56 protein-coding genes, 2 tRNA genes and 1 pseudogene (2 of these 59 running past the window's edge) are annotated in these 57,671 nt (G+C 40.5%); 30 read left to right on the forward strand and 29 right to left on the reverse strand.

The annotated features are described in order from the left end of the window. The 4 genes in view from pgaA to pgaD are tightly spaced (at most 2 nt apart) and all read left to right on the forward strand, a layout consistent with a single transcriptional unit that may run on beyond the window. Positions 1–626 carry the 3' portion of a poly-beta-1,6 N-acetyl-D-glucosamine export porin PgaA gene (pgaA, locus tag LZZ98_RS03925; protein ID WP_237786727.1) on the forward strand. The gene continues 1,795 nt to the left of window position 1, outside the view, so 626 of the gene's 2,421 nt are visible here — the last part of the coding sequence; its start codon lies beyond the left edge, outside the window; it ends in the stop codon at positions 624–626. Then, positions 626–2,458 carry a poly-beta-1,6-N-acetyl-D-glucosamine N-deacetylase PgaB gene (gene pgaB / locus LZZ98_RS03930; protein WP_237786728.1) on the forward strand — a complete coding sequence of 611 codons (1,833 nt, stop codon included), beginning with the start codon at positions 626–628 and terminating at the stop codon, positions 2,456–2,458. The genes pgaA and pgaB (LZZ98_RS03930) overlap by 1 nt, the downstream gene beginning before the upstream one ends. 2 nt (positions 2,459–2,460) lie before the next feature. Then, positions 2,461–3,729 carry a poly-beta-1,6-N-acetyl-D-glucosamine synthase gene (gene pgaC, locus LZZ98_RS03935; RefSeq protein ID WP_237786729.1) on the forward strand — a complete coding sequence of 423 codons (1,269 nt, stop codon included), beginning with the start codon at positions 2,461–2,463 and terminating at the stop codon, positions 3,727–3,729. Further along, the gene (pgaD, locus tag LZZ98_RS03940) at positions 3,722–4,228 is read left to right on the forward strand and encodes a poly-beta-1,6-N-acetyl-D-glucosamine biosynthesis protein PgaD (protein ID WP_237786730.1); all 507 of its coding nucleotides are present in this window, start codon (positions 3,722–3,724) and stop codon (positions 4,226–4,228) included. Before pgaC ends, pgaD begins: the two co-directional genes overlap by 8 nt. Here pgaD and pgaB (LZZ98_RS03945) read toward each other — a convergent pair. The 3 genes from pgaB (LZZ98_RS03945) to LZZ98_RS03955 form a co-directional block, all read right to left on the reverse strand. Then, on the reverse strand, positions 4,194–5,351 hold the full coding sequence (gene pgaB, locus LZZ98_RS03945) for a poly-beta-1,6-N-acetyl-D-glucosamine N-deacetylase PgaB (RefSeq protein WP_237786731.1): 1,158 nt from the start codon (positions 5,349–5,351) through the stop codon (positions 4,194–4,196). The two genes, pgaD and pgaB (LZZ98_RS03945), sit on opposite strands and share 35 nt — an antisense overlap. 164 nt (positions 5,352–5,515) lie before the next feature. After that, a complete protein-coding gene (locus LZZ98_RS03950) occupies positions 5,516–6,343 on the reverse strand; it encodes a VOC family protein (RefSeq protein WP_237786732.1) in 828 nt (275 codons plus the stop codon). Between the two features lie 435 nt (positions 6,344–6,778). Further along, entirely contained in the window at positions 6,779–7,321 is a 543-nt protein-coding gene (locus LZZ98_RS03955) for a hypothetical protein (RefSeq protein ID WP_237786733.1), read from the reverse strand. Between the two features lie 339 nt (positions 7,322–7,660). Here LZZ98_RS03955 and cysD point away from each other — a divergent pair, with 339 nt between their 5' ends. From cysD to LZZ98_RS03985, 6 genes are all read left to right on the forward strand, one after another. Beyond that, complete coding sequence (gene cysD, locus LZZ98_RS03960; RefSeq protein ID WP_237786815.1) at positions 7,661–8,569, forward strand: sulfate adenylyltransferase subunit CysD; 909 nt, start codon at positions 7,661–7,663, stop codon at positions 8,567–8,569. An 85-nt stretch (positions 8,570–8,654) separates the two neighbouring features. Then, complete coding sequence (gene cysN / locus LZZ98_RS03965; RefSeq protein ID WP_237786734.1) at positions 8,655–10,271, forward strand: sulfate adenylyltransferase subunit CysN; 1,617 nt, start codon at positions 8,655–8,657, stop codon at positions 10,269–10,271. 146 nt (positions 10,272–10,417) lie between these two features. Beyond that, on the forward strand, positions 10,418–10,690 hold the full coding sequence (locus LZZ98_RS03970) for a hypothetical protein (RefSeq protein WP_237786735.1): 273 nt from the start codon (positions 10,418–10,420) through the stop codon (positions 10,688–10,690). A gap of 83 nt (positions 10,691–10,773) precedes the next feature. Further along, positions 10,774–11,418, forward strand: coding sequence for a hypothetical protein (locus LZZ98_RS03975; protein WP_237786736.1), 645 nt, complete (start codon positions 10,774–10,776; stop codon positions 11,416–11,418). A gap of 516 nt (positions 11,419–11,934) precedes the next feature. Next, positions 11,935–12,369 carry a PadR family transcriptional regulator gene (locus LZZ98_RS03980; RefSeq protein ID WP_237786816.1) on the forward strand — a complete coding sequence of 145 codons (435 nt, stop codon included), beginning with the start codon at positions 11,935–11,937 and terminating at the stop codon, positions 12,367–12,369. 32 nt (positions 12,370–12,401) lie between these two features. Further along, entirely contained in the window at positions 12,402–12,650 is a 249-nt protein-coding gene (locus LZZ98_RS03985) for a DUF2798 domain-containing protein (protein ID WP_237786737.1), read from the forward strand. Between the two features lie 69 nt (positions 12,651–12,719). Here LZZ98_RS03985 and LZZ98_RS03990 read toward each other — a convergent pair whose 3' ends face one another. The 3 genes from LZZ98_RS03990 to LZZ98_RS04000 all read right to left on the reverse strand — a co-directional run bounded on the left by LZZ98_RS03990 (position 12,720) and on the right by LZZ98_RS04000 (position 13,928). Then, positions 12,720–12,998 (reverse strand): hypothetical protein, encoded by a 279-nt coding sequence (locus tag LZZ98_RS03990; RefSeq protein ID WP_237786738.1) that lies wholly within the window; start codon positions 12,996–12,998, stop codon positions 12,720–12,722. Between the two features lie 135 nt (positions 12,999–13,133). Further along, positions 13,134–13,463, reverse strand: coding sequence for a thioredoxin family protein (locus tag LZZ98_RS03995; RefSeq protein WP_237786739.1), 330 nt, complete (start codon positions 13,461–13,463; stop codon positions 13,134–13,136). Between the two features lie 24 nt (positions 13,464–13,487). Continuing rightward, positions 13,488–13,928 (reverse strand): N-acetyltransferase, encoded by a 441-nt coding sequence (locus LZZ98_RS04000; RefSeq protein ID WP_237786740.1) that lies wholly within the window; start codon positions 13,926–13,928, stop codon positions 13,488–13,490. Positions 13,929–14,058: 130 nt separating this feature from the next. Between LZZ98_RS04000 and LZZ98_RS04005 the strand changes: the two genes are divergently transcribed. The 3 genes from LZZ98_RS04005 (at position 14,059) to LZZ98_RS04015 (ending at position 16,534) form a co-directional block, all read left to right on the forward strand. After that, on the forward strand, positions 14,059–15,051 hold the full coding sequence (locus LZZ98_RS04005; RefSeq protein WP_237786741.1) for an NAD(P)H-quinone oxidoreductase: 993 nt from the start codon (positions 14,059–14,061) through the stop codon (positions 15,049–15,051). A 241-nt stretch (positions 15,052–15,292) separates the two neighbouring features. After that, positions 15,293–15,493, forward strand: a complete 201-nt coding sequence (locus LZZ98_RS04010; protein ID WP_237786742.1) for a hypothetical protein — start codon at positions 15,293–15,295, stop codon at positions 15,491–15,493. Positions 15,494–15,628: 135 nt separating this feature from the next. Continuing rightward, a complete protein-coding gene (locus LZZ98_RS04015; protein WP_237786743.1) occupies positions 15,629–16,534 on the forward strand; it encodes a helix-turn-helix transcriptional regulator in 906 nt (301 codons plus the stop codon). A gap of 122 nt (positions 16,535–16,656) precedes the next feature. Here LZZ98_RS04015 and LZZ98_RS04020 read toward each other — a convergent pair. Together LZZ98_RS04020 and LZZ98_RS04025 are read right to left on the reverse strand one after the other, a co-directional pair. Then, positions 16,657–16,742: transfer RNA gene (locus LZZ98_RS04020), tRNA-Leu, on the reverse strand. Between the two features lie 10 nt (positions 16,743–16,752). Continuing rightward, a tRNA-Cys gene (locus tag LZZ98_RS04025) sits at positions 16,753–16,826 on the reverse strand. A gap of 153 nt (positions 16,827–16,979) precedes the next feature. Here LZZ98_RS04025 and folD point away from each other — a divergent pair. Then, positions 16,980–17,828, forward strand: a complete 849-nt coding sequence (gene folD / locus LZZ98_RS04030) for a bifunctional methylenetetrahydrofolate dehydrogenase/methenyltetrahydrofolate cyclohydrolase FolD (RefSeq protein ID WP_237786744.1) — start codon at positions 16,980–16,982, stop codon at positions 17,826–17,828. Positions 17,829–18,009: 181 nt separating this feature from the next. Then, entirely contained in the window at positions 18,010–18,678 is a 669-nt protein-coding gene (locus LZZ98_RS04035) for a class I SAM-dependent methyltransferase (protein ID WP_237786745.1), read from the forward strand. Positions 18,679–18,715: 37 nt separating this feature from the next. Here the strand turns inward: LZZ98_RS04035 and LZZ98_RS04040 are convergent, their stop codons facing one another. From LZZ98_RS04040 to LZZ98_RS04050, 4 genes and pseudogenes are all read right to left on the reverse strand, one after another. Next, positions 18,716–19,144 (reverse strand): hypothetical protein, encoded by a 429-nt coding sequence (locus tag LZZ98_RS04040; protein WP_237786746.1) that lies wholly within the window; start codon positions 19,142–19,144, stop codon positions 18,716–18,718. Positions 19,145–19,296: 152 nt separating this feature from the next. Then, positions 19,297–20,023: pseudogene (locus LZZ98_RS04045) on the reverse strand (MFS transporter); the annotation flags it as partial. Further along, positions 20,002–20,211, reverse strand: a complete 210-nt coding sequence (locus tag LZZ98_RS15595; protein WP_442862684.1) for a hypothetical protein — start codon at positions 20,209–20,211, stop codon at positions 20,002–20,004. The pseudogene LZZ98_RS04045 and the gene LZZ98_RS15595, both read right to left, overlap by 22 nt. A 270-nt stretch (positions 20,212–20,481) precedes the next feature. Further along, on the reverse strand, positions 20,482–21,789 hold the full coding sequence (locus tag LZZ98_RS04050) for an MFS transporter (protein WP_237786747.1): 1,308 nt from the start codon (positions 21,787–21,789) through the stop codon (positions 20,482–20,484). Positions 21,790–22,102: 313 nt separating this feature from the next. Between LZZ98_RS04050 and glpD the strand changes: the two genes are divergently transcribed. Next, positions 22,103–23,623, forward strand: coding sequence for a glycerol-3-phosphate dehydrogenase (gene glpD, locus LZZ98_RS04055; protein WP_237786748.1), 1,521 nt, complete (start codon positions 22,103–22,105; stop codon positions 23,621–23,623). Between the two features lie 91 nt (positions 23,624–23,714). Here glpD and LZZ98_RS04060 read toward each other — a convergent pair whose 3' ends face one another. Both LZZ98_RS04060 and LZZ98_RS04065 read right to left on the reverse strand, forming a co-directional pair. After that, positions 23,715–24,080, reverse strand: coding sequence for a hypothetical protein (locus LZZ98_RS04060; RefSeq protein ID WP_442862685.1), 366 nt, complete (start codon positions 24,078–24,080; stop codon positions 23,715–23,717). Between the two features lie 103 nt (positions 24,081–24,183). Beyond that, complete coding sequence (locus LZZ98_RS04065; RefSeq protein ID WP_237786749.1) at positions 24,184–26,016, reverse strand: phosphoenolpyruvate carboxykinase (GTP); 1,833 nt, start codon at positions 26,014–26,016, stop codon at positions 24,184–24,186. A gap of 416 nt (positions 26,017–26,432) precedes the next feature. Between LZZ98_RS04065 and LZZ98_RS04070 the strand changes: the two genes are divergently transcribed. From LZZ98_RS04070 to groL, 4 genes are all read left to right on the forward strand, one after another. Then, positions 26,433–27,371, forward strand: coding sequence for a diacylglycerol/lipid kinase family protein (locus LZZ98_RS04070; RefSeq protein WP_237786750.1), 939 nt, complete (start codon positions 26,433–26,435; stop codon positions 27,369–27,371). Beyond that, positions 27,352–28,125, forward strand: a complete 774-nt coding sequence (locus LZZ98_RS04075; protein WP_237786751.1) for a metallophosphoesterase family protein — start codon at positions 27,352–27,354, stop codon at positions 28,123–28,125. Before LZZ98_RS04070 ends, LZZ98_RS04075 begins: the two co-directional genes overlap by 20 nt. A gap of 182 nt (positions 28,126–28,307) precedes the next feature. Then, complete coding sequence (locus LZZ98_RS04080) at positions 28,308–28,598, forward strand: co-chaperone GroES (protein ID WP_086175216.1); 291 nt, start codon at positions 28,308–28,310, stop codon at positions 28,596–28,598. A gap of 71 nt (positions 28,599–28,669) precedes the next feature. Further along, the gene (groL, locus tag LZZ98_RS04085; protein ID WP_237786752.1) at positions 28,670–30,304 is read left to right on the forward strand and encodes a chaperonin GroEL; all 1,635 of its coding nucleotides are present in this window, start codon (positions 28,670–28,672) and stop codon (positions 30,302–30,304) included. 415 nt (positions 30,305–30,719) lie between these two features. Here groL and LZZ98_RS04090 read toward each other — a convergent pair whose 3' ends face one another. Next, positions 30,720–31,094: a hypothetical protein gene (locus tag LZZ98_RS04090; protein WP_237786753.1), complete on the reverse strand. Its 375-nt coding sequence runs from the start codon at positions 31,092–31,094 to the stop codon at positions 30,720–30,722. Between the two features lie 550 nt (positions 31,095–31,644). On the opposite strand from LZZ98_RS04090, the gene LZZ98_RS04095 reads away from it, so the two are divergent. Both LZZ98_RS04095 and LZZ98_RS04100 read left to right on the forward strand, forming a co-directional pair. Beyond that, positions 31,645–34,998, forward strand: coding sequence for a YadA-like family protein (locus tag LZZ98_RS04095; protein ID WP_237786754.1), 3,354 nt, complete (start codon positions 31,645–31,647; stop codon positions 34,996–34,998). A gap of 166 nt (positions 34,999–35,164) precedes the next feature. After that, on the forward strand, positions 35,165–36,325 hold the full coding sequence (locus LZZ98_RS04100; RefSeq protein ID WP_237786755.1) for a helix-turn-helix transcriptional regulator: 1,161 nt from the start codon (positions 35,165–35,167) through the stop codon (positions 36,323–36,325). Positions 36,326–36,368: 43 nt separating this feature from the next. Here the strand turns inward: LZZ98_RS04100 and LZZ98_RS04105 are convergent, their stop codons facing one another. From LZZ98_RS04105 to LZZ98_RS04115, 3 genes are all read right to left on the reverse strand, one after another. Continuing rightward, a complete protein-coding gene (locus LZZ98_RS04105; protein ID WP_237786756.1) occupies positions 36,369–37,553 on the reverse strand; it encodes a hypothetical protein in 1,185 nt (394 codons plus the stop codon). Between the two features lie 272 nt (positions 37,554–37,825). After that, positions 37,826–38,581: a copper resistance protein NlpE N-terminal domain-containing protein gene (locus LZZ98_RS04110; RefSeq protein ID WP_237786757.1), complete on the reverse strand. Its 756-nt coding sequence runs from the start codon at positions 38,579–38,581 to the stop codon at positions 37,826–37,828. A gap of 185 nt (positions 38,582–38,766) precedes the next feature. Beyond that, positions 38,767–39,246: a copper resistance protein NlpE gene (locus LZZ98_RS04115; RefSeq protein WP_237786758.1), complete on the reverse strand. Its 480-nt coding sequence runs from the start codon at positions 39,244–39,246 to the stop codon at positions 38,767–38,769. Between the two features lie 302 nt (positions 39,247–39,548). On the opposite strand from LZZ98_RS04115, the gene LZZ98_RS04120 reads away from it, so the two are divergent. Continuing rightward, a complete protein-coding gene (locus tag LZZ98_RS04120) occupies positions 39,549–40,139 on the forward strand; it encodes a 1-acyl-sn-glycerol-3-phosphate acyltransferase (protein ID WP_086175221.1) in 591 nt (196 codons plus the stop codon). Positions 40,140–40,254: 115 nt separating this feature from the next. Here the strand turns inward: LZZ98_RS04120 and LZZ98_RS04125 are convergent, their stop codons facing one another. After that, on the reverse strand, positions 40,255–40,584 hold the full coding sequence (locus tag LZZ98_RS04125) for a hypothetical protein (protein WP_237786759.1): 330 nt from the start codon (positions 40,582–40,584) through the stop codon (positions 40,255–40,257). Between the two features lie 188 nt (positions 40,585–40,772). Further along, complete coding sequence (locus tag LZZ98_RS04130) at positions 40,773–41,507, reverse strand: sulfite exporter TauE/SafE family protein (RefSeq protein ID WP_237786760.1); 735 nt, start codon at positions 41,505–41,507, stop codon at positions 40,773–40,775. A gap of 243 nt (positions 41,508–41,750) precedes the next feature. Here LZZ98_RS04130 and LZZ98_RS04135 point away from each other — a divergent pair, with 243 nt between their 5' ends. Further along, entirely contained in the window at positions 41,751–41,957 is a 207-nt protein-coding gene (locus LZZ98_RS04135) for a hypothetical protein (RefSeq protein ID WP_237786761.1), read from the forward strand. Positions 41,958–42,051: 94 nt separating this feature from the next. On the opposite strand, the gene rsmD is transcribed toward LZZ98_RS04135, so the two are convergent. Both rsmD and mrdA read right to left on the reverse strand, forming a co-directional pair. Beyond that, positions 42,052–42,609, reverse strand: coding sequence for a 16S rRNA (guanine(966)-N(2))-methyltransferase RsmD (gene rsmD, locus LZZ98_RS04140; protein WP_237786762.1), 558 nt, complete (start codon positions 42,607–42,609; stop codon positions 42,052–42,054). 3 nt (positions 42,610–42,612) lie between these two features. Next, positions 42,613–44,637 (reverse strand): penicillin-binding protein 2, encoded by a 2,025-nt coding sequence (mrdA, locus tag LZZ98_RS04145; RefSeq protein WP_237786818.1) that lies wholly within the window; start codon positions 44,635–44,637, stop codon positions 42,613–42,615. A gap of 239 nt (positions 44,638–44,876) precedes the next feature. Here mrdA and LZZ98_RS04150 point away from each other — a divergent pair, with 239 nt between their 5' ends. From LZZ98_RS04150 to LZZ98_RS04165, 4 genes are all read left to right on the forward strand, one after another. Next, positions 44,877–45,395 carry a hypothetical protein gene (locus tag LZZ98_RS04150; RefSeq protein ID WP_442862686.1) on the forward strand — a complete coding sequence of 173 codons (519 nt, stop codon included), beginning with the start codon at positions 44,877–44,879 and terminating at the stop codon, positions 45,393–45,395. A gap of 64 nt (positions 45,396–45,459) precedes the next feature. Continuing rightward, positions 45,460–46,776: a hypothetical protein gene (locus LZZ98_RS04155; RefSeq protein ID WP_086175227.1), complete on the forward strand. Its 1,317-nt coding sequence runs from the start codon at positions 45,460–45,462 to the stop codon at positions 46,774–46,776. Positions 46,777–46,858: 82 nt separating this feature from the next. Then, positions 46,859–47,518 (forward strand): adenylate kinase, encoded by a 660-nt coding sequence (gene adk / locus LZZ98_RS04160; RefSeq protein ID WP_086175228.1) that lies wholly within the window; start codon positions 46,859–46,861, stop codon positions 47,516–47,518. A 97-nt stretch (positions 47,519–47,615) separates the two neighbouring features. Then, positions 47,616–47,831, forward strand: coding sequence for a hypothetical protein (locus tag LZZ98_RS04165; RefSeq protein WP_237786764.1), 216 nt, complete (start codon positions 47,616–47,618; stop codon positions 47,829–47,831). Positions 47,832–47,852: 21 nt separating this feature from the next. On the opposite strand, the gene nth is transcribed toward LZZ98_RS04165, so the two are convergent. Next, positions 47,853–48,566: an endonuclease III gene (gene nth, locus LZZ98_RS04170; protein ID WP_237786765.1), complete on the reverse strand. Its 714-nt coding sequence runs from the start codon at positions 48,564–48,566 to the stop codon at positions 47,853–47,855. Between the two features lie 4 nt (positions 48,567–48,570). Further along, on the reverse strand, positions 48,571–49,362 hold the full coding sequence (locus LZZ98_RS04175) for an RnfABCDGE type electron transport complex subunit B (RefSeq protein ID WP_237786766.1): 792 nt from the start codon (positions 49,360–49,362) through the stop codon (positions 48,571–48,573). Positions 49,363–49,697: 335 nt separating this feature from the next. On the opposite strand from LZZ98_RS04175, the gene gdhA reads away from it, so the two are divergent. Further along, entirely contained in the window at positions 49,698–51,041 is a 1,344-nt protein-coding gene (gene gdhA, locus LZZ98_RS04180; RefSeq protein ID WP_237786767.1) for an NADP-specific glutamate dehydrogenase, read from the forward strand. Positions 51,042–51,110: 69 nt separating this feature from the next. On the opposite strand, the gene LZZ98_RS04185 is transcribed toward gdhA, so the two are convergent. From LZZ98_RS04185 to rlmH, 3 genes are all read right to left on the reverse strand, one after another. Beyond that, the gene (locus LZZ98_RS04185; RefSeq protein WP_237786768.1) at positions 51,111–51,878 is read right to left on the reverse strand and encodes an META and DUF4377 domain-containing protein; all 768 of its coding nucleotides are present in this window, start codon (positions 51,876–51,878) and stop codon (positions 51,111–51,113) included. Between the two features lie 139 nt (positions 51,879–52,017). Continuing rightward, the gene (locus LZZ98_RS04190) at positions 52,018–52,794 is read right to left on the reverse strand and encodes a dioxygenase family protein (RefSeq protein WP_237786769.1); all 777 of its coding nucleotides are present in this window, start codon (positions 52,792–52,794) and stop codon (positions 52,018–52,020) included. A 202-nt stretch (positions 52,795–52,996) separates the two neighbouring features. Then, a complete protein-coding gene (rlmH, locus tag LZZ98_RS04195; protein WP_086194926.1) occupies positions 52,997–53,479 on the reverse strand; it encodes a 23S rRNA (pseudouridine(1915)-N(3))-methyltransferase RlmH in 483 nt (160 codons plus the stop codon). 154 nt (positions 53,480–53,633) lie between these two features. Between rlmH and LZZ98_RS04200 the strand changes: the two genes are divergently transcribed. Next, positions 53,634–54,593, forward strand: coding sequence for a M28 family peptidase (locus LZZ98_RS04200; RefSeq protein WP_237786770.1), 960 nt, complete (start codon positions 53,634–53,636; stop codon positions 54,591–54,593). A 244-nt stretch (positions 54,594–54,837) separates the two neighbouring features. Here LZZ98_RS04200 and lon read toward each other — a convergent pair whose 3' ends face one another. Both lon and LZZ98_RS04210 read right to left on the reverse strand, forming a co-directional pair. After that, positions 54,838–57,264 carry an endopeptidase La gene (gene lon, locus LZZ98_RS04205; protein WP_237786771.1) on the reverse strand — a complete coding sequence of 809 codons (2,427 nt, stop codon included), beginning with the start codon at positions 57,262–57,264 and terminating at the stop codon, positions 54,838–54,840. A gap of 146 nt (positions 57,265–57,410) precedes the next feature. After that, positions 57,411–57,671, reverse strand: the final stretch of a protein-coding gene (locus LZZ98_RS04210; RefSeq protein WP_237786772.1) for a 5-formyltetrahydrofolate cyclo-ligase. It continues 327 nt past the right edge of the window; 261 of the gene's 588 nt are visible here — the last part of the coding sequence; its start codon lies beyond the right edge, outside the window — the gene reads right to left on this strand; it ends in the stop codon at positions 57,411–57,413.

Here is a 57,671-nt window from a genome sequence, read left to right on the forward strand (position 1 = left end):
ATGCATTGGGAAATGACCGCTTTGGTGTACTGGTGAATTGGTCACAATGGTTAAATGATCATTGGCAATACGCTTTAGGCTATAACAGTCAAGCCAATATTCCCTTGCAAGCGGTTAAAAATGGTAATGAAGGTCAGTCCTATAGTTTAGGCCTAAATTGGCAGCAGCATGAATCTCGCGAAGCTGGGATGAACTATCAACTGACCGATATCGATGATAACAATACCCGTCATGAAGCGACGGCCTATTTAAAACAGCGGATTTTAAAAGGACCTCACCATATTACAAGTTTGTCTTTAGGGGGGTATTACAGTCAAAACGATCAGGTTGCGGTGAATTATTTTAATCCTAAAGAAAGTTATAGTGCGGAACTGACCTTACAGCATGACTGGAACACCTGGCGTAATTATGATGCATATTTCAACCAGCATTTTGAATTCAGTGCTGGAGCTTTTGGGCAAAATGGATTTTCCTCAAAGGCTATATATAACGTTTTTTATCAGCACGATTGGCATTTTTCTCGAACCTGGAGTTTGAACTATGGCATAGGCTGGGGAGTCCATCCTTATGATGGGGAAGATGAAAAAAGAACTTATGGATCGGTAGGTCTGAAGGGGCATTTTTAATGAAAAAAATCGTAAAATTTTTACTTGCTAACTTGTTTATTGCTGCTTGGTTTATACCTACGATGAGTATGGCGCAAAATGTGACAAACGCTAAAAATGAACTACCCGATAATTTATTTGTGACGATTACCTTTCATGATGTAAGAGACGATGTTACTTCTGGCGACCACGATCTGTATGCTATTAGTACTAAAAATTTGGCCCAATATTTTGCATGGTTGCAGCAAGAAGGATGGGTACCCATACGTTTGCAAGATGTCTGGCTGGCACGACAGAAGAAAAAGCACTTACCACCAAAATCGGTATTGCTGACCTTCGATGATGGCGCACTCAGCAGTTATACTCGGGTATTTCCTTTATTAAAACAATATAACTTTCCTGCGGTATTTGCCATTTCTACGAGCTGGATTAATGGTAATACCAAAGATCCCTATGAAGCTTATGGCAAAAACAATTTGATGAATTGGGATCAGATGCGTGAAATGCAACAATCTGGCTTAGCGGAGTTTGGTTCCCATTCAGATAATATGCATAAAGGTATAGTTGCCAACCCTCAACAAAGTATGGAGCCCGCTGCAATTACCCGTACATATTTACCCCAATTAAAACGTTATGAAACAGATGCAGCCTATCAAAAACGTATCATAGAAGATTTAAAGAAATCGAAGGAAATTTTAGATTTCCAATTAGGTATCGAGACTTTGGCTATTTTCTGGCCTTATGGAGCAGTGACCAAGGAAAGTGAAGAGCTTGCATTAAAAGCAGGATTACCTATGTCATTTAGTTTGGGTAGCATGTCGACACTTGCAGATGCAGGTACCACATATCAACGTGCGTTAGTCATGGGTAATCCTACCCCTGAAATGCTACATACAGAAATGCTGGATTTTTTAACTTTCGCCAATGAAGAATACAAGCAACGTAAGAGCTTTGTCGGTTTTGATCTGGCTGAAATGGTCAGTCCCAATAATAAAATTTTTAATCAGAAACTGGGGCAGTTGCTGGATCAAATTAATGCATTAAAAAGCAATACACTGCTATTAAAAGTTGTAGCTGATGAGAATCGTGATGGAAAAATAGATGTTGCTTATTTTCCAAACTCGCAATTAAGTATGCGACGAGATTTGCTCAACCGTACGGTTTGGCAAGCGCGTACCCGTATTGATAACCGTGTATATGCAGAGTTGCCGATTAGTATAGAAACGAAACAAGGATTGAATCTGGCTACATTAACTGGAGATCTGGTTAAGAACAATACTTCTATTGAAGGCTTGATGATTGAAGTGGGAGATGAATTCTCGTGTGCTGTAGAAAATAAAAGCTGGGATGCGGCATGTGCTCAAAAAGTGAAACGCGTTTTACAAATAAAAGAACGGACTAAACAACAGGCAAATTACTATGCCAATATTAGTAATAATTACCAAACCGCTTTGAAAATAAGTTTAAAGAATAAACATATTGGTGGTCTAAAACCCTTAATTGAGCAGGGCTTGGCATACAGTGACTTCCTTTATATTGAATTTGATCCTGTGGAACATCCTGAAATATTTAGGGCTGTGCAAAAACAGTTGAAAAAATTAAATGCTGAACAAAAGCAGCGTCTGATTTTTAGTTTTACCGTTAATCCAAATTCCAGTAAACGTGAATGGAAACATTATCAAGAAAATTATGAAACATTAAAAAATTTAGCGATACAAAAAGTTGGAATTAATAACTATCAGTTAAAAGCAGGACAGCAGATTCAGGAAAATCTTTATAGGGAGTTAAGCAACAATGATAGTCCGTTAACTTATCGCAATCCTTATAAGAATAATACTGCGAAAAGGAGGTAATAATGGGTGAATTCAGTTTGATAAGTGTGAGTGATTTATACTTTGGTTTTGCATTTTTCTATCCATTATTTATGGCTTGGATTTGGATTGCCGGCGGAATCTGGTTTTATCTAAAGCATGAACACAAGAAACCGCCATTGCCTCATCTTAGCGAACACGGATGCAGTATCGTGATTCCTTGTTTTAATGAGGCAGCACAGGTTAGAGATACCATAAAATTTGTCATGCAAACTCAGTATCCGGATTTTGAGGTCATTGCAGTGAATGACGGTAGTCAGGATAAAACTGCTGAAATTCTGGATGAGCTTTTGCAAAAATATCCGAAACTCAGAGTTGTCCATTTGGCTGAAAACCAAGGCAAGGCCTATGCCTTACGTGCCGGGGCAATGGTGAGTCAAAATGAATATCTGGTTTGTATAGATGGTGATGCCTTAATACATCCGCATGCAGTGTTATGGATGATGCATCATTTAACCAGTTACCCACGGGTTGGGGCAGTCACCGGGAATCCACGTATTTTGAACCGTTCCAGTATGCTGGGCAAAATTCAGGTCGGCGAATTCTCTTCTATTATTGGATTAATTAAACGTGCACAACGCACCTATGGACGAATCTTTACTGTCTCAGGCGCAATAGTCGGTTTTCGTAAAACGGCCCTAGACCGGATAGGATATTGGCGTGATGACATGATCACAGAGGATATCGATGTATCATGGCGTTTACAGTTTGATCATTGGGATTTGCAATATGTCCCACGAGCATTGTGTTACATCTATATGCCTGAAACCTTCAAAGGCTTGTGGAAACAGCGGTTACGTTGGGCACAAGGAGGAGTAGAGGTTTTATTTGCTTATTTACCGAGCTTATTTAAGTGGAATCGACGCCGTATGTGGCTTATTGCGCTGGAGTCTATTATCAGTGTGGTTTGGGCGTATGTGATGTTTGGTATTATTATCTTATATCTATATGGTCTGTTTTTTTCTTTACCAGGAGAGTGGGCAATTCAATCTCTCTTTCCACAATGGTACGGGATTATTTTGGGTTTAACTTGTCTGATCCAATTCTTTGTCAGTTTATGGATCGATAAACCCTATGATAAAGCCCGAATCTTCAGGAACTATTTTTGGGTCATTTGGTATCCACTGTTCTTCTGGATTCTAACCATGTTGACGACAGTGGTTGCATTACCTAAAACGATTTTCAAGACTCAAAAACGTGCGCGCTGGGTAAGCCCAGATCGTGGATTTAGAGGAGAGCCAGAAAATGACTAAAGTATATAAATTTTATTTAATTGAAGATGAGTCAAAATTGGAGCTGCCAGAATATATTGATCAACCTGAATATGTACGTAATAAAAGCATGGGTTACAGTTTGCAAATCGTAGGTTGGTTTGTATTTATGTGGTTATTTATGCCAGCGTTGACCATGCTGTTTTGGTGGTTTGAAGGTCAAACCATTTATCAGCAACTGGTCACAGAGGCTCAACCGGATAGCCAATTAAGTTTAATGAATATTATTGTACTGATTTTAAGCTTTATTAGTGTGCTATTTCTTTGGGCAACTTATAACTGGGTCCGCTTTTCAGGTAAGGAGCGTAGAAAAACCCCATTAGCAATCGCGGTACCCCAACTTGCCAGTAGTTTTAAGGTGAATACGGCAGATATTATCAATATGCAACAGGCCAGGAATTTAACCCTTTATTATAACAATAAAGGGCTACTGGAGTTTTTTGAGACTAATCACCAGTTAAAAAAGCGGATTTCAGCTTAGAAGGCTGAGGATGTTCATGGACAAAATCATCGGGGTAATAACCAATATGTTTTACCCCGTGTTTTTCTAAAAACTTGATGGTATCCACAATTTCTTCGGTGGAAAGCTTCTGATCGTTTATCCAATTCAATGCTTGAAGTTCAAAGATCGTATGACTTAAATCTGGGTCGTATTTTTTTGACTGTCGTATCAGGTCTAAATAAAACTGTTGATGGTCATCCGCTTCTTCCATATAAGGCATGGCCATAATGGCATTGTAGTCATAATATTGATAAGTACTAGGCATGGATTGGCTAAACCAGTTTTCACTATGTGGCTCTAATACTACTGGTGCATACATATTGCGTGCAGTCAGAAGATTAGGCTGTTGCTGTTTAATTATTTTGGTAATGCCTGCAGCAAACTGATCCAGATAGGCTGTTTTGAATTTTGCAAATTCCAACTGTTTAGATTGCCGAGGTTGTTTTAATAATTGATCTGCACCGAATCCCCAAGCCCGGTACATGCTTTGTGCCGGAGCAGAGCTATCTTCATAATCGTTGAGCGTGACATCATCGTGGTAGAGCACGCCATCCACCGCATTTGATTTTATAAAGTCTAAATAAATTTCGGAAACATATTTGAGATTTTTAGGATCAAAGGGTGAAACCCGAATATAACCCTGTTTACCACCGGCGTTGTGTGAAACATAGGTCAGTTTGTAACTTTTGGGAAACTCCCAAGCCATTAACGGTAGCCAGGCATAAATATGCTTAACCTGGGTCTTGCTACGAATCTGGCTGACCAGAACAGGGAAAAGATTATCCCTGGTCGGAATATGGCGGTTTTTAAAGTACACCTGATCGGCTGAACCATTGGCATCGGGGTCGGCAAAGGCTTGCAAGAAAATGGTATTCGGTTGAATCTGGATAATCCGTTGGATTAAATCTTGAATATTTCGTTGCTGCTGTTTTTTATCTTTATCATAAACGTAGTCAATATCGATATGCATGATACGCATCTGATCGATTTTTTCGGTTTTTTTTAAGGGCGGCACGACTGATTTTTGCGTTATATTTTGCTGCACAATTGCATCAATAGGATGCTGTTTGATTTGCACAATATCGGCAGAATATGCAGACAAGGGGAGACAGCTTAAGCTCCAATAAAGACAATGGCTAAGTCTATTCTGGTATAAATTTTTAAAATTATTCATTGTTATACTCACTTTTATCATTTATTGAATTTTTCAAAAATCTCAATTTATTCATCATTGTTTTATTATGCAGTCGGCTGGTTGTAGAGCAATCAGGCACGAAGTAAATCATCAATCAACAGTTTTTTCATTTTAAACACCGCTGCCTGCGCATGAGGGTTTTGCCTGAGTATTTCACTCAAATTTTCAGGATGAATTTGCCAGCTCACACCAAACTGGTCTTTACACCAGCTACATTGGCTTTCTGTACCTTTGAGCGTGATGCTATTCCAGTAATAATCAATTTCAGTTTGATTTTCGCATTCAATGATCAAGGATACGGCTTTATTAAATTCAAACGGTTGAGGAACCCCACTGTCCATGGCCATCAGGGTGAAGTGATTGGCGATCACTTGGGCATGTTTGATTTGTCCGGCGTACTCGTCCTCGCTATATTTTAAAATGCCTTGGGTGCGAAAATGATGAAATAGGCTTTGGTAAAAATTTAACGCAGCCAGACATTGTCCCTGATATGCGCCGCAATACATCAGCGTTGGGACAATCTTTTGCTGATTGGTATCGGATGATTTTCCTAAATAAAGTTGCCAGCTAAAACCATATTGATCTTGCAGCCAGCCATAATAATCACTCCATGCATATTGCCCCAATGCCATTTGTGCAGAACCGCCTTCAATCAATTGATTCCAGTAGTAATCAATCTCGGTTCGATTTTCACAAATCACCATAAAAGAAATTGAAGGATTGGGATGAAATGTAAGTTCATCATTAATGGCTAAAAACCGTATGCCCACCAATTGTGCTTTTACCGCATACTGATTTTCTTCGATCAGGTGGCTATTGGGAAAAATAGAGCAATACCATTCAAATGCAGCTTTGACATTTTTTTCAAACCACAGGCAAAGGTAGATAGAGTGTGTCATTATTATGCTCTATGTCTGCAATATCAGCAGATAATGCGGCCTTCTACAGCCTTAACACAAGTAAGTTTATAGAGCGTAATTGTATAAAAATTATTCGGATTGAAACGAGAAAATATTGTTTTAAGATGGCATCTTTCCTGTTTTTAAAAACTTATTCAGATACAATAACTTGAGCCTATATTCATCGATATCAACAACAGCATTTTCCGTATAGGGTTGTGGGTGGAGTGGGAGAGTGAGGGCGATAAATAGACCTTAAAAATGATTCGGGATGCCTTGATCACTGCCAACGACACACTTACAGCATAACAAGTTGCCACAATGCCCAACAGTTGCATTGGGCAACGGATCATGCAGAAAATCCACTTAGCGATCAATACACATTTTCTAGCTTGTTTTCTTTATCTAAATGAACGCTATCTTTAGGTAAAACCATCAATACAGACGGGTTTGAATGCGAATTTTCATTTCCAACGCTTGTTGCACAATAAAGGTTTTCATCCAGTTCACCTGTTGTCCCATGGGATTGGTTTTAATGGCTGTATTTAAGAAATCTAATGACGGCTGACTGAACAACTGTGTTTCAATTGCATCTGTAAGCTGAGCGCTATTGGCGGTCAGTGGCAGGCTGACCAGATAAAATGCCTTGGGATAATTATAAAAGGCGTAGAGCAGGTTAAAGGCTTTTTGATCGGCCTTTAAATTTCCTGCACCGATTTCATAGCCGCGATCCTGGTTGCTATGGGTTACACCGATCAAAAAATCACATTGATTACCCGAAAGTCGTAGTCCAAATTGCAGTCCAATCTGGTCAGCACTCAGTTCATGCTGAACAAAATTATTCAGAATGGTACCATCCTCAGCCCAAGGTTCTTGTAAGACCAGTAAATGCTGATTGTGCTGATAGATATGACCAGCAAGCTGGGCGCGTTCTAGGCGGGACTTAACGGATTCAATGTTTGGGTCGGGTAGTGGCATAATTTAAAAAACACAGGAGATAGGAGAAAGTTCAGTTAATGTATGAAATTTTCAAGGCGAATAAAATATATGGCTTAGAGGAATTAACAATCAGCTTATATTTTGTACATTTTAATCTTTAGTTGTGATCCTGACTGTCCCTGAGTAGAATAACAAGAGGCTTAAGCTGATCATTAATAAAAACTTATACTCATTATCAGAGAAGCTTTATATGATAAATTTGCATATCAATATAATAAAACAAGCAATAGTTGTGATAACTAAATCTCTATAATGAATATATATATTTTTAAAAGTGTAATAAGTACACGTTGATCTGAGTTGGTGTTGTCAATGTCCATAACTGAGGAAAGACTTACTCATCTTAAACAGCTTGAAGCTGAGAGTATTCACATTATCCGTGAAGTGGCTGCCGAATTTGAAAATCCGGTCATGTTGTATTCTATTGGTAAAGATTCTGCAGTAATGCTGCATCTTGCTTTAAAAGCATTCTACCCCGCAAAACTCCCATTCCCGCTACTGCATGTAGACACGGGCTGGAAGTTTAAAGATATGATCACATTCCGCGACAACATGGCGAAAACCCATGGTTTCGATTTGATCGTGCATCAAAATAAAGAAGGTAAAGACGCTGGGATCAATCCGTTTGATCACGGTAGTTCTAAATATACCGATATCATGAAAACCCAAGGCTTAAAACAGGCTTTGGATAAATACGGTTTTGATGCAGCTTTTGGTGGCGCGCGCCGTGATGAAGAAAAATCACGTGCCAAAGAACGTGTTTATTCGTTCCGTGACAGTAAACACCGTTGGGATCCTAAAAACCAGCGTCCTGAACTTTGGAATCTTTACAACGGTAAAGTGAACAAAGGTGAAAGTATTCGTGTATTCCCGTTATCAAACTGGACTGAGCTTGATATCTGGCAATACATCTACTTGGAAAGCATTCCATTAGTACCACTTTATTTAGCTGCAGAACGTCCTGTGGTTGAGCGTAGTGGCACACTGATTATGGTTGATGATGAACGTATGCCTTTAAAAGAAGGTGAAGTTCCGCAAATGAAATCGGTACGTTTCCGTACATTAGGTTGTTACCCATTAACGGGTGCTGTTGAATCAACTGCCAACACCTTGCCGGAAATTATCCAGGAAATGCTTTTAGCCACCAGTTCTGAACGTCAAGGTCGTATGATTGACCATGATGAAGCAGGCTCGATGGAAAAGAAAAAGCAGGAAGGTTACTTCTAATTTCCTGATGAAAGTCCCTCTTTTATAAAGAGGGATTTAGGGAGATTTAGAAACCGATTTCAACGAATTTGTGGAGCTTTGAGCAATGTCTCATCAATCAGAATTGATTAGTCAGGATATCCTGGCGTATTTAAAACAACATGAAAATAAAGACCTGCTACGTTTCCTGACTTGCGGTAATGTGGATGATGGTAAATCGACTTTAATTGGTCGTTTGCTTTACGATTCAAAATTGATCTATGAAGATCAATTGCAAGCGGTAACCCGTGACTCTAAAAAAGTCGGTACAACTGGTGATGCACCTGACTTGGCGTTACTTGTAGATGGTCTGCAAGCTGAACGTGAGCAGGGGATTACTATTGATGTGGCTTACCGTTATTTCTCTACAGAAAAACGTAAGTTCATCATTGCCGATACTCCGGGGCATGAGCAATATACCCGTAACATGGCTACAGGTGCATCTACCTGTGACCTTGCAATCATCCTGATTGATGCGCGTTATGGTGTACAAACTCAAACACGTCGTCACACTTACATTGCAAGCTTGCTCGGTATTAAGAACATTATTGTTGCGATCAACAAAATGGACTTGGTGGAATTCTCTGAAGCACGCTTCAATGAAATTCAAGCTGACTATGCTAACTTCGTAAGCCAATTGGGCGACCGTAAGCCAAGCAACATCATCTTTACGCCTATTTCTGCATTGAATGGCGATAACGTGGTGAACAAGTCTGAAAACACACCGTGGTATACCGGTCAAACCCTAATGGGTTCACTTGAGTCTGTTGAAATTAACCGTGATACCGCGAAACGTGATTTCCGTTTCCCTGTGCAGTATGTGAACCGTCCTAACCTCGACTTCCGTGGTTTCGCAGGTACGATTGCGCTGGGTGAAATTAACGTAGGCGATAAAGTTGTTGCGTTACCATCGGGTAAATCTTCAACTGTTAAAGAAATCGTGACCTTTGATGGCAACCTTGAACATGCTTTTGCAGGTCAAGCGGTAACATTAACGCTAAACGATGAGATTGACGTATCACGCGGTAATATGCTGGTTCGTGCGGATCAGGGTATTCCTGCCATTTCACGTTCGGTTAAAGCAACTGTGGTCTGGATGGCGGATCAACCGCTTGTGTTGGGCAAGTTGTATAACATTAAAATTGGTACGCAAACTGTTCCTGCCAAAGTTACTGGCATTAACTTCCGTACCAATGTGAATACACTTGAGCAAATGCAAGTGGATCATCTTGATCTAAACGCGATTGCCAATGTTACTGTTGAATTTGATGCACCAGTGGTATTTGACCGTTATCAGGACAGCCGTTACACTGGTTCATTTATCTTCATTGATCGTTTGAACAACGTAACGATTGGTGCGGGTATGGTGGAAGAGTCGGTTGAGTGGACTGCACATAGCAACCCTGTAACTGCGGAAGACCGTGCGGCACGTTTGGGTCAAAAACCTGCGTCAATTACAGTATCTGCTAAAGCATTGGAAAATGCGCAAGCGCTTGAAAACTTGTTATTACAACAAGGTATTGTCGCGATTGCGAAATCTGATCTTGATGCTGTGCAAGTTGCACTTCTTCGTGAAACGGGTATTGCAGTCATTACTACTGTTGCAAAAGTGACAGATGTAAGCTTCGCGCAAGAGTCGGTTGAAGAATTGGCTGAAAAAATTGTGGAATTGGTTCGTCTATAAGACTGAGTCGGTTTAAAGAAAACCCGTCTTAATGGCGGGTTTTCCATTTGTGTAAGTTTTAAATGCGTGAATAATATACAGTCATTCGAAAGTTGAACTTTCACTTAAATTACTTCTCGATACAATACAAATATTGAGGGGTATTTATGAAAAAATTATTTATTTTAATGGGGTTATGTTTAGCTTTCGGGGTAGAAGCTAAACAAAGTAATGAAAGTACAGAAGCGATTAAGCAAAAAATTATTAAGCAGTCGATTGAGAGTTATCCGGGAAATTGTCCTTGTCCATATAATACCGCGCGTAACGGTAGCCGCTGCGGTAAGCGTAGTGCTTATAACCGCGCGGGCGGTTATGCACCACTTTGCTATCCTGAAGATGTAAGTGATCGGATGGTGAGGGAATATAGAGATAGAGGTTGAGAGATTTTTCTATAAGACTGAGCTGATTTAAAGAAAACCTGCCGAAAGGCAGGTTTTTTTGTATAAAATAATAAAATCATAATTTGAATATTATAAAAATTAATGAGATTTTATTTTTTTTCAAAGATAACTCTAGTTTAATTGCAATATGCGCTGTCTCAGCAACTTTTATTTTTGGTTTTATAACTGCTAGACACAATAGGCAAAGTAGAGAATTACAACTTAAATTAAATGTTTTTATTAACCTAGCAGAAAATATTGAATTAGCTTTGTATGAATTAAAACATCCAATCTATGTTCCTATTGGTGAGGATTTGGAAGTTCCTGTTGAATTTTTTAAGAGCCTCTCAAAAGTCAAAATTGTTTTAAGTATAAATTCTCTAGAAGTGGTAAAAAAATGGGAAAATTCTTATATAAATACATATTTCGAAATACTTAAGAGGGGATATGAAATTGTTGATATTAAAAGTGAAATTTCTGCGTATGAACCTATCATTAATAAATTTGAAAATGAATTAATATATTTACAGCACAAATATTATGATTCCTTTATTAAAGGGGATATGGATTCAGCAAAAAGGGCGAATGAACAAATCCAGGTTGTTAATAATTTTAAAAAAGAATATGTAGAAAAAAGAGTAGATTTGATTTCGAAAAGATCTACGTTGGAAAATGAGGCTAATCTTAAACTTTTTGAAATGAAGGGAGGAATGGCGAAGATTATTTAATATTTTCCGTTCAGAATTAGGATTAAAACGTGTGAAATTTAATAAAGTAGAACATGATGCTGCTATTAATGAATGGGAAGATAAACTTAAAGATTTGATAAAGATTGGTGATGAAAAATTATAAATATATGAGTTATTTTTAGTAATAAGCTTCTTTAATATACCTATAGAGAGGCTTAGAAACCCCTTGGTTTTATCAAGTTTAATATTCTTTTTATTCTTAAGATAGCTTCGTATTAACCCTAAAAAGTATTTTTAAGAGCTGATTGTAAAGCATAAGTTCCTTCTTAATAATTTTGACATATTATCCGAAATTACAAATTAAAAGTGATCAATATTGGGTTTAAGTAGCATTAAAATGAATGAAATTATGAAGCTGTTGAAATTAAAAAAAAGACATTATAAGATATATCTTAATAACTATTAAGGTATATCTTAGTTGTGCAAAATTCCAATCTTATCGAGAACAGTGAAAGTACGCCAAAACCCCGCAAACGCCTGTTTGAAGCAGGTGAAATGAAACTGTTGGTACTACATTTTATTGCTCAAGCACCCAAGTTTAGTTATGACATCATCAAAGATGTTGCTGCTTTTGTCGGGGGGGAATATAAACCGAGTACAGGCACGATCTGCCCGACGATTAACTATCTTGAAGAACAACAATATACACAAGTGATCATGAGTGCTGATGAGCGCAAGCAATATCACATTACTGACAAAGGTCTTGAGCATCTTGAAGACAGTCAGGATACCTTGCACAGAGTTCTCAGCCGTTTCGAAACCCGCCGCCGGATTAAAAATGATGAACGCTATATCGACATCAACAATGCGATGGAAAGCCTAAAAGCTTCACTACGTTTGAAACTGTCGCACGCTGAATTAAGCAGTAAAGACATTCAAAAAATTGCAGAACAGATTGATCAAGCAGCAGCAAACATTACCCGTTTGTAATTCAATTCACGATTTAAAAATTAGGTTAAATGATGAAAAATAATCTCCCAAAATTTCACCCAAAACATCTGGCCTGGCTGATGCCACTCATTCTTTCAGGCATTATGAGTGGGGCAATTTCCTGCTTTAACATGCTGCTGAATAAAGGCTGGAGTAATGAATTTATCTCATTATGGCTACATGCCTGGAGCTTGTCATGGCTGATGGCATTTCCCTTGATTCTGGTGATGTTGCCATTGGTACGTAAATTCTTGATGCAATTTGTAGAAATGCCCAAATAAAAAACACTTCGGTTGATTAAAAAATTATCCAAACCATGAATATGAAAGAAGGGGGGTGAATGCATAACTTTAGCCCCGTTTTTTTATCAGCCAGATCACCAAGCGGGTCAACATCAGCAGTACTGCAAAATAGATTTGAAAGACGGCTGCAAAAATCATGATCCAGCCGCTATTCCCGGGTGTCTTTCTTGCATCAAGTTCAATGATAAATACCAAAATTGCAACCACAATTTCAAAAGCAATTACGGTTTTCAATAGCCAAGCCCACGGAAAACGCAACAACCACGTGAGGAAAATAACGCCCAAACAAGGAAACAGGCAAAATAGGAAAATAACGTTTAAATCCATAACAATTGAGCATTTTTATTGTCGGTGTGGGTTTCACAATATATTGAATAAAAATAGAAATAAAGCGATACACAGTGAAATGACTCTGCAATATTCAATTGGGGATTTTTATCGCTTAGCGAGAATAATTTTAGACTAATCCATTGAATCAATAATGCTTTTCATTTCATTCAAACTTTTCACCCCTGCAATCCGTTGAATGATTTGTCCATTTTTAAAAATCAGCGTAGAGGGTAAACCGTAAACGTTATAGCGCAATGTCAAAATAGGGGATTGATCGATATTCACTTTGCCAAATTTGATCTCGGGTTTTACTTCAGCATAATGTGCAGCCAACTGTTCAAAGACAGGGAAGTTTTGTACACAGGGTTTGCACCAGTCGGCATAGAAACGGATGACTGCCAGACCTTCAAACCATTCAAAGTCACTATAATTATCTTCATTGTATTCAATGACAGCTGACATCAATTTGTCCTCATATTTTCCGGATCAATGCTTGGACCAAGTCATGTTCAATTCTGTATGACCAGTGTTTTTATCCATGGCTTGGCTGATGGTTTTAAAGCCCTGCTGCTGATAAAAATTTACCGCTGCGGTATTTTCAGCATACACATTTAAATGCAATTCATCACATTGCTGTTTTAAAAAATCAATTAAACATTTGCCATATCCACAGCCTTGCTGATGAGGTGCAATAAAAAGTGCAGCTAGCACCGCCTCTGATCTTAATAAAGATGCAAATCCGAACACCGTTTTATTTTCTTTAATGACATAATTTTCGGCCAAAGGCAGATAAAGATCACGCATTGGAATCAGCTGCTTTTCCCAGTAAGTAGCAGGAATAAAATCATGTGCCTGTAAGGAAGCATTGAGCCAGATGTCTAAGATAGCTTCCATATCCTGCATTTCAGCTTTTTGAATAGTTGCCATGCCTATCTCATATCATTTTGCTGAATAGTGGGAAGATTATACATAAGTCCACGGTTATTCATTCCCGGCTATTTCTATGTTCAAATAGGACGGTAAATTTAAAAAGTAATGAATAGATCAGGAATAAACTATGTCACAAGCGACTATGCAACAAGTCATTATCACAGAACCGGGCGGCGTGGATAAACTCGCTTACGAAACTGTTGCAGTACCTGAAGCTAAAGCAGATGAAGTCTTGGTAAAGGTGCATGCCTTTGGTATTAACCGTCCAGATATCTTGCAGCGCCAGGGTCTATATCCAATGCCTAAAGGGGTAACGCCTGTACCGGGTCTGGAAGTGGCGGGTGAAGTGGTTGCAGTTGGTAAGGATGTTACCCAGTTTAAAGTCGGCGACAAGGTTTGTGGCTTAACCAATGGTGGTGGTTATGCAGAATATTGCGTGGTGCCTGAAAGCCAGACTTTAAATATTCCTGAAGGTGTAAGCTTTGTGCAGGCAGCGGCGATTCCTGAAACCTTTTTTACCGTATGGGCCAACGTGTTCCAGATGGGTAAAGCCAAAGCAGGGGAAACGGTACTAGTGCATGGTGGAACCAGCGGTATTGGTACCACTGCATTGATGCTGTGTAAATCACTCGGTATTAAAACTTTTGCCACTGTAGGTTCGGATGAAAAAGTTGCAGCAATTTCAGATTTAACCACGGCAATCAACTATAAGACTCAAGACTTTGAGCAGGTCATTAATGAAAAAACCGACAATGGTGGTGTCGATGTGATTTTAGATATGGTCGGTGCGCCATATCTGGATAAGAACCTGAATCTGCTACGTCGTGAGGGTCGTCTGGTCTATATCGCATTCTTGGGTGGTGCCAAAGCCAAAGAGGTGAAACTCGGTCAAATCATGATGAAACGTCTGACCATTACCGGTTCAACCATGCGTGCGCGTAATACTGCTGAAAAGGCTGAAATTGCTCAAGGCTTAAAGGAGCAGGTTGCACCGCTGTGGGCAAAGGGGGAATGTCTGCCAATGATCTATAAAACTTTCAAGTTTGATCAGATTCAGGATGCACATGCGGTGATGGATACCGGTGAACATGTCGGTAAAGTTGTGGTAGAAATCATTTAACGATTCAAGCTTTAAATAAAATAAAAGCCAACATCTGTTGGCTTTTATTTTGCATGTAATAAAAAATGATAAGTAATTTAAATTAATGAATAGAAAAAAGGTCATAAAGTTTAAAAAATGGTAAAAAATGTCGATTGTTCGACACAACCTGTCAGAACTAGGATGTAGATTAAGATTTAAAATAATCCGACTAAATTGTTTGGTATTAATAGAAGTGTCATGTAATAAAAGGAAGTATATTATGAAAATAGTCTCAGCTCCTTATACATCTGAACATGGTTTACGTGCATTAAAACGGTTGCATAAGGCCATTATTTGCAATCAGATATTACCCTCTAACCTGCATCAGTTCTATAAAGCCATGCTGCATCTTGAGCGTTATGTTGAACGGCTTAATCCTAAACCGCCGACAAAAGGTGTCACCAGCCGTTTCAAATCGTGATTCGAGTTTTTCCTATTAGGTTTAAGTTGAAATAAATATATAAAATTAAATTTTTGATTGGTATTATAATTTTTAGATAATTTAAAAAATTTAGCATTTTAGGCATTGTGCTTTTATTGCACAAAGAGGGTATTTATGAAGGGCAATGCGTCAACGCATGAGCGCCTCGCAGAGCGTTTGGCCAATATTTTAACCAAACTGAATATAGGGCATCAGTTAAGTGTACAAGAACTGGCGGGTGAGTTTCAGGTCAGTACCCGAACCATTGAACGGGACTTTGATCGGCTTAATTCATACTTGCCTTTGATTCAGGATGGGAACACTAAACGCTATTATCTGGAACCTTCCTATTTAGGCCGTTTTAAACTGCAGGATATCCAGAATTTTGCGCAACTGTCGGGAATTAGTGAGCTTTACCCGACGCTGGATATTTCTTTTTTACGTGAATTGCTGGACGAGCGGGCGAATCAGGTCTTCTCGGCGAAAGGCTATTATTTTGAAGATACCAAGCGGTTTGCTGAACATTTTAAGCTGCTTAGCGCTGCGATTTATAAACGTCAATGGATTGAGCTGCAATATCGTGATCAATGCAGAATCATCCAGCCTTATCGTTTAATCCATCATCATGGCATCTGGTATTTGGCGGGTGTCTTTCAGGAAAAACTGCAGACTTATCGCTTAAGTCAGATTCAGCAGGTGAAACCGCTATTTGAGGCAGAAAATTTCCAACATGATGCCGAGCTATTGAAAATACTGGCCGATGAGGAAAGCATCTGGTTTGGACAGCAAAAACAGCAGGTTTTTATCCAGGTAAAAGCTGAGGTTGCGGTATTTTTTAAAGAGCGGCGTTTGTTTCCGGAGCAACAGATCGAACAGGAATCCACATCGGGAGAATTATTGCTTAGCTGTCAGGTTCGCCACGAAATGCAGTTGTTGCCTTTGGTGCGGTATTGGCTACCACATGTCAGGATTATTCAGCCGGTTCATTTGCAGCAAAAACTGGAGCAGGATCTGGAGAACTATTTGCGCTCTGCCGGATAATACTCAAAGAGCACAATAGGGGAATGCAATTCAGAATAAAAATCTGAGTTGCTAAATTTTAGGCATAAAAAAACCAGCTGGTCGCTGGGTTCTTTATTTACACCATCTTAGTAGGCTAAGAATGGTGCCCGAGGCCAGACTCGAACTGGCACGCTTTGTGGGCGGGGGATTTTAAATCCCCTGTGTCTACCGATTTCACCACTCGGGCTTAACAAGATTGGAGGCGGAGGTCGGAATCGAACCGGCGTACACGGAGTTGCAGTCCGCTGCATGACCACTCTGCCACCCCGCCATCTCTTGTTGCTGCGTATATTATCAAGCCCTGAAAAAAAAACAATAGTAGATTTATGCAGATGTGCATAAAAACAGCATATAGCGGAAATTATTTAAAATATTCATGTAGAATGTGCGAAATTGATTCATATCAACACTTGGGAGAAGTGCCGTGGCATTAGTTTTAGATGGTCGTGCATTGGCAAAGCAAATTGAGGCTGATTTGTTAACTCGCGTAGAAGCGTTAAAAGCAAAATCAGGTCGTACTCCAATCCTTGCGACTATTTTGGTGGGTGACGATGGCGCATCTGCAACTTATGTGCGTATGAAAGGAAATGCTTGCCGCCGTGTCGGTATGGATTCACTCAAAGTTGAATTAGGCAAAGAGACCACAACTGAACAATTGCTGGCTGAAATTGAAAAACTCAATGCCAATCCTGATGTTCACGGTATTTTGTTACAACACCCTGTACCGGCTCAAATTGATGAACGTGCATGTTTTGATGCTATTTCACTGGCGAAAGATGTTGATGGTGTAACTTGCCTTGGTTACGGTCGTATGGCAATGGGCGAAGCAGCGTATGGTTCTGCAACGCCTGCAGGCATCATGACCATCCTAAAAGAAAACAACATTGAAATTGCAGGCAAACATGCAGTTGTGGTTGGTCGTTCTGCAATTTTGGGTAAACCCATGGCTGCAATGTTACTTGAAGCCAATGCAACTGTTACGATCTGCCATTCACGTACTCAAAACCTGGCTGACTTCGTTAAACAAGCAGACATCATTGTCGGCGCGGTAGGTAAAGCTGAACTGATTCAAAAAGACTGGATCAAACCAGGTGCAGTTGTGGTTGATGCTGGTTTTCACCCACGTGATGGCGGCGGTGTAGGTGATATTCAACTCGTCGGTATTGAAGAAGTGGCTTCTGCGTATACACCTGTTCCAGGTGGTGTAGGTCCTATGACCATTACCACTTTGATTCGTCAAACGGTTGAAGCTGCTGAAAAGGCTTTAGGTTAATTCCTACAGAATGTTCCTTCTCTTACGCTGTATACGGCTCAGGGAGAAGGTTAGGATGAGGGGATTTTAACAATAATCCTCTCCCTAGCCCTCTCCTTTAAGAAAGGAGAGGGAACTTCTATTATTAATTTATATTTATTATTGAAACTAAAAATTTGCATATCCGAACAATAAAACTCCAATGAGCTGTACTTTCAAATTTCCAAAAGCCCCCGAACATTTAATTCAAGCTTTGCATGAAGTGATTCCAAGCTGTGAGCTGCTTGCTCAGCAATTGCCTGAAACCCCGATTTCACTGTGGCTGATTCCACCGGTATTTCCAACCGATAAACTCGATGATGAAGTGATTCGTCGGATCTGGAATGATACGCCGTACTGGATATTCTGCTGGGCTTCAGGACTTGCTATGGCGCAGTGGCTCTTAGCTGAACCACATCATGTGAAAGACAAGGTGGTACTCGACTTTGGTGCAGGGTCGGGTGTGGTTGCAATTGCAGCGAAAATCGCAGGAGCGAAGCGGGTGATCTGTTGTGATATCGATCAAGTCAGTCTGGATGCCTGTCGTGCCAATGCAGCATTGAATAATGTAGAACTTGAATATCTAGATGATCTGTATAAAGCAGAACAGGTTGATGTACTGCTGGCTGCAGATGTACTGTATGACCAATGCAACCGCTTTTTCCTGGATGAATTCCTGAAATTTGCACCTGAGGTATGGGTAGCAGATAGCCGGGTAAAAAACTTTAGTCATCCAAAGTATGAAAAACTGGATGAACGCAGTGCTACAACTTGGCCAGACTTAGATGAGTCGCCAGAATTCCGTAATGTCAGTTTTTATAAGACGCTATAAATAGCGTCTTTTTTATTTAACAAGTCATTTAAAGCGATTAAGAACAAGTATAGCGAACCACACTTAATGTGCTCGGACGTGCTTCTAAAGACTGGCGAGTGGCCATATTTTCACTGTTATACAAATCTGGGGTATTGCTTAAACTCACGCTGGTACGGCTTTGACCCAGTTGACGACCATATTGGGGTGTTTGTATTTCAGGGTTGGCAATTTCACTAATGCTTAAAATGGTTAATTTATATTGTTTATTTAAGCCCAATACTTTTTGACAGGCGCGTTGTAATTTCTGCTCATCCATTTTCTGGTTTTGACGAACAGCCAAAGTATAAGCCAGTGTTGCACGATCCGCCGACTGGCTTTCAATCTGATAGCCGACACTACCATTGTATTGGCGCGGAGTACTTTGACAAGCACTAAGTCCAAGTGCAATCAAACCTAAACCTAATAATTTATATCTCTTGTTCATCTTCAAAAGTTCCCGGCGTTATTATTCCATTCAGTATGCCATAAGCCCGTTTTTTTAACGATCTTGACGTGGCGTATATTCCATAAAAAAGCTTTCCAAATGTGACCATCTGGAAAGCTTGTGAGCTGCTGATTGAACTGGATTAAATCGACTTAATCATCAGTAATCATGCTGTGCTTTTTGGTGTCTTTCATAAAGAAATAAATAATTAAAGACAAGCCAATCATGAAGGTAATGTAGAAGAAGTAGTAGTTTTCATGACCTGCATTTTTAAAGCTGAGAGCAACCAGTTCTGCGGTACCGCTAAACAATGTATTGGCAATGGCATAAGGAAGCGCTCCACCTAAGGCACGAATATGTGGCGGAAACCATTCGGCTTTGACTACAGCATTAATTGCACTATAGCCAGTCACAATCACCATGCCACTCATACATAGCATGAAGGCAGTAGCTGGATTGGTGATCGAGCCTAAACCATTGAAGATTGGAATGGTGAACAATACGCCCAGAATATCAAAAGTAATCATAATTGGCTTACGGCCAATTTTATCTGACAATGCACCAACAGCCGGTTGTAACAGAATGAAGATAAAGATCACTGCTGTGGTAATTTCAGTGGTTGTGGTTTTTTCAAAACCAGAAGTATTGACCCAGATATTTTTGCAAATAGATGGTAAATGTATCGAAAGCCAGTGTACCGCCGGCAGTCAACATAGTCACGGTAAAGGCTTGTTTAGGATATTTGGTAAATAATGCTAAAGCACTCGATTTAGGCCCGCCATTTTTTGCTTGTTCCTGAGCTTCTTTAGATGATTGAGTTTTAACCAGTCCGCGACGAATCCAGAACACCATGACTGCTAACAATGCACCAATGGCAAAAGTTGAAGCAGTTTTACGGTGTCATCGCCTTCAAGGGGAAATTGGGAAGCAAAGTACAAGGTAAATGCGGCATAGACATACCAGTTATACCATTCAACCAGGTTACCTGCAGAGCCGCCGAGGATAGATTTAAAATGAGTTTTTCTATCAAGTGGCGAAGCCGCAACCTGAGAAGATGAATCTGTCACAACAATTCTCCAAAAGAATGTTGGCAAACCCCATCCTTTTAAATTCTTCGAGGTAAAAAATTTAAAAACATATATTTTGTTGTGGAAGATAGAAATAAGGTTTTACATATACGTTATATGCTAATGTTTAGGCTTCTACATTGAATTTTAGTCTATTCAGTGTTTTGGTTTTGACTTTTTAGTACTAACTAACTGTTTATTTTTATTCAAAAGTATAGATAAATAAAAAGCCTTTCTGTCTAGGAAAGGCTTTTAAAAAATGACTTTGGATTAGTGTTCTTTAATTTCTGAATGGTGTTTTGTATCTTTCATAAAGATATAAACTATCAATGAAATCGAAATTAAAATGGTCACATAAATAAAGAACCAGGACTCATGTCCTGCTTCCTTAAAGCTGAGTGCGAAAAATTCGGCTGTACCCCCAAACAGTGTGTTGGCGAGGGCATAGGGCAGTGCAACTCCCAAGGCACGAATATGCGCCGGGAATAGTTCTGCTTTGACGACTGCATTGATGGAAGTATAACCGGTGACAATAATCAGGCCTGCCAGACACAGCCAAAAGGCTGCCCAGTAGTCATGGGTCTGGCCTAATCGATCAAATAAAACGTAGGTAAATAAAACACCCAAGACCCCAAAGGCAATCATCAGTGGTTTGCGTCCAATTTTATCCGATAAAGCTCCGGCAAAAGGTTGTAAACACATGAAAATAAAAAGAGCCAAAGTGGTAATTTGTGTGGCTTCAGGTTTGCTAAATCCAGAGGTATTGACTAAATATTTTTGCAGGTAGGTGGTATAGGTATAGAAGGCCACCGTACCGCCTGCGGTTAAAAACAACACCGTAAAGGCCTGTTTGGGATAGTGTTTGAAGAGGGCAAACATACTGGATTGGGGCTGGTTTGGATCTTTTTGTGCATTTTTAAAAGATTGGGTCTCTAACAGCCCGCGGCGGATATAAAACACCACAATGGCCAAGCAGGCACCAATAAAGAAAGGAATACGCCAGCCCCAGTTATGCAGTTGTTCTTCAGTGAGTACAAACTGCAAAATCAGCAGTACGCAGAGTGCTGTCAACTGACCTGCAATCAGGGTCACATACTGAAAACTGGAGAAAAAACCGCGCCGGTGTCTTTCAGCCATTTCACTTAAATAAGTGGCGCTGGCACCGTATTCGCCGCCCACACTCAGGCCTTGAATTAAGCGTGCCACAACTAGAATAATAGGGGCAAATATCCCGATCTGATCATGGGTGGGAGATACTGCAATCATCAGAGAACCAATACACATCAAGGTCACAGAAAGCGTCAGACCGGATTTTCGTCCTTTTTTATCCGAGTAAATCCCCATAATCCAGGCACCAATCGGTCGCATTAAAAAGCCGACTGCGAAAATGGCCGCAGCTTGAAGGAGTTGTGCTGTCTGGCTGCCTTTGGGGAAGAATGCATGGGCAAAATATAAGGTGAACGCAGCATAGACATACCAGTCATACCATTCCACCAGATTGCCCGCTGAACCGCCAAGAATGGATTTGACCCGTGTTTTGGTATCTAAATTTACTTGAGAAACGTTTGGTTCAATCATGTCTACAAGTCCATTTTGTTATTGTTTTTTAATATTAGAACAATTGGGTTAGAGACATAAGCCGATGATTTTTTTGTTTTGTATGAAAAGTGTGCAAAATTTAAGTGGTTGAAAGTGAAGTAGTTGAGGGAAATAGCTAGATTGAGGATTTATGGGCGTAGTTTATTTTTTGATATAACAACCCCATTGTTATTTTATATACATACTATTGATCAGAAATTTTTAAGTGTCATTTCATTTTTAATGGTGTTAAGTTGCTTAGCACAAGAAGAAATTTAAGTATGCTGTTTTAACCGGATTAGAGGAGGCAATCATGCAAAACAATCATCCGGTGTATGATGTTGTTGTGGTGGGTGGTGGTATCAATGGTGTAGGTATTGCCGTGGATGCTGCAGGACGAGGATTGTCTGTGTTTTTATGTGAAAAAGATGATTTAGCCAGCCATACTTCCTCTGCAAGCAGTAAGCTTATTCATGGCGGTTTACGTTATCTGGAACATAAAGAATTTCGTCTGGTACATGAGGCTTTAGCTGAACGGGAAATTCTGTTGGCCAAAGCACCGCATATTATTCGTCCCTTGCGTTTTATCATGCCTCATCAACCGCATTTACGTCCTGCATGGCTGATTCGGACCGGTTTATTTTTTTATGATCATCTGGGAAAAAGACAAAAATTAGCCAGTTCACGGCACATTCATTTTGATCCCGTTAGCAGTCCTTTAAAAGATGAGATGACACAGGGTTTTGAATACTCTGATTGTGCGGTAGATGATGCACGTTTGGTGGTTTTAAATGCCCTGCAAGCCCATGAGTTGGGTGCCAACATTGCAACACAAACACGCTGCACAGCGGCTTACCGTGAACAGGGATTATGGAATGTTCATCTGGAAAATGTGCAGGGCGGTTATCAGGTACAGGCAAAAACCTTGGTTAATGCAGCCGGACCTTGGGTGACTCAGTTTATTGAACACAATTTAAAACAAAAATCGCCGCATGGCCTTCGTCTTATTCAAGGCAGTCACATTATTGTGCCAAGAATTTATGATGGCGATAAAGCTTTCATACTGCAAAATGATGATCACCGAATTGTTTTTGCCATTCCTTATCTGGAGCAATACACCTTAATTGGTACCACAGATCATGAATACAAAGGTGATCTGGACCAGGTCAAGATTACCCAGCCAGAAGCGGATTATTTGCTGGATGTTTATAATGATCACTTTAAGCATCAGTTAGGACCTGAAGATATTTTGCATACCTATTCAGGTGTACGGTCGTTGTGTGATGACGAGTCGGATAATCCATCAGCCATAACCCGCGATTATACTTTGGCGATATCCCATCAGCAGCAAGATGATGTGCCTTTACTTTCAGTATTTGGTGGCAAGCTCACCACGTATAGAAAACTGGCTGAGTCGGCAATACAGCATTTGGCCCCGAACTTCCCAGACATGAACAAGCCCTGGACTGAAAAAGCGTTATTACCGGGAGCAGAAAACCTGGTTTCAGTCGAATTTTTGATTCAGCAGATTATGCAAAATATTGAAAATGTTCCTTTAAGCTTAGCCTCGCGCTGGGCGCACGCCTATGGTTCACGGGTTTTACGATTTTTGAATCACATTGCAAACCTGAATGATCTTGGTGAAAATTTTGGCCATGGCTTGTTTGCCAAAGAGGTGGATTATCTGGTCGACCAAGAGTGGGCAAGAACCAGCCAGGATATTTTATGGCGTAGAACTAAACTGGGTTTTCAATTTAGCGCCAATGAAATAGTGCGGTTGGATCAATATCTTTTAAAGTTACTGCTGAAAAGATCAAGCGATACGGCTGCTTAAACCGTTCAATAAAAAAGACCGCCTGAGCGGTCTTTTGGATGTAGCAAGTCGTAGTTTTTATCTTGACTGAAGTCCCAGCTCTGGGCTGTACTTAAATTTCAACGCCACCGAGTTCTTTACAATTTACTGGCGTATTCCATTTCACTGCAGTTCCCCAAACTACCGGGCGTACAATACGCCAAGGCCAGAAACCGAATCTCTGGCTGGCATTGTAGTTAATGACTACATTGCCACCGACTTGATGGGCACGTTCTGCAAAACGTGAATACAGCTCTTCTACGCTGCCATAAGTTCCCTTAGCCACTTTAATGCGCTTTTTGATCTGAAACTGGCTAGAGTCTGGCGTACCTTTGATTGCACAAATGTGTAAGGCAGGTTGTTCTGCAGTTTCAGGTTTGGCCATCACCAAAGTAGACAGGCCAAGTAGGCAAGCGCTAAGTGTAAGCATTTTTAACATGAATTTTCCCCTTTTATGGTTGTTGTTAAGTTATAAAGTCTTGTTATTAAACAAACAGTTGAAAAAAAGACCGCACGTGCGGCCTTTTTTCATTATCTACTGATTAAGCAGATTTTTTTACAGCTTCTAAAAGCTCGTTTTGACGTTTTTTCAACGCTTCTGGTAAACGATCACCAAGTTTGTTGAACAATTCAGAGTGGCTTTCAATTTCTTTGATCCATTGATCTTTGTCTTGAGAAGTTACCAGGTCAAATTGTTCTTTAGTGAAGTCGGAACCAGTCCAGTTCAATTGTTCGTAAGTAGGAACACGGCCGATAGGTGTGTCAATAGCAGTTGCACGACCTTCACAACGGTCAATGATCCACTCAAGAACACGCATGTTTTGACCGAAACCAGGCCATACGAAGTTGCCTTCAGCATCACGACGGAACCAGTTCACGTTGTAGATACCAGGAAGCTTGTTGCCAGCAGCAGCAGCTTTCGCACCTACTTGCTCACCCATTTCTAACCAGTGAGAGAAGTAGTCAGCCATGTTGTAGCCAGTAAATGGAAGCATCGCAAACGGATCGCGACGTACAACACCTTGTTGACCAACTGCAGCTGCGGTGGTTTCAGAGCCCATGGTTGCAGCTTTATAAACACCATCAACCCAGTCGAAAGCTTCTGAAATAAGAGGCACTGTATCCGCACGGCGACCACCGAAGATGAACGCAGAGATTGGAACACCTGCTGGATTTTCCCAGTCAGCATCAATAGAAGGACATTGACCAGCAGCAACGGTGAAGCGAGCATTTGGATGCGCAGCTTTTTCACCAGCAACATGTGGTTGACCCTTCCAGTTAGTCAGGTTCGCAGGCGCTTCTTTAGTCAGACCTTCCCACCAAACTTCACCGTTGTCAGTCACAGCAACGTTAGTATAGATAACATCTTTCGCTAATGTAGCCATACAGTTCGGGTTAGTCTTGGTATTTGTACCAGGCGCTACACCGAAGAAACCAGCTTCTGGGTTGATGGCATATAAGCGACCGTCTTCACCTGGTTTGATCCAGGCAATATCATCACCTACAGTTTCAATTTTCCAGCCTTCGTAGCCAGCTGGTGGAATCAACATTGCAAAGTTTGTTTTACCACAAGCAGATGGGAATGCAGCTGCGATGTAATGTTTTTCGCCACGTGGGTTGGTCACGCCAAGGATCAGCATGTGTTCAGCTAACCAGCCTTGTTGACGGCCCATAGAAGACGCAATACGTAAAGCCAGGCATTTTTTACCAAGCAATGCGTTACCGCCGTAACCAGAACCGAATGACCAGATTTCACGGGTTTCTGGATAATGAACGATGTATTTTTCTGGGTTGCATGGCCAAGCAACGTCTTTTTGACCTTCTTCCAATGGTGCACCCACAGTGTGTACACATGGAACAAATTCGCCATCAGTGCCAAGAACGTCATAAACAGCTTTACCCATACGAGCCATTTTAGACATGCTTACAGCTACGTAAGGAGAATCTGTTAATTCGATACCGATATGTGCAATATGAGAACCTAAAGGACCCATAGAGAAAGGAACCACGTACAAAGTACGGCCTTTCATTGAACCGTCGAATAAACCGTTAAGGCGAGTACGCATTTCAGCTGGAGCTTCCCAGTTGTTTGTCGCACCTGCATCTTCTTGTTTTTCTGAACAGATAAATGTGCGACCTTCAACACGAGCAACGTCAGAAGGATCAGAGTTTGCCAAGTAAGAACCAGGATGTTTTTCTTGGTTAAGCGCTTGCATAGTGCCGTTAGCGATCATCAAGTCAATAAGACGTTGATATTCTTCTGCGCTACCGTCACACCATTCAATTTTTGCCGGTTTTGTTAATTTAGCAATCTCTTCCACCCATGCAATAAGCTTAGGGTTACGAACGAATTCTGGTGCGTTCACTTGGGTCATGGTGATGCCTATATCAAATATGTACGATTTAAATGTACAAAGTACAATCCAAACAATGGGGTACATCGCTTGGAGGAAAATATAAAAAAAAGTGGCTGTATTAAAGCACAAAATCGTAAAAAAAATAAGACTTAAGAAGTGATTGAAATAGATTGGAATATTATATATGTATATTTTTAATTAATAAAAAACAAACACTTAAAGTTAAACATGTTTATTAATTAATCCATTTATTAATTTTATGGACAATATTTATTTAATATATTGTTTTTATAAACAATATGTTATTGATGGTATTTAGATAAGAATCATTATTGATTTAATAAATGCTAGTAATTCGAATTTTACATAAAGATGCTTTCAATTGTTGATAATTTGGACAAAATTAGAGCAATTACTTCAAAAAAGTATAGAAAATGTCAGTCTCTGTAAAGCCTTTGTCGATTATCTATAATGAAAAATCAGGATTTCATGCAGCCAATAAAGATGAAATCTATGAACAACTTATGACAAATTTAACCACTTATGGCTATGAAATTCAGACTTTCGAAATCAGTGCTGAGGCAGATTTTAACAGTTTGATGGAGAAAATTATTTCACGCCATCAACAGGCTGAAGAAATTGGTATTGTGGTAGCCGCGGGGGGAGACGGCACTTTAAATACAGTGGCAACCAAATTGATGACTACCGAGATTCCAATAGGAATTTTACCCTTGGGAACCTTTAATTATGTCGCCCGCTTGCTGCATATTCCGCTTGATTTGTTAAAAGCAGCTGAGGTCATTGCGCAGGGTAGGGTGCGTGAAGTACATGTGGCACAAATCAATGATCATATCTATTTAAACAATGCCAGTTTGGGACTATATCCTTTATTTATACAACGGCGTGAACTCTATAACCGGCGTTTTGGTCGCTTTACTTTACATGCCTATACTTCAGCATTAGATGTACTGATTCGTGATCGCAAAGAACTGAAGCTTGAAATCGAAGTTGATGGAAAAAAATATCCTGTGAAAACTCCCCTTATTTTCTTTGGCAATAATCAGTTGCAACTTGCTGAGATGAACCTGCGCCTTGCCAAATGTGCTGAATTGGGAAAAGTCGTGGGTGTGGTGGTGGCGAAAAGTGATAAACGTACCTTATTTAAAATTTTATGGCAGTTGATTCGGGGCAATCTTGATCATGCGCCAGATGTGTATAGCTTTTCTGCTGACAATGTGCAAATACATTCCAAAGCCAAAAAACTGACGCTGGCACTGGATGGTGAAATTGTAGAAATGCAGCCCCCGCTTCATATTTCCGTGCGTAAGCATGCACTCAAAATAATGGTTCCTCATGATTTTACATCTGTCTGATTTGCATTTTGGTACGGAAAAATTGGCCTGTATGGCTGCCATCCGTCTATTTTGTCAGCAACAACCTCTCGAGGCTGTAGTTGTGAGTGGTGATTTAACTCAACGTGCCCGTTATAAGCAGTTTTATGACTGTAAACAGTTTCTGGAAAGTTTAAATCTGCCTTATCTAGTGGTGCCTGGTAATCATGATATTCCCTTGTACCATGTCTGGAATCGAATATTCAGTCCCTTTACCCGCTATGAAATTTTCTTTGGCCACATGGAAACCGTGCTGGAAACCGAGCATTTTTATTTGATTGGGGTTAATAGTATTAGACGGCGTTATCATACCCGTGGGCATATTTCCTTAGAACAAATTCAACAGATTGACCAGTCTTTAATGATTGCCCCCGCAGATAAAATCAAACTGATTGTTGCACATCAACCTTTTTATACACCCCCGAATAATCCACATGGCATCAAGGACTGTCCAATGCTGGGACGTATGGCCCTGGAATCATGGAGTCAAAGTGGTTTAGATGGCCTGTTGCATGGTCATCTTCATCAATCTGCGGTGTATGACCTAAATCAGATTTACCATTTGGGGGCGAACCATCCCGTGCTGGATATTCATGCGGGAACAGCAATTTCTTACCGTTTACATCGCGGTTTGCCGAACAGCTTTAATGTAATTTATCCCAATGCCGATGTGCAGCATTATTATTTTGATGAGCAACGTAAAGAATTTATTTTAGATGAAAAAAATGCCGATTAAATGCGGAAACACACAGGTTTGAATAAAAAAAATACAAAAAACAGCAATTTTTTTTTGCTTGCCCCTTGAAGCGTTTTTTTCCATCCCCACAAAAGTGTCATCGAAATTATTTGATGATGACCGATGGAATAACAAAGTCATCATTACTTCACTATAAAAGACTTAGTCTGATGGAGTTTCCAATGAGCAACATTCGTCCATTACATGATCGCGTAGTTATTCGTCGTGTTGAAGAAGAAACTAAAACAGCTGGTGGTATTTTACTTCCAGGTTCTGCTGCTGAAAAACCGGCTCAAGGTGAAATCATTGCAGTAGGTAATGGCCAGATTACTGACAATGGTGTACGCGCTTTAGACGTTAAAGTAGGCGACAAAGTATTGTTCGGTACTTATGCAGGTACGACGGTAAAAGTACAAGGCGAAGAACTTCTTATTATGAAAGAGTCTGATATTTTAGCTGTGCTTGAAGCTTAATTCTGAGCCAGAAAATTCGGACCTGATTCTTTATACAGATTATTGAAAATTAAAAATATTTGGAGTAAATCATGTCAGCTAAAGACGTAAAATTTGGTGATTCAGCTCGCAGCAAAATGATTGCAGGCGTAAACGTACTTGCAGATGCTGTAAAAGTAACTTTAGGTCCTAAGGGCCGTAATGTTGTGATCGACCGTTCTTTCGGTGCACCACACATTACTAAGGATGGTGTAACTGTAGCGAAAGAAATTTCACTGGCAGACAAATTTGAGAACATGGGGGCTCAACTGGTTCGTGAAGTATCTTCAAAAACCAATGACATCGCAGGTGATGGTACAACAACTGCAACTGTACTTGCGCAAGCCATCTTGAATGAAGGGATCAAGTCAGTAACTGCGGGTATGAACCCAATGGACTTGAAGCGTGGTATCGATCTTGCAGTTCGCGCTGTAGTTGAAAACATCAAAGCAACGGCTAAACCAGCTTCTGACACTAAAGCGATTGAACAAGTTGGTTCGATCTCTGCTAACTCTGACACCACTGTGGGTAAACTGATTGCGCAAGCCATGGAACGTGTTGGTAAAGAAGGCGTAATTACCGTTGAAGAAGGTTCAGGCTTTGAAGATGCGTTGGACGTTGTTGAAGGTATGCAGTTTGACCGTGGTTATATCAGCCCGTACTTTGCCAACAAGCAAGACACTTTAACGGCTGAACTTGAAAATCCGTTCATTCTGCTTGTTGATAAAAAAATCAGCAACATCCGTGAATTGATTGCTGTACTTGAGGCAGTGGCTAAAACAGGTAAACCGCTTCTTATCATCGCTGAAGATGTTGAAGGCGAAGCATTGGCAACTCTAGTTGTGAACAACATGCGCGGCATCATCAAAGTATGTGCGGTTAAAGCACCTGGTTTCGGTGACCGTCGTAAAGCAATGCTTCAAGACATCGCAATCTTGACTGGTGGTACTGTGATTTCTGAAGAAGTAGGCATGTCTTTAGAACAAGCGACACTTCAAGACCTAGGTACAGCTCATAAAGTTACTGTTTCTAAAGAGAATACAGTTCTTGTTGATGGTGCAGGTGATGCAGCTCAAATTGCTGATCGCGTTCAACAAATCCGTGCACAAATTGAAGAATCTACGTCTGAATACGACAAAGAAAAACTTCAAGAACGTGTAGCTAAATTGGCTGGCGGTGTGGCAGTGATTAAAATCGGTGCTGCAACTGAAGTTGAAATGAAAGAGAAAAAAGACCGTGTGGATGATGCGCTTCATGCAACTCGTGCTGCAGTTGAAGAAGGTGTAGTTGCCGGTGGTGGTGTTGCGCTTGTACGTGCAGCTTCTGCGCTTAATGGTGTAACTGGTGCAAACGATGACCAAAATGTAGGTATCAACATTTTACGTCGTGCGATTGAAGCGCCACTTCGTCAAATCGTAGCGAATGCGGGCGATGAGCCTTCAGTTGTGATTAACGCGGTGAAGAATGGTGAAGGTAACTTTGGTTATAATGCTGCAACTGGCGAATATGGCGATATGCTTGAAATGGGTATTCTTGACCCAGCTAAAGTAACACGTTCGGCACTTGAGCATGCTGCTTCTGTTGCAGCATTGATGCTTACAACTGAGTGCATGATCACTGATATACCTGAAGACAAAGCTGCTATGCCTGATATGGGCGGCATGGGTGGTATGGGCGGTATGATGTAATTCATACTGATCATTTGATCTTAAAAAATCCCTGCTTTTGCGGGGATTTTTTTAGTGAAAAATAAAAGAAGTGAAAAAGATTTAATTTTTTTGATAAAAATAAAATATTGATAAATAACTATTTAAATTGTGAGACCAGATTATGATTTTTTATAAAAAAAGTATAATTAGGTAGTTTTTGTGTTGATTTTTTTTAAAAAAAAGGTTTATGATTTGATCAAATAGTAATTTATTATAGTTAATATGAAAAAAATAAACCTGACTGTTACAGCGGCTTGCACGAATAATACGGACTCTGTCATGATTAAAAAAAATGAGCTTAAAACTTTGTACAAAAAGATAAGGGAGTACGAAAAAATGTTGGCTCTTTATAAGGAAGAGAAACAATATTATAGAAAGCTGCTTTCGCAATGCTCTATGCAATAATTTCCTCAATGAGTGAAATGATTATTTTTTTCTGTGAATTATTCAGACGTTTAAATTTAAAGTAGAAATCTAAATCAATTGAGTCAGAAGGCTCCTGATTAAATAGCATGGTTTGATCTCCATCACCAAAGCGTAGCCATTGAGTAGAAACATTTAACCATATCGCAAGAATGGCCAGTTTATCCTGATTAGGAATTGCCTTTCCTAATAACCAATTATTTGCTGACTGGACGCTGATAGCTTGACCATCATAACGGTGATTAAATTCATTCGATAAGTAAGTTGGACTAATCGGATGCTTTGCTTCCGTCAAAGCTTTCTTTAGTCGCTCAGCAAATAGCTTTTTTTCTTGTTGACTACTCATAATTCAAAATAAACCTTACAGATTTGATTATTTTATACTTTTTATATCGCTAAAAGTTTATTTAATTGTAGTTTTTTACTTCAGAAAAGTAAACCAATATCAATATCTAAAAAGATCTGGAATTTTCTGATTTGTATCTAAATATTTGTTGTTGTAGTGAGCATACTCTTGCTTAATTTTTTAAATCTATCATTCAATTAATTGTTTATTGTTCTGTTTTGATTATGCAATCACGACCTGCGAAGTTTTCAATCATTACTATTTTTATCAATTTTTAGTTTAATTTTTTCGCAATCTTATTTTTATTTAAATACAAATATTTGATTTATTTTTATTTTATAAATAAATTGATATTGTTATCAAATTTTATGTGAATTTAAATCAAATTTTGATTGATTAAAATCTTTCTTTTTGTATATGATGAATTTGTAACGATGGTGAGGGAGTGGATAGTGGTTTTCAGCATTATCCACGCATTCGTCTCAGTTTTTCTGGTTTGCGAAATTTTAAAGTAAACCAGTTTTTATAAGAATTGATAAAGGATAAATTTATGACATTTAAGAAATCAGCATTAACAGTTGCCCTAATGACTATGGCGGGTACAACGGCAATGGCTACAGTGGTGGAAACGCCACTCACACGTACAAATTATGATAATCAATTAGGGGATTTATATCAGCAAACAGCAGGAACTTTAACTGTAAATAATGAAGTCAATAATTCTACAGTTGATCGAGTCGCAGAAACTCTTAATTCACAAGTCATTTTAAATGCGACTACAAAAGTCAAGATTCCTGCTGAACCTACCGATACATTTAATAAGTATGAATATAAAGAAACTCGTGCAGGAGAATTGCAAGCCTTCCATCATCAATTGGATACAAATTTAACGGACACCACAATTCAGGATTCTCGACGTGTTGAAGAAAGCAGTTTTAGCAATAAAAATGGTTTGGTAACGCGTACTGCACAAACTCAAATTAACTTAGATGCAGATGGTAATGAAATTCTTGGGACTGAAACGCGTTTAGATGATGTCGATCTTACTTTCACACAATATGATTTCACCAAAGATGCAGGAGCATTTGAACGGAGTTATTCAGAGAAAACGAGTGAAATTCAGTATAAACCGGATCAAGTTAAAAATTTAGAATTTCATGGAGAATTGACATCTTTAAATCGTTATAATGATATTCAATATGATGCAAATGGCCAGCCTGTGGTAGTGAATGGTCAGGCAGCTTATGTAGAATTGAAAAATCAAAACACTATTCGTGAAGATGTAGTTGTCTATAATGCAGATGATGTAGATGATAGCCCAGATAACATTGTCTTAAAAAGCCGAGATGCCAGTGGCAGGTTAGTTGTTGCCAGTGGTGAGCAGATTGCAGCAGATAAAGAGGCGAATTACCTGTATGATCATAATGGTGACTTTGTCACACATCAGGTCGATGCTTACGGCAATGTTAATGTTTCCAATATTACTGAATCTAATTTAGCCCAATCTCTCAACTATACTGATTATGATGATGTCAGTACTAAAGATTTGGAACTTTCTCTTCAGGGATCTACGAGTTATCAGCAAACCGATATTTTTGACAATTTTGTAAGCTACTATAAGCACAATGAGAAAAGTGATTTAACGGTTTATAATGATGGTCAGTCTGATCTTGCCTGGGAAGGTCAACTTAGTCAGGATGCAAGCTGGAAGTCGCGTGAAGTTTCAGAAAAAAACGGTCAGCTTAATATTGATAGCATTACTACAGGTACTTCTGAGCTAAACCAGCAGGACGCATATTATCAACCTACCCATAATGCGGAAGGTGAAAATTATAATATTCAAAAGGCAACTGGTAATCAGTCAATTCCTTTCCCAAGTGATTACTTAGGTGGCAATGGGCCAATGCTGTTGGGCAGTGTACATAGTGTAGGTGATACCGCATTACAAAGTTCACTTTATGATTCAAAGTTTCATGAAAAAACGGTCGATGGTAGTGGGAATTTAGTTCGTGAAGTCACAAAAAATGAGTATGAGTCATTAAATTATGCTGCGAATATGCAGGAAAATATTGAAGTTGACCGTGACTTAGTTCGTAGCTCTTTACGTGATAAAACTGTGGTTGGTTCTAAAGTTGTATTTAGCACTAATCCACAAGATCAGGTGGTTTCAGGTTTTACCCGTAAATTTGATGGTTCACCAATTACCCTGAATGATGTCGATCAGTGGGTAGATGATAATGGTAATACTCATCATTATGTAGTTCTGGGCTTGGATAAAAATGGCCAGGAAATTCGTACTGAGGTACAGATTACTGATGCAGCTGATCCAACCAGTTTGAGTCTGAATGCAACGTATAACCAATTGAATACCTCAAATTCAACAGAGTCAGTGCGTTATAATGAAGATGAATTCTATAAGTCTACAGATTCATCAGTAAACTCATATACTACAACTTATGAAGATGGTTCTGTTGAGTACGACAAATCGACTTCTGATCAAACAATCACCGTTTACAATGAGAACGTGACCGATAAAGAGTGGGAAGGTACTCGTGCTGGTACCCAAGCAAATCAGGATGTGACATTTGCTGATGTGGGGGGTGTTGCAACAGCGGCTCAGATTAATACTTCTGCATCAAGCTTTGCTGAAAAGACCACTAAATATAAAGCAGGTCAAGTGCTTGAAGAAGAAACAACACGTACTTTTACTAATGAAGGTGGTGAACAAGATCTATTGGCAAATACAACTTCAGCTTACCAAGGTAACTGGGAGCGCAATGAAAAATTGTATGCTGAAGGTGCAAGTGATCTAAAGCGTGTTACTACTGAAAGTAGTGCAGGAACATCGTCTTATACCTCTGCTACTCAGACTGTGGAATCAGAACGGGCATCAAATAATCAGAAAACAATCTATCAGGCTGGTGATATCCGTCGTACTGAAACTGGTTCTGAGTCTCAGAGCACAACAACGAAAGATGTTGCGACAGGCAATTCACTTACTTATGCAACCCAGGATAAATCTGCATCGACTAAGTTCAATACCGAGACTGGTCTGTTAGCAACACAAGATGTTCTATCTACAAAATCTCGTGAGAGTCAGGAAAGCTTAAGTATTACTGAAGCAGGTGTTACTACTTCTAAAACAGTTGTTCGTGGTTCTGAAACAGAAAAACGTAGTGATAGAAGTTCAACTAAAACAGTTTATGGCTCTCAAACCAATGTTGCGGGTGATGGTTCTCAAACTGTATTGGCTAAGAGTGCAACAACAGTTGTAGATAAGTTTGGTATTGAGGAATCTAATCAGCTGACTCAAGCAAATACAAATATCACTGCTGCTGGTGCTGCAACTACCACTACACAACAACGTACTGATGATGTTTCTGGAATTAAGTTAGAAAAAACAGTGACATTGGAAGGTGCTAGCACTCAGAGAGTTGCAGGTACTACTCAGACGAGTTCAACCATAATTAGTGCAGGTGAAATTTCTGTAGATGGCGTGTCTATTACTGCAAATGGTTTGAATGCCAATAATACCGTTGTGTCTAATGTTGCAAATGGTGTTGCGGATTCTGATGCGGCAAACCTTGGTCAAGTACGATCATACTACAATGATGTAAGTGGTCGTGTTAACCAATTGAATACACGTGTAGATGACGTTGAGAAAACTTCTTACCGTGGTATTGCTATTGCGTTAGCTGCGCAACAACAAATTCCTAACATTGGTGCTGGTCAGTTCGCTGTATTTGGTGGTGTAGGTCACTATGAAGGTGAATCTGCAGGTGCTCTAGGTCTTGCTAGTGTATTTGCTGATGGTCGTACTTCTGTAAGTGCTGCGGTAGGTTTTGCTGGCGGTAACGAAGTTGGTGGTCGTGTAGGTGTATCATACGTTTTTGGCGGTAAATAATTTAGCTGTCTGAAAATAGAATCAAACAAAAAATCCCTGCCTCGTGCGGGGATTTTTTTTAACGCTTTTTCATATTATTTTTACCCTTTGTTTGACTAATCATCGTAGTTCTCTATGCTTTAAGGTAAATAATTACTCAGTTTTTATCTGTTTAGGACCGGTGAAAATGATGCAAGAGGAGCTGGAGAATAAAATTATTGGACAAATCTATGATGCTGCCTTGAATGCCAGTTTATGGCCTAAAGTGATTCAGCAAATTGTTCAATACACTGAAAGTCAGGCAGCCATGTTTACTGCTTTAGATCAATTGAACCCTGCCTATAACTTTGTGCACACGTACAATATTCCAGCCTGCAGTTTAGAAACCTATCAGCAAGAAAAAATAAAAACGATGAATCAGAAGTTGCATTTGCCATTCTGGTTAGAAGTTGGTGTTGGAAATGCATTAAGTCAGAATCTATCGCAATATGGTCAGCTATTTGCTACAGATGAATATGTTTTTTATGAAAAATGTTTAAAAGCGACCGACGTCGGGTTTATTGCCAGTCTATTACTGGATCATGGTGATCATCAATGGTCAGTACTCGGTATTCATCGCGGCAAGCAAGATCAACCCTTTACGCAATATGAACTGGATATTCTAAAAAGGTTGGGTTTGCATTTACGCAGGGCATTACAGATTCACAAGCAATTAAGTTTAGCTCGGCTCAAAAACAGGAATTTATACCGAATTCTAAATGCCATTAAAACAGGTATTTTACTCATTGATATGAATCGAGAATTGTATTACCTCAACCAAAAAGCACAGTACTTTTTTGAACAATCCAAGTTATTCGAACTCGATAAAAATAACCAGATTAATATAAGCAAGCCATATCAATTAGATTTAGAGCAATTAATATCCAGCATTAAGCCAGAGGCTAATTATGCTAAAAAACAGGTAGGAGGGGTGTTGGCCATGGAAGATCAGTATGGACAAAAAATTATGCTGACCATTGCACCTTTTAACAGTCCACGACATTTTACCGATTTAAAAGATCATCTTAAACCATATGTCATGCTATTTATTACTGAAACTGAACAGCATTATAAGCTGGCTTCGTCTTATTTAAGACAAGTGTATGGTTTATCCAACAGGGAATGTGAATTGTGTGAATTATTTGTGAATGGTTATAACCTGGAACAGATTGCCGCCCATTACCAATTAGCATTAAGTTCTGTACGAACCTATCTGAAAAATATTTATGCGAAAATGCAATGTAAATCACAGGCAGAATTTTTGTATAAACTTATGGGCGTTACCATCGATTTTGAGCATGTGAGTTAATCTATCCAGAATCCAGTTCTGGATAGATATATTTTGAGCACTATTAAGTAGTACCAGTACCAGTGCCTGTAGCTATGAAATCTTTATTGAAAGTATATGAAATCTCACCGCTGACAAGCGTTAAAGATCCAGTAGCAAGAGTGTAGGTGAATGGAGGGTAGAGTGTTGTCCCATTTACAAGCCCCGAACAGCCAGTTGTATCTACTATAATTTGACTGGCAACCACAGTTCCATTGGTCGTGGTATATTTACCGTATTCAACCCCCGGTGTTGGTGTTCCACAATTATCACTTGCTAAACTGTCAATATACATATAATAACCGTCACTAAAGAATGTAAGTGCATTCGTATCATTGAACCAGTTGTCCTGAATATTGTTTGCAGTGGTGCTAATCCGTTTTAATTTATTTTCACCATTAGTTACCCCAGATTCGGTCAAGGTTACATTGGTTCGATCATAACGTAGGGTAAATGCTACTCCTCCGTTCGGATTAGACAGACCCAGATCGCCATTGGTGTCAACCTCAATCACTGGATTAATTTGTCCCGTACTTGGATTCCATTCCAAGGTACCAGTTTCCACACCGCTACCAGTTAGATTAGCTGAATCTACTTCACCTAATATATATTGTCCGGTAGGACTTATATGAACCACAATGGCACCTTGTCCAGTACGGTTTAATTCCCAACTTCCTGCAATATCTTTATAGAAGGCATTTTTGGAATTAGTGAGTGCAGTTTCTAATGCAATTGGCGTTTTATTAAGTTCGGTAAAAGCAGGATCGGTAATAAATTGAGCATAAGTCTGGTTGAAGTTGATGGTATTGTCAGCCAATGCAGTGAAAACGGCATCACTAATCTGAATGCCATCGTCGTGGTTTGCATTGTCATCCAGTGTTTGCAAGAAAACGATAATATTTTCACGAACATTTTGAAGCGTAGATAATTCCATTGGAGTGATGCGAGGAGAAGCTGGAACTGAGTCACCTATTTGTACACCGCCAATAAAAAATTTAATGGTGTCGCCAGCCTTATAATTAAAATAACCCTCTGCATCTGTTTTAGCTTTGATCCCACTACTGGTTTGGTATTCAACACCAGATATAGGACCATCAACTAACTGTCCCTGTTGAGTGGTAGGTGTAGGTGGTGGGTTGGAATCATCATTATTATCATTACATGCCGTAAGTAAACCTGCGATGGCAACTGCCAAGAGCACTTTTTTCATTTTCGACTCCATTATCATCTTTGATTATAGTGACTAAAAGCATAGTCAAGCCTGTACTCAGGAAATATCCTCAAATGAGGATAAACAGGTAAATTTGAGACTTTATTTGTTATTTTTTATAACAGTCTATTGGACCATAAACCATGTCATGAGTAAGGCTGGGTTTTGATGATAAAAAAGAAATGTAGTGTTTGGTAAATATGAGAAAAAAGAGAACGGGATATAAAAAATCCCCATATTTCACGAAAATTTTTTATAGATCAAGCTGCCTGCTATTTAATTTTGATATAAAGCCGTGGCGATGATTCGGAATGAATAAATGAGACCAGATGGTAATTGGTTTTATTGGGCTGAATCGGTGGAATTGGACTGTTGTCAATGCTGGCCGGATATTCATTATTTTTATCATCGACCAGTACAATATCACTGTCGCGTATTTTTAGGGCACGGTCTGAGTGATTATTAATTTCAAAAAAATAAGTCAGCTTGGTGCTTTCTATTTTATTGGACCGTATTTTTTCAGTTTTAAATAGATCTGCCTGTATATCTACATGTTTCAGGGCATTATTCACTTCTATTTTTTGTATTTTAGGAATTTGATATTTTTCAAAATTATTGCGTTGATTTTTATGTCGATCCCGAAGTTCTAAAAATTGGTCATGCCACGAAAGATAACGTATTTTATTGCTTTTATCTTCTGTGAGCTGAATTAGTCTGGAATTTTTAGGATCAAAACTGAATGTACCAGAAGACTGTTTTTGTTTGGTTTTTTGTTTAAAGAACTGAATTTCTTTGAGGGTATAAGTCTGGTTGGGATGCAGCTGTATTGAAAAAAGTTTCTTCTCGCAGGCCTTACAGGGAATAAAGGCTTTGTAATGTCCTGTCCAGTCCGGAATCTGCTGGTTCTGTGGCTTGGACAGATGATCGTTAGTTTTAGCATGGTCTTGAATTAAAGGAGAATTGGGCTTATCGCAGCCACTTAAACAGAGTAAGGAGCAAAAACTGAGGGTTATCATTGTTTTTTTCATTATGATCATCAAATGAGAAAAATATTTTTTAACCATAATCATAACAGCATGATCGGGCTAGTAGGGCAGAAGGAAATAGGTCATTTATTTGTTGCAAATCATGACGATTGCCTAAAGCAGGGCAAATAAAAAAGCCAGATTTTCAGTCTTTTTAATGAATTAAGAGTGATATTCAAATAGGGCAATTAATTAGCATCTTTCTGTAATTTGTAATTCATTTTGGAATCAATCAATTTTTCTGATTTTATATCGCGTGCTTCAACAAAATTTTCACCAATAAAGAATTTACGGTTTTCTCCTGCTTGGTCCAGGCTAATCATAGCGGGATTGTCTGCATCAAAACTAAAAGTTCCTTTCACTTTGAATTCACTATTTTTTCCCTTACCCAGGTATTTCTGTTTCAACTCATAGGTTTTATCAGCTTTTAATTCCAGTTCGGTCTCAATACCCTGACAGTCAGCACAGGGAAAAACCCCTTTATATTCACCTGGCCAATCCAGTGACGTTTCTGCTGTATCACTCATAGTTGCGGCCGGTTCAGCTGTGGTAGCTTGGGTCATGGGTTGATCAGGAGCTGTATTGCTTTCATGAGTATTGGTATCTGGTTTACTACACGCAGTGAAAACTAAGCTGCTCAGTGACAGGAGGAATATTATTTTTTTCACGATATTGTTCCTTTTAGCCAAATATAGCTTTAAAAACTACGTAAAAATGCAGATGGGTTAAATATCGATCTTGTTGGGGCTTTGTTATGCCTTTTTTTGTGCGAATTTTAATGTGGAATTAGAAAGTCTGAGCTAAGGAGGAAGAAATTTCGGAAAAACAAAACAGCAACTTTACATATTTTATTTGAACTCTAAAGTTATACATTTATATATTAATTGATTATTTATTGGGCATATTGCACTTTTATATTTCAGCAACGTTGTTAGAATCTGCGCACTTTATAGAGGTGTCGGTGCGGCAAGTGTTTGAAAAATTAGCTGAACAAAGTTTAAAAATGATGGGCTGGGAAATCGATAATCATTGGCCGCTTGATTTGGATCAATGTGTGATGATTGCAGCACCGCACACCAGTAATTGGGATGCCTTATATGCACGCCTGGCACTCAAGGCATTAGGGGTGCATGTCCGTTTAACCATTAAAGACAGTTATATGAAATTTCCTTTTGGCCCATTTGTACGGGCAATGGGCGGAATTGGAATTGACCGGACAGTGAAGAAGGCAGGAGAGCCACGCCCCAGCATGGTTCAGCTGATGTCGGATTTATTTAAAACCCATCCGAAACTGGTGATGTTGGTGACTCCAGAAGCAACCCGTGCCAAACAGGAACAATGGAAAACCGGGTTCTATCATGTAGCCATCAACGCAGGTGTGCCGATTGCATTGGCTTATATGGATTATGCCAAGAAGAAAACCGGGGTCGGTAAAATTGTTTATCCGAGCGGTGACTATGAAAAAGATATGGCTGAAATTATGGCTTTTTATGCTCAAATTCATGCCAAATTCCCAGAGAAGTTTAGCGTAGATACACGTTATTGCCAGGAACCAAACTAAGAAATACAGGCATTCTTGTCTGGCGTGCAAGGCTAAGCCAAGAGGAAAAATGACAAAATCTTGGCTCGCTGCGCATAATTTATGGGTCAGCAGGGCTGCCCTCTGCTTAATGGAGCTATGGTGCTTGCGTTGGACGAATGCCGCCTAAATGCTGGCACGCTTCCTGATAAATAAAATATTGTTCCTCAATTACTTCTGTTAACGGCACATCAAATAACTTGTCCCCATCTTTATAGCTTTGTACATAAGATTCGGCTTTTTGGCGGCTAGAAGCCAGGGATTGTTCATGATATGACGTAATAGAACTATGTGCCATTTGCGCGGTTTCAATATTATTGCATTGAAAATAGCTGAGCATTTTTTCTGCATGTTTGATATCGCGGGAAGTGCTTAGGGAACAGCCAGTCAGGACAATTATTGCTGCTAGAAAAATCAAGGTTTTCATTGCTGAGGAAAGATTAAATGGGGGATAAGCTATTGTATAAAGTTTTCCCTCGGATAAATTTGCTCAGCCCCACTGATTGGGTATTTTTTGTTTAAATGAGACTTATGGTAGTTTTGTCCGGCACTGATAGAAAATAAGACTGCAATATTTCAATATATAAATTTGATTTTTTCAACAAGCAATAAGAATTACAGCACCGTATTGAAAACCAAGAAACAGCCGGAAGCAAATAAAAGGCTTAATACCGTATGCTTAAATTGTTTTTCCGAAATTTTATAAAATAATTTTGCTCCTAAAATGGCGGGAAAACTGACACTGATCAGCAAGATGACGATATAAGGCCAGAGCTGGATTTCAAGCGTGCCTTGCAGTAAATAGGCCAGTAGCGTAAACAGCTGAATGCCAAAATTAAAATGCCGTAAAATATAACGTTGTTGCTGTTTTGATAGATTTTTCAGCATGACCCAGGCAGATGGCAACGAACCGCAAAACCCGCCTAATCCCCCTAGGATTCCACCGATAAATCCAATCAGGCCATCGGCCAGTTTTCCCGATTGTTGCAGTCGTGGAAATGCCGGATTGAAAAACATCACCGGACACCACAACAGCAAAAATACGCCTAAAACGATTTTAAAGGTTTCGGGTTGAATAATATGCAGTAAATAGGTGCCCAAAGGCACGCCAATCAGCCCAGCAATTAAATAAGGTAATACCAGTGTTTTGTTCAGGTGGGGATGCTTTTGTTCATTGGATAATGAAATGATATGGCTCCATACCGAAGCAAAGACCACCAAGGGTGCAGCAATTTGCGGGGGCAGTGCCCACACCCAGAATGACATGGCAATTAAGGCAAAGGCAAAGCCGGTGAGTCCTTGTACAAAACCTGCGACCATTGCACCAAGAATAAATAACAACCAAGTCATAGAAATAGGTACAGATGAAAAGGCAGTAGTATTCAAAAGATGGGTAAAAAAGCCAAGCTTATATTTAGCAGTATTTCTGCAAATCTAAGGAGAATTTTGTATAAAACTGCTTCGGAATCAGTTATTGGAGTTCGGCTTATGAATAAACAATGGATAAATGACTACAAGAATTCAACACGGACTCCCAACACTTTTCATTAAATCATTCGATACTGATGCTATGCGGTAAAAGAGGTGATGAACATGATGAAAAAAGTGATCTTACTTTCTGTATTGGCAGTGTCAATAACTGGCTGTATGCTTGATCCTTATTATGATGACGATTATGGTGGTCATCGGGACCGCAACGGACATTATGACCGAGACCATGGCGACCGAGACTGGAAAAATAGAGACCATGGGGACTGGAAGCATGACAGAGGTGATCGGGATTGGCGCTATGGGCGTTAACAGATCTATCCCCCGATCTTAAATTGATAGACTACATTTGATAAAAAAGGATTCCATAGAGGAATCCTTTTTTATTGCCTTTTATTAATAGGCATTAGCAGACATTTTTCTGATACAGCCCAGCTCGAACTGTGCCGGCTTTAGTCTGTTTCACCTGTTGCCAGCTAACAGGAAGTTTAAGCTGATTTAAATCACGATCGGCCTCAACATATATAAATGCTCGGTCTTTAATGAGCGGATCGGCAAGCTGGGCCAGTTCTTCCCATAAATTCAGGCTGTAAGGGGGATCTAAAAACACCAGATCAAAGCTTTGTTTCAGGGTGGGGAGCGTTTGTTGAGCTGTGGCTACTTTCAGTTTGGCGTGTTGACTGGTGACTTTTAGCAACTGCAAATTATCGGTTAAAAAAGCAGCTTGCATGCGATTCGGTTCAATCATTACCACCTGTGCTGCACCACGTGATAAAGCTTCAAAACTTAAGGCACCTGAACCGGCACAAATGTCCAGAACCTGTGCGTTTTGAATATCCCACATCAACCAGTTAAACAAAGTTTCACGTACCCGGTCTGGTGTAGGGCGTAAGCCTTCAATACTGGCAAAAGGAAGCTGGCGGCGTTTCCATTCACCGCCAATAATACGGAGTTGATTTTTCATAGATCAGTCACCTTCAACTTCTGCTGGTTGTGCGCCTGATGCGGCTTGAGTAGCGTGCTGGGTCGCTGCTGCTGTTGTATTGGCCTGAGTATTGTTAGTCGTGTTCACAGGTGCCGAACCACTTGGCAATTCACCCGGTTTGATGCCTGCGGTCATGAGGCCGCCACTAATTTGATGACCTGCGGGACGGATCGGATTTTTTTTACGGGTGTATAACCAATAGTCAAACAGAGGACGAGCCAGCTGCGCTGCCGAACCACCGTGTTTACCATTTTCCCAAACAATCGCAACTGCAATCTCGGGATTTTCAGCAGGGGCAAAACCAATAAATAAACCATGGTCAAGCTGACGTTCACTTAATAACGCTTCGTTGTATTTTTTACCCTGGGCAATACTTTTGACCTGTGCAGTCCCGGTTTTCCCTGCAATATGATACAGCGGGGTACGGATACCACGACCTGTACCGGTCTCGATGACATCGATCATGGCATCACGCATTTTGATCCAGTCTTCAGGTTTGCCATTAAACTGAATTTTGCCATCTGGAGCATTATGGGCGGTATAAGGTTTGGCACCATGGCTTTCACGCAGGACATGAGGAGTAATGTGCGCGCCCTGATTTGCAGTAATTGCAGTGGCCATCGCCAGTTGTAGCGGTGTTGCAGTAAAGGCACCTTGTCCAATACTCACGGAAATGGTTTCACCTTTTAACCATTTGCTTTTACGGGTCCGCATTTTCCAGTCTGGGCTTGGATACAAACCGGTACTTTCACTCGGTAAATCGACGCCGGTTTTTTGACTAAAGCCAAATTGGCGCATCCAGGCATTCATTTTTTCAATGCCCATGCGGTAGGCCAGAATATAATAATAGGTATCGCAAGACACCACTTGAGCTTTATGCAGATTTACCGCGCCATGACCTGATTTGCGCCAATCGCGGAATCTATGCGAATCGCCGGGTAAAGAAAAATAACCGGGATCTAAAATAGCGGTGTTCCAATCGACAATATTATAGTGTAAGCCACCTAAGCCAAACATCGGTTTAATGGTTGAACCTGGAGGATAAGCACCTTGCACAGCCCGGTTATAAAGCGGCTGGTCAATATTGTCGCGAAGCGCGCTATAGTCGGTACTGCTAATGCCGGTCACAAATAAATTCGGGTTAAAACTCGGGCTGGAAACCAGAGCTAAAATTTCACCAGTTTTAGGATTTAGCGCTACAATGGCACCACGACGACCTGCCAGTTGCTCAGTAGCTGTTACCTGTAAGCCATAGTCAATTGAAAGGTATAAGTCATTTCCACGAACAGGCTCTTTACGGCCTAAATTACGTAATACATTACCGTGAGCATCTGCTTCTACCGACTCATTGCCGGGCAAACCATGTAACAGCTCTTCATAGGATTTCTCTACCCCGATTTTCCCAATCAGGTTGGTGCCGGCATACAAGTCTTTATCAATCGATTTTAATTCTTTGTCGTTAATACGCCCCACATAACCAATCACGTGGGCAAACAGCTCGCCATGCGGATAGTAGCGGGTCATCTGGGTTTCTATATTCACCCCGGGAAACTGAAATTTGACTTCGCTAAATTTGGCAATATCAGTTTCGGTTAAATTTAATTTTAATGATACGCGTTCGGTTTTTTTAGAGGTTTTAATCCGGCTGCTAAAACGGTCGATGTCTTCTTGGGTCAGGCTTAAGATGGGGGTTAAACGCTGTACGGTTCCATCAATATCTTGCACATCGGCTCGTGACATGGTTGCGGAAAATACCGGGTAGTTATCTGCCAGCAAAATCCCATTACGGTCATAAATATAGCCGCGCGCAGGTGCCAAAGGTTGTAGTCGAATACGGTTCTGGTCTGAGGCGGTTGAAAATTCATTAAAATGCATAAGTTGCAAATAGGCATAACGGGCAACAAGCAGGAGCAGAAAGAACGCTACAATCCCGATAGAGATAAAAACCCGATTGCGATAAATGCGCTTTTCTTGTTGAACGTTTTTTAAAGGAAAGTGCTGCTTCATACGCGATCGACTTACATCATACAGGGGAGTGAAAAAATCCAGTGGCATATTCTAACGCAAGTCAGCATTTTTTGATATTTGTTCTGGAGAACAGTTGGATCGGTTTAGCTTAAACTTTGACTTTACAGACATTAAAATTGTAAAGTGCAGTATATAAGAGTTCTAATAATTCTGCTAAAGTCAAAATTCAAAAAAAGGACTGTATTAAAAAATAAAATTTAGGGACAATGATGAAAATAATCACAAAAGCATCTTCTTTGCTGGCATTTTTTGCGCTAGCAAATGTGGCTTATGCACAAGACAATCCGTATTTACCGGAAGCAAAATTGACATCAGACAGTGCAAAAGCCTGGAATGTTGGGGCTGGATTCACCCAAGAAATGATTCATGCGAATGCAGAGTGGGTTAATCCGTATGGAATCGCCTATGCAAAAGCAGGGGTATTCATAGATGATGATTATACTCCCGGTGGTCAGGTTGGATTTCGCTATCCCTACCATCTCACCGGTAAAGATAAAAATGGTTATTATATCGGGGTTTATGCCGGACATATTGAAAGTAAAGGTGTAGACAATGATCTCAAAGCACGACTGGGCGCGGGCGTGGATTTAGCCTATGTTTTGCTAAGCAAAGAACGGATCAGCAGTTTTAGTATCGGTATTGGTGCCGGTGAAGAGTTAAAGAATAGTGCTGGCAATGTCGTTGCTGAAACAGAGCCGACAATACAATTCTCCTATACTTTAAGTATCGGTTTATAGTGAAAATAGTCAGTTTTTATAATTTAGTATTCCGTGATTAAAAAATTAAATATGGATATCGTGCATGTTTGAGTACGTCAACGAATTGTGGCAAACCTTCTTGAATCGCCCTGATTTCTGGGCAGTACTTAGCATCATTCCTGTGACAGCTTTTGTAACCTGGGCGCATGTGTGGATGGCGCTGAAAATGGTATTTTATCCCCTGACGTTTTGGGGATTCCATTTAGGACCATTACCTGTCGGCTGGCAGGGTATTGTGCCACGTAAAGCTGGTCGCATTTCAGGGATTATTACAGATAATACCTTGTCGAAACTGGGTTCATTGCGTGAATTTCTAGATGCCATGGATCCAGAAGATATGGCACGGATCATCGGTGAGCAGGTCGGTTTTGAACTTGAACATCTGATTGATGAAATGATGATTGACCGCAATGCGGTACTTTGGGAAAACTTGCCCTATTCAATTAAACGCCGTATCTATTCGCAAGCGCATAAACAGTTGCCGGGTATTTTAAGAGAACTGGTGACCGAGCTGACCATGAACGTCGAGTCACTTGTGGATATGCGTGAAATGGTGGTTCGCCAGATGGAAGGTGATCGCCGTTTAATGGTGAATATGTTCCTGAAAGTGGGTCAGAAAGAAATCAACTTTATTTGGCATATTAGTGCGTTAATCGGGATGTTCTTTGGTGTATTCCAGATGATCGTCTGGTTTGTTGTGCCCTGGCACTGGACGGTTCCTTTCTGGGCGTCTGTCTGGGGGTTCCTGACCAACTGGATTGCCATCTGGATGGTTTTCAATCCGCTTGAACCGCATTATGTTCGCTATCCACAGTTCTTTGCGCGTACGACAAGCCGCAAGTTTCCCTGGATCAAACCGGTCATTCCGCGGATTGGCACTTATAACATCCAGGGCGCGTTTATGAAACGTCAGGACGAAGTTTCCGATGTTTTTGCGCGAGTAGTCACAGAAGACCTAATTACGTTAAAATCCATTATGACTGAGATGATGTATGGCGGGAAGAAAGATAAAACTCGCCGTATCGTTAAACGCCATATTAATGAAATTATGGAAACTCCGATTGTTCGGACCTCTTTGCAGTTGTCTTTAGGTCCAAAAGAGTATGCAAAACTCAAGACGGACTTGATCGATCGCTCGATTGAAATTACGATGGTGCCTGTATGCGACCCGGCCTTCAATGCGAGCCGTGCACAGAAAATCTATCAAATGTTTAGAGACCGTATTCGAGAGTTGACGCCAAGAGAGTTTCAGAATTTATTGCGTCCTGCCTTTCAGGAAGATGAATGGATTTTGATTGTCTTGGGTGGCGTAACCGGATTTATAGCGGGTACAATACATTTGTTTGTGGCTTTCTTATAATTAGATGCTGGACTACATGGTGAATAGATCGGTTCGCCATGCCAATGCATCACATATATTTGTTAAATGAGGATGTTTTTTTATGCGCATTATATTACTCGGACCACCTGGAGCAGGTAAAGGTACACAGGCTCAGTTGATCTGTAAGCGCTACAATGTCCCACAAATTTCAACCGGTGATATGCTCCGTGCTGCAATTCGTGAAGGTACTGAATTAGGTCTTAAAGCTAAAAGCGTGATGGAAAGTGGTGGTCTCGTATCTGACGAGTTAATCATCGGCTTGGTCAAAGAACGTATTGCTCAACCTGATTGTGTAAACGGTTGCATTTTTGATGGTTTCCCTCGCACAATTCCACAAGCTGAAGCTTTGGAAAATGAAGGTATCAACATTGATCACGTGATTGAAATTGATGTTCCAGACGAAGAAATCGTTAAACGTCTTTCTGGTCGCCGTCAGCATCCAGCTTCTGGCCGTGTTTATCATGTGGTTTACAATCCGCCTAAAGTGGAAGGTAAAGATGATGAAACTGGTGAAGACCTGGTTCAACGTCCAGATGACCTAGAAGAAACCATTCGTAAACGTTTGGGTTCATATCACACTGAAACTGAACAATTGGTAGGTTTCTACCAAGGCCGTGCAGCATCAGGTGAAAATGCACCGACTTATGACAAACTCAATGGCCTTCGTCCAATTGACGAAGTTCAAACTGATTTGTTTGCAATTTTAGATCAAGCAAAATAATTCATATGCCTGTATAGGGTGAATGTTTTGACATTAAAAGAGTCCTAAGTCATATTAGGGCTCTTTTTTATTTGTCTTGTTGACGGGAACTGCCACTGTGAAAATGGGTGTTTTGGTTTTAATGCTGCTGTTTCTGGTAGTTTTGATCGCTTTGTTCTATATGAGCTTTAAAATACTGGGCAAAGTGCGCCAACAAGAACGTGCAGAAAATGCAGCTAAAGCTCCACAGCATCAATTGCATCCGAAGATACAGGCGCAACGCGATCAACAAAAACGCGACCAAGAAAAAGCTGAACAAGAAAAAAATAAATAAACTGCGTATAAAAAGCTGAACTTAAAGTTCAGCTTCAATATTTTTTACCGCAATGCTACGTGCTGCACCGAATTCGAAACGGTCTGGCCAGTTGCAGACATCTGAGACCACACATTCATAACATTTGGGCTTGCGGGCAATACAGCAATAACGACCGTGTAAAATCAGCCAATGATGGGCATCGACAATAAATTCCTTGGGAATGACTTTGACCAGCCGATGTTCAACCTCCAGTACATTTTTACCTATCGCCAGACCGGTACGATTACCTAAACGGAAAATATGCGTATCGACTGCCATGGTCGGATGGCCAAAAGCGGTATTGAGCACCACATTGGCAGTTTTACGCCCCACACCTGGTAATGCTTCCAGATCAGCCCGATTGTTGGGCACCACACTGTTGTGTTTTTCAATCAGCAGCTTGCAGGTTTTAATTACATTTTCGGCTTTTGCATTATATAAACCGATGGTCTTGATATATTCTTTTAAGCCCTCCACGCCTAAAGCATAAATAGTTTCAGGGGTATTGGCCACTGGAAACAGCTTGTCGGTGGCTTTGTTGACACTGACATCGGTGGCTTGAGCAGAAAGCGTAACGGCCACCAATAGCTCAAAAGGATTGGAATAATTCAGTTCAGTTTTGGGATTTGGACGCTGTTCACGCAGACGTTCAAAAAAAATCTGAATCTGCTTTTTGGTCATTTTTTTTACAGGTTTACCCGTTGTGGTCGTCATGGTTTTATCCGTGTAAAGCCTGTAGTTGTTGCTGAAGCTCATCAAGCAGTTGACGCTTTTTTGCATCCTCACGAACTGAAAGCTGTTTTTCTAACTTTTTGATTTGGGTGCGGATTTTTGCAAGTCGAATGGTAGTTATTGCATCATGGCTTACCACAGGATCGGCTGTTTTTTCCACCACCTGAATCTCTGGAACCAAGTCACTTTGCGCTGAAAATTGGGCAAATAAAGCCGTATCAATATTGGCACGAACCACAGGGCCTTTCCGGTTGATACGCCGTTTTTCTTCACGCTGAATATGTGCGTAATAGCGCTTGCGCAGGTCATTTTGTTCAGCAATACGTGCCTCTTCTGTAGGCACGACGTGGTTGTCTTCCACAAGGTCAATACAGTCGACCGGGCAGGGTGGAATACAGAGTTCACAACCGGTACACAGGTCAGTCAAAATGCTATGCATGAGCTTACCTGAACCAATAATCGCATCGACCGGGCAGGCGTTGATGCACTTGGTACAACCAATACATTCATCTTCACGAATAATGGCTTTCATGCGTTGTGGCCGACCATCAGTTTGAACAGGCCAAACACTTTCTTCTGCTGGCAGTTGAGAGCGACCCAGTAATTCTGCCAGAGCATTTGCTACAGGTTGTCCGCCTGGTACACATTTATTTGCCTCTTCACCTTCACTTATGGCTTTTGCATAAGGCAGGCATCCATCTCGATGGCCGCAAAGTCCGCATTGTGTTTGCGGCAACAGGGCGTCAATTTTTTGAATCAAGGTAATTTGAGTGTTCATGTATAACCGGGAGTGCTAGGCAAGCAGCGTGAAAACAATGTGCTGGAGAGCAATACTAGCATGTTTTTACATAGAATTCCTGTGCGCAAAAATGGAACCATAAGTGCATTAATATTGGGCAAAATATTACATTTATATATAGCTAAAAGTTATTCAATTTATAAATAAAATGACTGAATAATTAAATTAAATATATGTTCTATATAGAAAATTGAAGTTTTTTTCAAAAAACTATTGCTGAATAGGTGCAAGTGATATTTAATGTTTTGCGCCAAAATATATCATTGATTGAAATTTTGACCAATTTTGATCCATTTTCTGCTGAGGATTAAGCGTTGAAATACAACAGCCTTAACGACTTCCTAAACTACGTTAAATCACGTGATCAACATCAACCAGAGTTTCTACAAGCTGTAGAAGAGGTAATGACTAGCCTTTGGCCATTCATTGAAAAGAATCCTGAATATGCTGATCATGGATTACTTGAACGTCTTGTAGAACCTGAACGTGCGATTCAGTTCCGTGTTTCATGGGTAGATGACAAAGGCCAAACTCACGTAAACCGTGCTTTCCGTGTACAGTACAACTCAGCTATTGGGCCATTTAAAGGGGGGATGCGTTTCCACCCTTCAGTGAACCTTTCAATTTTGAAATTCCTAGGTTTTGAACAAACTTTCAAAAATGCCTTGACTACATTGCCTATGGGCGGTGGTAAAGGCGGTTCAGACTTTGACCCTAAAGGTAAGTCTGAAGGCGAAATCATGCGTTTCTGCCAGGCATTAATCATCGAGTTGTACCGTCATCTGGGTTCGAATACTGACATCCCTGCGGGCGATATCGGTGTAGGTGGCCGTGAAGTGGGTTACATGGCGGGTATGATGAAGAAACTCAGCAATGACACTTCATGCGTATTCACCGGTAAAGGCCTGACTTTCGGTGGTTCATTGGCTCGTCCTGAAGCAACGGGTTACGGTACTGTGTATTTCGCTGAAGAAATGCTAAAAACTCGTGGCGACAGCTTTAAAGATAAAGTCGTGACTATTTCTGGTTCGGGTAATGTTGCTCAATACGCTGCTGAAAAAGCCATGTTCCTGGGTGCGAAAGTGGTTTCACTTTCTGACTCTGCGGGTACTGTATTCGTTAAAGATGGTTTCACTGACGAACTTCTTGCGGAAGTGATGGAACTTAAAAACGTTCAACGTGGCCGTATTTCCGAGTTCGCTTCTAAACACGGTTTTGAATATCTTGAAGCTCAACGTCCTTGGGGTATCAAGTGTGATATCGCGCTTCCATGTGCAACGCAAAACGAATTAGATGCAGACGATGCAGCTAAACTTCTTGCAAATGGCGTGATCTGTGTTGCTGAAGGTGCAAACATGCCTTCTACACTGGATGCTGTAGAGAAATTCGTTGAAGCGAAAATTCTTTATGCGCCAGGTAAAGCATCGAATGCAGGTGGTGTAGCGACTTCTGGTCTTGAAATGTCTCAAAATGCATTGCGTTTAGGCTGGACGTTTGAAGAAGTTGATGAACGTTTACACGCGATTATGAAAGAAATTCACCGTAACTGCGTGAAATACGGTACTAAAGAAGATGGTACTGTGAACTATGTTGACGGTGCGAACATTGCAGGCTTCGTGAAAGTGGCTGATGCTATGCTTGCTCAAGGCGTATTCTAAGTCTGACTTGGTTTAAGCTTTAAAAAACCGGGGCATTTGCCCCGGTTTTTTATGTCTTGAATAAACTATTTACTTAATAGTTGAGCGTTCAATCGTCATGTCATGGATATACGCATATTTCGACTGATCTGCAGCGGGATGCTTGATTTCATAACGTTTGACACGAATGATTTGTCGCTCGTTGGGGTTATGGGTAAATCCTTCAATCTGGTCATAGAACAAAGTCCAGTCTTTATCGACCTGGGTTTTTACACCGCTTTCACTGTATTTAACTTCCCGAACCTGTAAACAGGTTTGTGGCGCAACACCGCTACATGGTTTAGTTTCAGGTGAGATTTCCAGAAAAATGGTTTCAGCTTGGCTTTGATATTTAGTCTCAGCTGTCATTTTGCCAGTAAAAATATATTTATGACCTGTCGCTGAAATCACCGTTAATGTCGGCTGTTGCGAATCTTTTAAGTCTAAAATAAATGGAGCTTTGCGATTGTCAAATAAATCTTTAGCGACACTTTCTTGTTGCATGGCTTTTGGTTCACATGCCATTAGGGTTCCCATTAGAGGCCCTGTCACAATCTGGTTATGTTCCACTTTCCAGCTGCTGCCCATACCATTACAGCTGGTAGCAATGCTCAAGCGGCCTTTATCGTCAAAATTCAGTACCAATGGTTTAGGTGCAGTACCGGTACGGGTACTCCATTGATAAGAAGCTAAAGTCTGATCGGCTTTTTGTTGATGTAACACTGACACGGCAACATCTCCAGCTTTTTGAATATCGCCAGACTGACATGCGGCAAGCATGAGAGGGAAAAGGGCTATCGCTAAAAATTTAAGTTTCATGTTAAAAGTACTTGGTTTTGAAGAATTTTTATGAGGATATCGTATTGTTATTCAAAAAATATGGATACATTCTGGTGAATTAGGTATCAAAATGTATCCATAACTATAATTTTGTTAATAATTAATAAAAAGTTATGAATCAATCAAAACGGTAAATATCCATACCCAGCGAGCCCATGCTGAAACTGCTATGCACGATACTGAAACGATGTCCGGTCCCCATCGCAAAGAACAGTGGCGCAAAATGTTCCAAGGTCGGATGATTACGCTCTACATAGGGGATATTTTGCCAGTCCAGCACAGCGTCATAATCACCATGGTTCAGTTTGCTCACCACATAGTTACGGAAAGTTGAGGCCCATTCAGGTACAGTAGCAGCTTCACCATGCCATGCCAATTCACGCAGGTTATGGGTAATACTTCCCGAACCGATCATCAACACTTGTCTTTCTCGAAGTGGTGCCAGGGTTTGACCGATTTTATAAATCTCTTCGGCAGACATGTTCATGGGTAAAGAAATTTCTACCACTGGAATATCAGCATTAGGATACATATGCAGCAATGGCATCCATACGCCATGATCACGTGGACGGGTGCTATTGGCATGGGCTGTAAAGCCGGCATTGGCCAAAAGATGCAGAACCTGTTCTGCAAGTTCAGGTTGACCCGGTGCCGGATAGCGGATTTCATACAGCTCAGGCGGGAAACCACGAAAGTCATGCCAGGTTTCAGGGCGTACACTGCTACTGACTTCAAGCGCATTACTTTCCCAGTGCGCAGACATCACAATAATGGCTGCAGGTTTAGGCAGATTTAAACTCAATCGCTCCAGAGCAGGACCGACCTGTTCCGGATTAAGCGCCAGCATGGGTGATCCATGTGAAATAAATAAACCGGGTAAAGTTTGTAAATTCATGATGACGCGCCTAATTCAAATAATATCGATTGAGGATATGATGCCAAATAAAGAGAAATAGAATAAATACAATTTATATCAACATATTGTTTCGTTTATAGAACAATAGAGCAGGACTCAATTAAATGTATGATTTAGGCTTAGAAATACACCAGCTGTAAAACGATTTTGCCAAACTCAAAACATCCTGCTATTAGCTTGCTTAACCCGCCCGATGATAAGGATGATTATTGTTGATACTCATGGCACGGTATAGCTGCTCGATCAGCATGACCCGAACCATAGGGTGAGGCAGAGTCAGCTTGGAGAGTGACCAGTGCCATGCAGCGGCTTTACGCACCGCTTCTGAGTGACCATCCGGGCCACCAATGGCCAAAACCACATCATTGCCTTCAAGCATCCATTGTTTCATGGTTTCGGCCAGTTTTTCAGTACTGAATTCTTTACCGCCAACTTCCAGTGCAATTAAGGTTTCATTATGTTTCAGTGCATTCAGAATGCTTTCACCTTCAATCTGGCGATATTTCAGGATATCGGCTTCAGAATCGTTTTTTCCGCGTTTTGCCATAGGTAATTCTATAATTTGGGTCTGCACAAAAGGCTGGATACGTTTGAAGTAATCTTCAAAACCAGTGAGCACCCAGGCTGGCATTTTTTGACCGATGGTAATAATACGGATTTTCATAAGATTCGATGATTTAAGACTCATCTTTATTATAAACGCTAAAACTGATTTTACTTATTTTTGAGCAACAAATTGCAATTGAAAAGGCGTGCCAGATGCTGCTTTAATCTTCAGCAATAGATTGAATATGCATAAGAAAAGAGGAAGATAATAAATGAGATTAAAAAGGGATAAAAATTTAGGCTTATGGTTGAGCACCTTCCTTTGCACTCTTTTGTTCAATACTTCAAGTTGGGCATTACCGAGCATAGCACCCGCCAGTAGCGATAATTTAAAGGTCTATCTGGAGCAAATTATAGGTCAGCAGGGACATCGTAATTATAAAAACTCACAAGAGCTGCAACGCGTTTCTGCCTGGATTAAAGAACAGATGCGCCTGTTTGGTATTCCGTGCCAGTATCAGAATTATACGGTCAATGGTTCGGGTTATCGTAATGTGGTATGTACGCTCACTGCGGGTCATGCGGACAAGGTGATTGTCGGTGCTCATTATGATGTGTTTGGCGAGCATCAGGGGGCGGATGATAATGCTTCGGGTGTAGCGGGAGTAATTGAAACGGCGCGTATTTTGGCGCAGCAAAAATCGCAGCTCGCAAATAATGTCGAATTTGTATTTTATACCTTGCAAGAACCGCCATTTTTCAAGACTGAACAGATGGGTAGTTTTGTGCATGCCAAATCTGTACAGGCGCAAAAGGAGCAGATTCAGGGTGTTTATATATTAGAGATGATCGGTTACTTTGATGAAAAACTGGTACAGGAATATCCGGCAGGGTTGAAATGGGTGTATCCACAGCATGGTAATTTTATTGCTGCGGTGAGTAATTTACAGTCTTATGATCTGGGGGCGAAATACTGTCAAGCGATGCGTAGGCTCGATCGTTTGGAGTGCCAAAGACTGGTAGCTCCTTCTTTTATTAGTGCCATGGAGGTTTCTGATCATTTGAATTACTGGAAGTTTGGTATTCCGGCCATGATGATTACAGATACGGCTTTTTTCCGTAACAAGCATTATCACACTGCGGCGGATACGCTGAAGACACTCAATATTGGAAAAATGGCCAACGTGATTGATGGTCTGGTTTATAGTTTATTGCTTCAAGCTGATGAATAAAAAACGCAGCCCCTTAAGTGAAAACTGGGACTGCGATCAAAAGGTCATCTACCTGGAGATGTAGATGACCATTCACATAACTTATTAACTACAAATCAATTAGAAACGAACAGCGCATTTAGGGTCTCTATACTATTAGATAAGGGTGAGAAGTAGATTTTTCAAGCCCTTTTCTATTTATATAGTAAAACTTATGCACATAAAAAAAGAGAGCCGAAGCTCTCTTTTTTGTAGCGAATTGCAATTAATGACGGGCTGCTTTGCCTTCTGCAATCGGTTTCACAATCGGTGCCTTCACCAAAGGTTTCGGCGTTTCAGTCAAGGCAAATGGCAAGATCTCATCGATGCTTTTCACTGCCTTAATTTCCAGACCAGCTTTGACATTTTCTGGAATTTCCACCAAGTCACGAACGTTTTCTTGAGGGATGAAGACCAGTTTAATGCCACCGCGATGAGCTGCCAAAAGTTTCTCTTTTAAGCCACCAATACGCATTGCACGACCGCCAAGGTTGGTTTCACCTGTCATGGCAATATCAGCACGAACCGGGATGCCAGTGAAGGCAGAAACCAGGGCAGTGGTGAGTGCCAAGCCTGCAGATGGACCATCTTTCGGTGTTGCACCTTCAGGTAAATGCACATGGATATCGGTTTCTTCAAATCTTGAAGCTTCAATACCTAAGGCATCTGCACGGGTACGAACCACCGTCATTGCAGCGGTAATGGATTCTTTCATGACATCACCGAGTGAACCGGTAGTAATGAATTTTCCTTTACCTTTCATGGCTGCAACTTCAATCGACAATAATTCGCCACCGACTGAAGTCCAAGCCAAGCCATTGACACGACCGACTTGTGCTTCTTCTTCCACCATACCGTAGTCGAACTTATGTACGCCTAAGTAATCAGGCAAGTTTTCCGCAGTCACATCGATATGCAAGTTTTTGGCTTTTTTGCTTACCGCTTCTTTCACGACTTTACGTGCAATTTTTGACACTTCGCGTTCAAGGCTACGCACACCGGCTTCGCGGGTATAACGACGCACGATGTCACGGATCGCTTGTTCATGAATAGTCAGTTCTTTGCTACGTAAACCGTTGTCTTTAATGGCTTTAGGAACCAGATAACGTTCGGCAATATTAACTTTTTCCTCTTCGGTATAACCCGGCAGACGAATTACTTCCATACGGTCAAGCAAAGCTTCAGGAATATTCATGCTGTTCGCAGTACAGATGAACATCACTTCAGAAAGGTCTAGATCAAGATCGAGGTAGTGATCGTTGAACTTGCTGTTTTGTGATGGATCGAGTACTTCAAGCAAGGCTGAAGCCGGATCGCCACGGTAATCCTGTGCCATCTTGTCAATTTCGTCGAGCAAGAACAATGGGTTCTTCACGCCAACTTTGGTCAAAGACTGTACTACTTTACCGGGCATCGCACCAATATAAGTACGACGGTGACCACGGATTTCCGCTTCGTCACGCACGCCACCTAAGGCCATACGCACAAATTCACGACCTGTGGCTTTGGCAATCGATTCACCCAGTGAAGTTTTACCTACCCCTGGAGGACCAACCAGACAAAGAATTGGACCTTTGAGTTTTTTCACGCGAGATTGAACAGCCAAGTATTCAACAATACGTTGTTTAACTTCATCTAGACCATAATGGTCAGCATCCAATATTTCTTGTGCTTTGTTCAGGTTAATGCTGACTTTGCTGGCTTTATTCCAAGGTGTATCTAAAATCGCCTCGATATAATTGCGCACCACGGCAGCTTCACTTGAAGCAGGTTGCATTGCTTTTAACTTACGGAATTCAGATTCCGCTTTTTTACGTACGTGTTCAGGTAAATCGGCTTCTTCAAGACGACGCTCAATTTCAGCCACGTCATCTTCAGCACCGCCGTTCATGTCGGAAAGCTCGCGCTGAATCACCTTCATTTTTTCATTCAGGAAGTATTCGCGCTGGTTCTTCTCCATCTGGCGTTTTACCGAGTCATGCAAAGTTTGCTCAATCTGTTGTTCTTCAGATTGTTGCAACAAATAAGTCATGAGCTCAGTCAAATGTGCTTCAAAGTCATCCTGTTCCAGGAACTTTTGTTTGACATCGATGTTCAATGGCACACGAGTGGCCACGAAGAACAACAGTTGCAATAAATCATCGATTTTATTGGCAGCAGTAATCAATTCACGTGCATTACGTAATTTTGCTTCTGCATATTGTGCAAATAAAGTTCGCAGTTCTTGGACGCGTGTTTCTTGAGAGTCAGCTTCAATATTCACTGTCATTGGGCTAAGTGCATGTTCGGCTGATAAATATGCATCGTTGTCGATGATTTTGACCAGTTTCGAACGGTGTAAGCCCTCAATGAGTACTTTTATACAGTTTTCATCATTTTCATGATTCACAACTTGCATAATCTTCGCGACAGTACCGTATTGATATAAGTTGTCGTGATCAATTTCTTCTGTAAGAGAATCTTGTTGTGCAACTACAAATACCAGATTGTCACTGTTACGGGCCACGTCAACTGCATTGATCGATTTTTCACGACCTACAAATAACGCAATTTGCATGTGTGGATAAACCACCACATCTCGTAGCGCTAAAAGCGGTAATACGCTTGGAACCTGTGTAGTTAAGGTTTCTTGATTCATAATAATTTCAGACATGGGCACTCCTAATGAGTAACAACAGCGTTGCCATATTTTTATAGTGAAGTGTATTTTAAAAATTACAAGGGCAGGGCAAATGAAAATGTATAAAAAATGAGTAAATATGTGATTTTGAAGTATTCCTATTGGTCAAAAATACCAATTCAACGTTTAAAGTGCAGATATTTTGAAGGGGTCAGTAAGGCATCGAGGGGTTGATCCCAGACTTCACGAGGTAAACGCTGCTGAATCAGCTGAAAGTCATGCGCAAGACCAAGCCTATAGGGTTTATTCGGTGCACTGGCCAGGGTTTTGTCGTAAAAACCGCCGCCCATGCCAATACGGGTGCCGTAAATATCACAAGCCAGCAAAGGCATGATTAAAAAATCCAGAACCGAGACATGCAGGCCACGCTGCGCCATAGG

Origin of the sequence: Acinetobacter sp. SM34 (genome assembly GCF_022012365.1) — a bacterium.
Lineage (GTDB): Bacteria > Pseudomonadota > Gammaproteobacteria > Pseudomonadales > Moraxellaceae > Acinetobacter.

Coding starts and splice junctions, on each gene's coding strand:
- LZZ98_RS03950 (WP_237786732.1), bottom strand. CDS start 6,343: ATGACACACTCTATCTACCTTTGCCTGTGGTTTGAAAAAAATGTCAAA.
- LZZ98_RS03995 (WP_237786739.1), bottom strand. CDS start 13,463: ATGTCAGCTGTCATTGAATACAATGAAGATAATTATAGTGACTTTGAA.
- LZZ98_RS04135 (WP_237786761.1), top strand. CDS start 41,751: ATGATGAAAAAAGTGATCTTACTTTCTGTATTGGCAGTGTCAATAACT.
- LZZ98_RS04100 (WP_237786755.1), top strand. CDS start 35,165: ATGATGCAAGAGGAGCTGGAGAATAAAATTATTGGACAAATCTATGAT.
- LZZ98_RS04010 (WP_237786742.1), top strand. CDS start 15,293: ATGAAAATAGTCTCAGCTCCTTATACATCTGAACATGGTTTACGTGCA.
- glpD (WP_237786748.1), top strand. CDS start 22,103: ATGCAAAACAATCATCCGGTGTATGATGTTGTTGTGGTGGGTGGTGGT.
- LZZ98_RS04075 (WP_237786751.1), top strand. CDS start 27,352: ATGATTTTACATCTGTCTGATTTGCATTTTGGTACGGAAAAATTGGCC.
- pgaB (WP_237786728.1), top strand. CDS start 626: ATGAAAAAAATCGTAAAATTTTTACTTGCTAACTTGTTTATTGCTGCT.
- LZZ98_RS03990 (WP_237786738.1), bottom strand. CDS start 12,998: ATGGATTTAAACGTTATTTTCCTATTTTGCCTGTTTCCTTGTTTGGGC.
- LZZ98_RS04105 (WP_237786756.1), bottom strand. CDS start 37,553: ATGAAAAAAGTGCTCTTGGCAGTTGCCATCGCAGGTTTACTTACGGCA.
- LZZ98_RS03985 (WP_237786737.1), top strand. CDS start 12,402: ATGAAAAATAATCTCCCAAAATTTCACCCAAAACATCTGGCCTGGCTG.
- LZZ98_RS04015 (WP_237786743.1), top strand. CDS start 15,629: ATGAAGGGCAATGCGTCAACGCATGAGCGCCTCGCAGAGCGTTTGGCC.
- LZZ98_RS04185 (WP_237786768.1), bottom strand. CDS start 51,878: ATGAAACTTAAATTTTTAGCGATAGCCCTTTTCCCTCTCATGCTTGCC.
- LZZ98_RS04175 (WP_237786766.1), bottom strand. CDS start 49,362: ATGAACACTCAAATTACCTTGATTCAAAAAATTGACGCCCTGTTGCCG.
- LZZ98_RS03980 (WP_237786816.1), top strand. CDS start 11,935: ATGAAACTGTTGGTACTACATTTTATTGCTCAAGCACCCAAGTTTAGT.
- rlmH (WP_086194926.1), bottom strand. CDS start 53,479: ATGAAAATCCGTATTATTACCATCGGTCAAAAAATGCCAGCCTGGGTG.
- LZZ98_RS04155 (WP_086175227.1), top strand. CDS start 45,460: ATGTTTGAGTACGTCAACGAATTGTGGCAAACCTTCTTGAATCGCCCT.
- LZZ98_RS04005 (WP_237786741.1), top strand. CDS start 14,059: ATGTCACAAGCGACTATGCAACAAGTCATTATCACAGAACCGGGCGGC.
- LZZ98_RS04110 (WP_237786757.1), bottom strand. CDS start 38,581: ATGAAAAAAACAATGATAACCCTCAGTTTTTGCTCCTTACTCTGTTTA.
- groL (WP_237786752.1), top strand. CDS start 28,670: ATGTCAGCTAAAGACGTAAAATTTGGTGATTCAGCTCGCAGCAAAATG.
- LZZ98_RS04200 (WP_237786770.1), top strand. CDS start 53,634: ATGAGATTAAAAAGGGATAAAAATTTAGGCTTATGGTTGAGCACCTTC.
- LZZ98_RS03955 (WP_237786733.1), bottom strand. CDS start 7,321: ATGCCACTACCCGACCCAAACATTGAATCCGTTAAGTCCCGCCTAGAA.
- pgaD (WP_237786730.1), top strand. CDS start 3,722: ATGACTAAAGTATATAAATTTTATTTAATTGAAGATGAGTCAAAATTG.
- LZZ98_RS03970 (WP_237786735.1), top strand. CDS start 10,418: ATGAAAAAATTATTTATTTTAATGGGGTTATGTTTAGCTTTCGGGGTA.
- adk (WP_086175228.1), top strand. CDS start 46,859: ATGCGCATTATATTACTCGGACCACCTGGAGCAGGTAAAGGTACACAG.
- LZZ98_RS04095 (WP_237786754.1), top strand. CDS start 31,645: ATGACATTTAAGAAATCAGCATTAACAGTTGCCCTAATGACTATGGCG.
- LZZ98_RS04090 (WP_237786753.1), bottom strand. CDS start 31,094: ATGAGTAGTCAACAAGAAAAAAAGCTATTTGCTGAGCGACTAAAGAAA.
- nth (WP_237786765.1), bottom strand. CDS start 48,566: ATGACGACCACAACGGGTAAACCTGTAAAAAAAATGACCAAAAAGCAG.
- LZZ98_RS04065 (WP_237786749.1), bottom strand. CDS start 26,016: ATGACCCAAGTGAACGCACCAGAATTCGTTCGTAACCCTAAGCTTATT.
- LZZ98_RS04130 (WP_237786760.1), bottom strand. CDS start 41,507: ATGACTTGGTTGTTATTTATTCTTGGTGCAATGGTCGCAGGTTTTGTA.
- LZZ98_RS04040 (WP_237786746.1), bottom strand. CDS start 19,144: ATGAACAAGAGATATAAATTATTAGGTTTAGGTTTGATTGCACTTGGA.
- LZZ98_RS04035 (WP_237786745.1), top strand. CDS start 18,010: ATGAGCTGTACTTTCAAATTTCCAAAAGCCCCCGAACATTTAATTCAA.
- cysN (WP_237786734.1), top strand. CDS start 8,655: ATGTCTCATCAATCAGAATTGATTAGTCAGGATATCCTGGCGTATTTA.
- LZZ98_RS04125 (WP_237786759.1), bottom strand. CDS start 40,584: ATGAAAACCTTGATTTTTCTAGCAGCAATAATTGTCCTGACTGGCTGT.
- LZZ98_RS04050 (WP_237786747.1), bottom strand. CDS start 21,789: ATGATTGAACCAAACGTTTCTCAAGTAAATTTAGATACCAAAACACGG.
- LZZ98_RS04070 (WP_237786750.1), top strand. CDS start 26,433: ATGTCAGTCTCTGTAAAGCCTTTGTCGATTATCTATAATGAAAAATCA.
- LZZ98_RS04000 (WP_237786740.1), bottom strand. CDS start 13,928: ATGGCAACTATTCAAAAAGCTGAAATGCAGGATATGGAAGCTATCTTA.
- LZZ98_RS04080 (WP_086175216.1), top strand. CDS start 28,308: ATGAGCAACATTCGTCCATTACATGATCGCGTAGTTATTCGTCGTGTT.
- mrdA (WP_237786818.1), bottom strand. CDS start 44,637: ATGAAGCAGCACTTTCCTTTAAAAAACGTTCAACAAGAAAAGCGCATT.
- lon (WP_237786771.1), bottom strand. CDS start 57,264: ATGTCTGAAATTATTATGAATCAAGAAACCTTAACTACACAGGTTCCA.
- LZZ98_RS04190 (WP_237786769.1), bottom strand. CDS start 52,794: ATGAATTTACAAACTTTACCCGGTTTATTTATTTCACATGGATCACCC.
- pgaC (WP_237786729.1), top strand. CDS start 2,461: ATGGGTGAATTCAGTTTGATAAGTGTGAGTGATTTATACTTTGGTTTT.
- rsmD (WP_237786762.1), bottom strand. CDS start 42,609: ATGAAAAATCAACTCCGTATTATTGGCGGTGAATGGAAACGCCGCCAG.
- LZZ98_RS04060 (WP_442862685.1), bottom strand. CDS start 24,080: ATGTTAAAAATGCTTACACTTAGCGCTTGCCTACTTGGCCTGTCTACT.